This window comes from Pseudomonas sp. FG1 (assembly GCF_034313875.1).
Taxonomy (GTDB): domain Bacteria; phylum Pseudomonadota; class Gammaproteobacteria; order Pseudomonadales; family Pseudomonadaceae; genus Aquipseudomonas; species Aquipseudomonas veronii.
Map to the genome: position 1 here is coordinate 2,120,767 of NZ_JAVIWP010000001.1, position 56,107 is coordinate 2,176,873.

At 62.4% G+C, this 56,107-nt stretch carries 52 protein-coding genes, 5 tRNA genes and 1 pseudogene (2 of these 58 running past the window's edge); 38 read left to right on the top strand and 20 right to left on the bottom strand.

Annotation, left to right across the window (positions count from 1 at the left end; translation table 11 throughout):
- The 5 genes from ribF to ispH form a co-directional block, all read left to right on the top strand.
- Positions 1-147 carry the end of a bifunctional riboflavin kinase/FAD synthetase gene (ribF, locus tag RGV59_RS09755; RefSeq protein ID WP_017845491.1) on the top strand. The gene continues 792 nt to the left of window position 1, outside the view, so 147 of the gene's 939 nt are visible here — the last part of the coding sequence; its start codon lies beyond the left edge, outside the window; its stop codon occupies positions 145-147.
- 14 nt (positions 148-161) lie between these two features.
- Positions 162-2,993: an isoleucine--tRNA ligase gene (gene ileS, locus RGV59_RS09760; RefSeq protein WP_322246939.1), complete on the top strand. Its 2,832-nt coding sequence runs from the start codon at positions 162-164 to the stop codon at positions 2,991-2,993.
- The gene (gene lspA, locus RGV59_RS09765) at positions 2,986-3,495 is read left to right on the top strand and encodes a signal peptidase II (protein WP_017845489.1); all 510 of its coding nucleotides are present in this window, start codon (positions 2,986-2,988) and stop codon (positions 3,493-3,495) included. The genes ileS and lspA overlap by 8 nt, the downstream gene beginning before the upstream one ends.
- A 7-nt stretch (positions 3,496-3,502) precedes the next feature.
- The gene (fkpB, locus tag RGV59_RS09770; protein WP_169850802.1) at positions 3,503-3,940 is read left to right on the top strand and encodes an FKBP-type peptidyl-prolyl cis-trans isomerase; all 438 of its coding nucleotides are present in this window, start codon (positions 3,503-3,505) and stop codon (positions 3,938-3,940) included.
- 137 nt (positions 3,941-4,077) lie between these two features.
- Entirely contained in the window at positions 4,078-5,025 is a 948-nt protein-coding gene (ispH, locus tag RGV59_RS09775) for a 4-hydroxy-3-methylbut-2-enyl diphosphate reductase (RefSeq protein WP_017845487.1), read from the top strand.
- Here ispH and RGV59_RS09780 read toward each other — a convergent pair.
- Complete coding sequence (locus RGV59_RS09780) at positions 4,979-5,560, bottom strand: GspH/FimT family pseudopilin (RefSeq protein ID WP_126585816.1); 582 nt, start codon at positions 5,558-5,560, stop codon at positions 4,979-4,981. The two genes, ispH and RGV59_RS09780, sit on opposite strands and share 47 nt — an antisense overlap.
- A gap of 204 nt (positions 5,561-5,764) precedes the next feature.
- On the opposite strand from RGV59_RS09780, the gene pilV reads away from it, so the two are divergent.
- The 5 genes from pilV (at position 5,765) to thiO (ending at position 9,077) form a co-directional block, all read left to right on the top strand.
- Positions 5,765-6,250, top strand: a complete 486-nt coding sequence (pilV, locus tag RGV59_RS09785) for a type IV pilus modification protein PilV (protein WP_032804232.1) — start codon at positions 5,765-5,767, stop codon at positions 6,248-6,250.
- Entirely contained in the window at positions 6,247-6,954 is a 708-nt protein-coding gene (locus RGV59_RS09790; protein ID WP_104903962.1) for a PilW family protein, read from the top strand. Before pilV ends, RGV59_RS09790 begins: the two co-directional genes overlap by 4 nt.
- 46 nt (positions 6,955-7,000) lie before the next feature.
- Positions 7,001-7,492: a pilus assembly PilX family protein gene (locus RGV59_RS09795; RefSeq protein ID WP_233098929.1), complete on the top strand. Its 492-nt coding sequence runs from the start codon at positions 7,001-7,003 to the stop codon at positions 7,490-7,492.
- Between the two features lie 11 nt (positions 7,493-7,503).
- Positions 7,504-7,905 carry a type IV pilin protein gene (locus RGV59_RS09800; protein WP_017845482.1) on the top strand — a complete coding sequence of 134 codons (402 nt, stop codon included), beginning with the start codon at positions 7,504-7,506 and terminating at the stop codon, positions 7,903-7,905.
- 62 nt (positions 7,906-7,967) lie between these two features.
- Positions 7,968-9,077, top strand: coding sequence for a glycine oxidase ThiO (gene thiO / locus RGV59_RS09805; RefSeq protein WP_017845481.1), 1,110 nt, complete (start codon positions 7,968-7,970; stop codon positions 9,075-9,077).
- On the opposite strand, the gene RGV59_RS09810 is transcribed toward thiO, so the two are convergent.
- Together RGV59_RS09810 and RGV59_RS09815 are read right to left on the bottom strand one after the other, a co-directional pair.
- A complete protein-coding gene (locus RGV59_RS09810) occupies positions 9,064-9,297 on the bottom strand; it encodes a PP0621 family protein (protein WP_026139830.1) in 234 nt (77 codons plus the stop codon). The two genes, thiO and RGV59_RS09810, sit on opposite strands and share 14 nt — an antisense overlap.
- A gap of 125 nt (positions 9,298-9,422) precedes the next feature.
- Positions 9,423-10,448: an outer membrane protein assembly factor BamD gene (locus RGV59_RS09815; protein WP_017845480.1), complete on the bottom strand. Its 1,026-nt coding sequence runs from the start codon at positions 10,446-10,448 to the stop codon at positions 9,423-9,425.
- 149 nt (positions 10,449-10,597) lie between these two features.
- Here RGV59_RS09815 and rluD point away from each other — a divergent pair, with 149 nt between their 5' ends.
- The 7 genes from rluD to RGV59_RS09850 all read left to right on the top strand — a co-directional run bounded on the left by rluD (position 10,598) and on the right by RGV59_RS09850 (position 15,698).
- Positions 10,598-11,560, top strand: a complete 963-nt coding sequence (gene rluD, locus RGV59_RS09820; RefSeq protein WP_017845479.1) for a 23S rRNA pseudouridine(1911/1915/1917) synthase RluD — start codon at positions 10,598-10,600, stop codon at positions 11,558-11,560.
- Entirely contained in the window at positions 11,557-12,282 is a 726-nt protein-coding gene (gene pgeF, locus RGV59_RS09825) for a peptidoglycan editing factor PgeF (RefSeq protein ID WP_126585815.1), read from the top strand. Before rluD ends, pgeF begins: the two co-directional genes overlap by 4 nt.
- Positions 12,283-12,413: 131 nt before the next feature.
- A complete protein-coding gene (clpB, locus tag RGV59_RS09830; protein ID WP_017845477.1) occupies positions 12,414-14,978 on the top strand; it encodes an ATP-dependent chaperone ClpB in 2,565 nt (854 codons plus the stop codon).
- Positions 14,979-15,282: 304 nt separating this feature from the next.
- A tRNA-Asn gene (locus tag RGV59_RS09835) sits at positions 15,283-15,358 on the top strand.
- 10 nt (positions 15,359-15,368) lie between these two features.
- A tRNA-Pro gene (locus RGV59_RS09840) sits at positions 15,369-15,445 on the top strand.
- A 6-nt stretch (positions 15,446-15,451) separates the two neighbouring features.
- A tRNA-Lys gene (locus tag RGV59_RS09845) sits at positions 15,452-15,527 on the top strand.
- A 94-nt stretch (positions 15,528-15,621) separates the two neighbouring features.
- A tRNA-Pro gene (locus RGV59_RS09850) sits at positions 15,622-15,698 on the top strand.
- A gap of 115 nt (positions 15,699-15,813) precedes the next feature.
- Here RGV59_RS09850 and RGV59_RS09855 read toward each other — a convergent pair.
- The 3 genes from RGV59_RS09855 to RGV59_RS09865 all read right to left on the bottom strand — a co-directional run bounded on the left by RGV59_RS09855 (position 15,814) and on the right by RGV59_RS09865 (position 18,066).
- Entirely contained in the window at positions 15,814-17,112 is a 1,299-nt protein-coding gene (locus RGV59_RS09855; protein ID WP_017845476.1) for an NAD(P)/FAD-dependent oxidoreductase, read from the bottom strand.
- A 60-nt stretch (positions 17,113-17,172) separates the two neighbouring features.
- The gene (locus RGV59_RS09860) at positions 17,173-17,346 is read right to left on the bottom strand and encodes a DUF3094 family protein (protein WP_016976295.1); all 174 of its coding nucleotides are present in this window, start codon (positions 17,344-17,346) and stop codon (positions 17,173-17,175) included.
- A 90-nt stretch (positions 17,347-17,436) separates the two neighbouring features.
- Entirely contained in the window at positions 17,437-18,066 is a 630-nt protein-coding gene (locus RGV59_RS09865; RefSeq protein WP_017845475.1) for a DUF1780 domain-containing protein, read from the bottom strand.
- Positions 18,067-18,165: 99 nt separating this feature from the next.
- Here RGV59_RS09865 and RGV59_RS09870 point away from each other — a divergent pair, with 99 nt between their 5' ends.
- From RGV59_RS09870 to RGV59_RS09880, 3 genes are all read left to right on the top strand, one after another.
- On the top strand, positions 18,166-18,633 hold the full coding sequence (locus tag RGV59_RS09870) for an FAD/FMN-containing dehydrogenase (RefSeq protein WP_126585814.1): 468 nt from the start codon (positions 18,166-18,168) through the stop codon (positions 18,631-18,633).
- Positions 18,630-19,319: an energy-coupling factor ABC transporter permease gene (locus tag RGV59_RS09875; RefSeq protein ID WP_126585813.1), complete on the top strand. Its 690-nt coding sequence runs from the start codon at positions 18,630-18,632 to the stop codon at positions 19,317-19,319. The genes RGV59_RS09870 and RGV59_RS09875 overlap by 4 nt, the downstream gene beginning before the upstream one ends.
- Positions 19,320-19,395: 76 nt before the next feature.
- A complete protein-coding gene (locus tag RGV59_RS09880; protein WP_003171680.1) occupies positions 19,396-19,611 on the top strand; it encodes a hypothetical protein in 216 nt (71 codons plus the stop codon).
- Here the strand turns inward: RGV59_RS09880 and yacG are convergent.
- The 4 genes from yacG to RGV59_RS09900 are packed head-to-tail and all read right to left on the bottom strand — an operon-like array spanning position 19,608 to position 22,496.
- Positions 19,608-19,808 carry a DNA gyrase inhibitor YacG gene (gene yacG, locus RGV59_RS09885; RefSeq protein ID WP_017845472.1) on the bottom strand — a complete coding sequence of 67 codons (201 nt, stop codon included), beginning with the start codon at positions 19,806-19,808 and terminating at the stop codon, positions 19,608-19,610. The two genes, RGV59_RS09880 and yacG, sit on opposite strands and share 4 nt — an antisense overlap.
- Positions 19,805-20,428, bottom strand: a complete 624-nt coding sequence (gene coaE / locus RGV59_RS09890; RefSeq protein WP_017845471.1) for a dephospho-CoA kinase — start codon at positions 20,426-20,428, stop codon at positions 19,805-19,807. Before coaE ends, yacG begins: the two co-directional genes overlap by 4 nt.
- Entirely contained in the window at positions 20,425-21,291 is an 867-nt protein-coding gene (locus tag RGV59_RS09895) for a prepilin peptidase (RefSeq protein WP_017845470.1), read from the bottom strand. Before RGV59_RS09895 ends, coaE begins: the two co-directional genes overlap by 4 nt.
- The gene (locus RGV59_RS09900; protein ID WP_126585812.1) at positions 21,288-22,496 is read right to left on the bottom strand and encodes a type II secretion system F family protein; all 1,209 of its coding nucleotides are present in this window, start codon (positions 22,494-22,496) and stop codon (positions 21,288-21,290) included. Before RGV59_RS09900 ends, RGV59_RS09895 begins: the two co-directional genes overlap by 4 nt.
- Positions 22,497-22,697: 201 nt before the next feature.
- On the opposite strand from RGV59_RS09900, the gene RGV59_RS09905 reads away from it, so the two are divergent.
- The 4 genes from RGV59_RS09905 to RGV59_RS09920 all read left to right on the top strand — a co-directional run bounded on the left by RGV59_RS09905 (position 22,698) and on the right by RGV59_RS09920 (position 25,110).
- On the top strand, positions 22,698-23,111 hold the full coding sequence (locus RGV59_RS09905; protein ID WP_017845468.1) for a pilin: 414 nt from the start codon (positions 22,698-22,700) through the stop codon (positions 23,109-23,111).
- Positions 23,112-23,146: 35 nt separating this feature from the next.
- Positions 23,147-24,556 (top strand): O-antigen ligase family protein, encoded by a 1,410-nt coding sequence (locus tag RGV59_RS09910; protein WP_126585811.1) that lies wholly within the window; start codon positions 23,147-23,149, stop codon positions 24,554-24,556.
- 39 nt (positions 24,557-24,595) lie between these two features.
- A tRNA-Thr gene (locus tag RGV59_RS09915) sits at positions 24,596-24,671 on the top strand.
- Between the two features lie 133 nt (positions 24,672-24,804).
- The gene (locus RGV59_RS09920; RefSeq protein WP_017845466.1) at positions 24,805-25,110 is read left to right on the top strand and encodes a DUF6388 family protein; all 306 of its coding nucleotides are present in this window, start codon (positions 24,805-24,807) and stop codon (positions 25,108-25,110) included.
- 43 nt (positions 25,111-25,153) lie between these two features.
- On the opposite strand, the gene nadC is transcribed toward RGV59_RS09920, so the two are convergent.
- Complete coding sequence (gene nadC, locus RGV59_RS09925) at positions 25,154-26,002, bottom strand: carboxylating nicotinate-nucleotide diphosphorylase (RefSeq protein ID WP_017845465.1); 849 nt, start codon at positions 26,000-26,002, stop codon at positions 25,154-25,156.
- Between the two features lie 242 nt (positions 26,003-26,244).
- Between nadC and RGV59_RS09930 the strand changes: the two genes are divergently transcribed.
- The 6 genes and pseudogenes from RGV59_RS09930 to RGV59_RS09950 all read left to right on the top strand — a co-directional run bounded on the left by RGV59_RS09930 (position 26,245) and on the right by RGV59_RS09950 (position 32,602).
- On the top strand, positions 26,245-28,395 hold the full coding sequence (locus RGV59_RS09930; RefSeq protein ID WP_126585810.1) for a DUF1631 domain-containing protein: 2,151 nt from the start codon (positions 26,245-26,247) through the stop codon (positions 28,393-28,395).
- A 61-nt stretch (positions 28,396-28,456) separates the two neighbouring features.
- Positions 28,457-29,020 (top strand): 1,6-anhydro-N-acetylmuramyl-L-alanine amidase AmpD, encoded by a 564-nt coding sequence (gene ampD, locus RGV59_RS09935; RefSeq protein WP_017845463.1) that lies wholly within the window; start codon positions 28,457-28,459, stop codon positions 29,018-29,020.
- Positions 29,017-29,853 carry a regulatory signaling modulator protein AmpE gene (ampE, locus tag RGV59_RS09940; protein ID WP_104903957.1) on the top strand — a complete coding sequence of 279 codons (837 nt, stop codon included), beginning with the start codon at positions 29,017-29,019 and terminating at the stop codon, positions 29,851-29,853. The genes ampD and ampE overlap by 4 nt, the downstream gene beginning before the upstream one ends.
- 1,132 nt (positions 29,854-30,985) lie before the next feature.
- Positions 30,986-31,189: pseudogene (locus RGV59_RS31680) on the top strand (HAMP domain-containing protein); the annotation flags it as partial.
- Positions 31,190-31,342: 153 nt separating this feature from the next.
- On the top strand, positions 31,343-32,047 hold the full coding sequence (locus RGV59_RS31685; protein WP_370737529.1) for a methyl-accepting chemotaxis protein: 705 nt from the start codon (positions 31,343-31,345) through the stop codon (positions 32,045-32,047).
- Between the two features lie 126 nt (positions 32,048-32,173).
- Entirely contained in the window at positions 32,174-32,602 is a 429-nt protein-coding gene (locus RGV59_RS09950) for a hypothetical protein (protein ID WP_046488108.1), read from the top strand.
- On the opposite strand, the gene RGV59_RS09955 is transcribed toward RGV59_RS09950, so the two are convergent.
- Together RGV59_RS09955 and cra are read right to left on the bottom strand one after the other, a co-directional pair.
- Entirely contained in the window at positions 32,549-33,325 is a 777-nt protein-coding gene (locus RGV59_RS09955; RefSeq protein WP_126585809.1) for a TatD family hydrolase, read from the bottom strand. The two genes, RGV59_RS09950 and RGV59_RS09955, sit on opposite strands and share 54 nt — an antisense overlap.
- A gap of 2 nt (positions 33,326-33,327) precedes the next feature.
- Positions 33,328-34,323 carry a catabolite repressor/activator gene (cra, locus tag RGV59_RS09960; protein WP_017845458.1) on the bottom strand — a complete coding sequence of 332 codons (996 nt, stop codon included), beginning with the start codon at positions 34,321-34,323 and terminating at the stop codon, positions 33,328-33,330.
- Positions 34,324-34,618: 295 nt separating this feature from the next.
- On the opposite strand from cra, the gene ptsP reads away from it, so the two are divergent.
- The 4 genes from ptsP to RGV59_RS09980 all read left to right on the top strand — a co-directional run bounded on the left by ptsP (position 34,619) and on the right by RGV59_RS09980 (position 41,882).
- Positions 34,619-37,477, top strand: a complete 2,859-nt coding sequence (ptsP, locus tag RGV59_RS09965) for a phosphoenolpyruvate--protein phosphotransferase (protein ID WP_017845457.1) — start codon at positions 34,619-34,621, stop codon at positions 37,475-37,477.
- Positions 37,478-38,419 carry a 1-phosphofructokinase gene (pfkB, locus tag RGV59_RS09970; protein ID WP_046488116.1) on the top strand — a complete coding sequence of 314 codons (942 nt, stop codon included), beginning with the start codon at positions 37,478-37,480 and terminating at the stop codon, positions 38,417-38,419.
- Between the two features lie 11 nt (positions 38,420-38,430).
- Positions 38,431-40,149 (top strand): PTS fructose-like transporter subunit IIB, encoded by a 1,719-nt coding sequence (locus RGV59_RS09975; RefSeq protein WP_126585808.1) that lies wholly within the window; start codon positions 38,431-38,433, stop codon positions 40,147-40,149.
- Between the two features lie 191 nt (positions 40,150-40,340).
- Positions 40,341-41,882, top strand: a complete 1,542-nt coding sequence (locus RGV59_RS09980) for an alkaline phosphatase D family protein (protein WP_126585807.1) — start codon at positions 40,341-40,343, stop codon at positions 41,880-41,882.
- Between the two features lie 225 nt (positions 41,883-42,107).
- On the opposite strand, the gene RGV59_RS09985 is transcribed toward RGV59_RS09980, so the two are convergent.
- Both RGV59_RS09985 and RGV59_RS09990 read right to left on the bottom strand, forming a co-directional pair.
- On the bottom strand, positions 42,108-44,633 hold the full coding sequence (locus tag RGV59_RS09985; protein WP_126585806.1) for a PepSY domain-containing protein: 2,526 nt from the start codon (positions 44,631-44,633) through the stop codon (positions 42,108-42,110).
- Between the two features lie 134 nt (positions 44,634-44,767).
- Positions 44,768-47,053 carry a TonB-dependent receptor gene (locus RGV59_RS09990; protein WP_057005149.1) on the bottom strand — a complete coding sequence of 762 codons (2,286 nt, stop codon included), beginning with the start codon at positions 47,051-47,053 and terminating at the stop codon, positions 44,768-44,770.
- Between the two features lie 204 nt (positions 47,054-47,257).
- Between RGV59_RS09990 and RGV59_RS09995 the strand changes: the two genes are divergently transcribed.
- Positions 47,258-47,938, top strand: coding sequence for a Fe2+-dependent dioxygenase (locus RGV59_RS09995; RefSeq protein ID WP_017845451.1), 681 nt, complete (start codon positions 47,258-47,260; stop codon positions 47,936-47,938).
- 2 nt (positions 47,939-47,940) lie between these two features.
- Positions 47,941-48,690 carry a tetratricopeptide repeat protein gene (locus tag RGV59_RS10000; RefSeq protein WP_126585805.1) on the top strand — a complete coding sequence of 250 codons (750 nt, stop codon included), beginning with the start codon at positions 47,941-47,943 and terminating at the stop codon, positions 48,688-48,690.
- A gap of 49 nt (positions 48,691-48,739) precedes the next feature.
- Here the strand turns inward: RGV59_RS10000 and RGV59_RS10005 are convergent, their stop codons facing one another.
- The 5 genes from RGV59_RS10005 to RGV59_RS10025 all read right to left on the bottom strand — a co-directional run bounded on the left by RGV59_RS10005 (position 48,740) and on the right by RGV59_RS10025 (position 53,826).
- On the bottom strand, positions 48,740-49,903 hold the full coding sequence (locus tag RGV59_RS10005; RefSeq protein ID WP_017845449.1) for a type III PLP-dependent enzyme: 1,164 nt from the start codon (positions 49,901-49,903) through the stop codon (positions 48,740-48,742).
- Between the two features lie 473 nt (positions 49,904-50,376).
- A complete protein-coding gene (locus RGV59_RS10010; RefSeq protein ID WP_017845448.1) occupies positions 50,377-51,534 on the bottom strand; it encodes a betaine/proline/choline family ABC transporter ATP-binding protein in 1,158 nt (385 codons plus the stop codon).
- Positions 51,531-52,184 (bottom strand): ABC transporter permease, encoded by a 654-nt coding sequence (locus RGV59_RS10015; protein ID WP_017845447.1) that lies wholly within the window; start codon positions 52,182-52,184, stop codon positions 51,531-51,533. Before RGV59_RS10015 ends, RGV59_RS10010 begins: the two co-directional genes overlap by 4 nt.
- Before the next feature lie 11 nt (positions 52,185-52,195).
- The gene (locus tag RGV59_RS10020) at positions 52,196-53,089 is read right to left on the bottom strand and encodes a glycine betaine ABC transporter substrate-binding protein (protein WP_017845446.1); all 894 of its coding nucleotides are present in this window, start codon (positions 53,087-53,089) and stop codon (positions 52,196-52,198) included.
- Positions 53,090-53,109: 20 nt separating this feature from the next.
- The gene (locus tag RGV59_RS10025; RefSeq protein ID WP_046384714.1) at positions 53,110-53,826 is read right to left on the bottom strand and encodes an ABC transporter permease; all 717 of its coding nucleotides are present in this window, start codon (positions 53,824-53,826) and stop codon (positions 53,110-53,112) included.
- A gap of 331 nt (positions 53,827-54,157) precedes the next feature.
- Between RGV59_RS10025 and RGV59_RS10030 the strand changes: the two genes are divergently transcribed.
- Together RGV59_RS10030 and RGV59_RS10035 are read left to right on the top strand one after the other, a co-directional pair.
- Complete coding sequence (locus RGV59_RS10030; protein ID WP_017845444.1) at positions 54,158-55,741, top strand: peptide chain release factor 3; 1,584 nt, start codon at positions 54,158-54,160, stop codon at positions 55,739-55,741.
- Between the two features lie 257 nt (positions 55,742-55,998).
- A protein-coding gene (locus RGV59_RS10035) for a hypothetical protein (RefSeq protein WP_102617147.1) crosses the window boundary here: on the top strand, positions 55,999-56,107 show its 5' portion. It continues 149 nt past the right edge of the window; the window shows 109 of its 258 coding nt (coding positions 1-109); its start codon is at positions 55,999-56,001; its stop codon lies beyond the right edge, outside the window.

Here is a 56,107-nt window from a genome sequence, read left to right on the forward strand (position 1 = left end):
GATCTGTATGACCGGCGTTTGACGGTGGTTTTCCACCAAAAGCTGCGTGAAGAGCAGCGTTTCGCCTCCCTCGAGGCGTTGAAAACGGCGATCAATGCGGATGTCGCCGCCGCCCGTGCCCTAGCCGCACCTAGCGCCCATCGCTAACCGAAGAGCCTTAAATGACCGACTATAAAGCCACGCTAAACCTTCCGGACACCGCCTTCCCAATGAAGGCCGGCCTGCCACAGCGCGAACCGCAGATCCTGCAGCGCTGGGACAGTATTGGCCTGTACGGAAAGTTGCGCGAAATTGGCAAGGATCGTCCGAAATTCGTCCTGCACGACGGCCCTCCTTATGCCAACGGCACGATTCACATCGGTCATGCGCTGAACAAGATTCTCAAGGACATGATCGTCCGCTCGAAGACCCTTTCGGGCTTCGACGCGCCGTATGTCCCGGGTTGGGATTGCCACGGCCTGCCGATCGAACACAAAGTCGAAGTGACCCACGGCAAGAACCTGGGCGCCGATAAAACCCGCGAACTGTGCCGTGCCTACGCCACCGAGCAGATCGAAGGGCAGAAGTCCGAGTTCATCCGCCTGGGTGTCCTGGGCGACTGGGCCAATCCCTACAAGACCATGGACTTCAAGAACGAGGCCGGTGAAATCCGCGCCTTGGCCGAAATCGTCAAGGGCGGTTTCGTGTTCAAGGGCCTCAAGCCCGTGAACTGGTGCTTCGACTGCGGTTCGGCCCTGGCTGAAGCGGAAGTCGAGTACGAAGACAAGAAGTCCTCGACCATCGACGTGGCCTTCCCGATTGCCGACGACGCCAAGCTGGCAGCGGCCTTTGGCCTGGCAAGCCTGGCCAAGCCAGCCGCCATCGTGATCTGGACCACCACCCCGTGGACCATCCCCGCCAACCAGGCGCTGAACGTCCACCCGGAATTCACCTACGCCCTGGTGGATGTCGGTGATCGCCTGCTGGTGCTGGCCGAAGAGATGGTCGAAGCCTGCCTGGCGCGTTACGCGCTGGAAGGTTCGGTGATCGCCACCACCACCGGTTCTGCGCTGGAACTGATCAACTTCCGTCACCCGTTCTACGACCGCCTGTCGCCGGTGTACCTGGCTGACTACGTTGAACTGGGCGCCGGCACCGGCATCGTTCACTCCGCGCCTGCTTACGGCGTAGACGACTTCGTGACCTGCAAGGCCTACGGCATGGTCAACGACGACATCTTGAACCCGGTGCAGAGCAACGGTGTTTATGCGCCGTCCCTGGAATTCTTCGGTGGCCAGTTCATCTTCAAGGCCAACCAGCCGATCATCGACAAGCTGTCGGAAGTCGGCGCGCTGCTGCACACCGAGACCATCAAGCACAGCTACATGCACTGCTGGCGCCACAAGACCCCGCTGATCTACCGCGCCACCGCGCAGTGGTTCATCGGCATGGATAAAGAACCGGCCAGCGGCGACACCTTGCGCAACCGCGCGATCAAAGCCATCGAAGACACCAAGTTCGTCCCGGCCTGGGGTCAGGCGCGCCTGCACTCGATGATCGCCAACCGTCCGGACTGGTGCATCTCCCGCCAGCGCAACTGGGGCGTGCCGATCCCGTTCTTCCTCAACAAGGAAAGCGGCGAGCTGCACCCGCGTACCGTCGAGCTGATGGAAGTCGTGGCCCAGCGCGTTGAGCAGGAAGGCATCGAAGCCTGGTTCAAGCTGGACGCCGCCGAGCTGTTGGGCGACGAAGCGCCGCTGTACGACAAGATCAGAGACACCCTCGACGTGTGGTTCGACTCCGGCACCACCCATTGGCACGTGCTGCGCGGTTCGCACCCGATGGGGCATGCGGCCGGCCCGCGCGCCGACCTGTACCTGGAAGGTTCGGACCAGCACCGTGGCTGGTTCCACTCGTCGCTGCTGACCGGTTGCGCCATCGACGACCACGCACCGTACCGCGAACTGCTGACCCACGGTTTCACCGTCGACGAAAACGGTCGCAAGATGTCCAAGTCCCTGGGCAACGTGATCGCGCCGCAAAAGGTCAACGACACCCTGGGCGCCGATATCATGCGCCTGTGGGTTGCCTCGACCGATTATTCGGGCGAGATGGCCGTGTCGGAGCAGATCCTGCAGCGCAGCGCCGATGCCTACCGTCGTATCCGTAATACCGCACGCTTCATGCTGTCGAACCTGACCGGTTTCAACCCGGCCACCGACATCCTGCCGGCCGAGGACATGCTCGCCCTGGACCGTTGGGCCGTGGACCGTACCCTGTTGCTGCAACGCGAGTTGCAGGAGCACTACGGTGAATACCGCTTCTGGAACGTCTATTCGAAGATTCACAACTTCTGCGTGCAGGAGTTGGGCGGTTTCTACCTCGACATCATCAAGGACCGCCAGTACACCACCGGCGCCAACAGCAAGGCGCGCCGCTCGGCGCAGACCGCGCTGTACCACATCTCCGAAGCGCTGGTGCGCTGGATCGCACCGATCCTGGCCTTCACCGCCGACGAACTGTGGGAATACCTGCCGGGCGAGCGCAACGAATCGGTGATGCTCAACACTTGGTACGAAGGCCTGACCGAACTGCCGGCCGACTTCGAACTGGGCCGCGAGTACTGGGACGGCGTGATGGCGGTGAAAGTGGCCGTGAACAAGGAGCTGGAAGTGCAGCGCGCGGCCAAGGCCGTCGGTGGCAACCTGCAAGCCGAAGTCACTCTGTTTGCCGAGGAAGGCCTGAGCGCCGACCTGGCCAAGCTGAGCAACGAACTGCGCTTCGTGCTGATCACCTCCACTGCGAGCCTGGCGCCATTCGCCCAGGCCCCGGCGGACGCCGTGGCCACCGAAGTGCCTGGCCTGAAGCTCAAAGTCGTCAAGTCGGCCTTCCCCAAGTGCGCCCGTTGCTGGCACTGCCGTGAAGATGTCGGCGTGAACCCTGAGCATCCGGAAATCTGCGGTCGTTGCGTCGACAACATCAGCGGTGCCGGCGAGGTTCGTCACTATGCCTAACGCCAGTCGTTTCGGACGTCTTGGCTGGCTCGTATTGAGCGTGCTGGTCCTGGTCATCGACCAGGTCAGCAAGGCTCACTTCGAGGGCTCCCTGGAGATGTTCCAGCAGATCGTGGTGATCCCGGATTACTTCAGCTGGACGCTGGCCTATAACACCGGCGCGGCGTTCAGCTTCCTGGCCGATGGCGGCGGCTGGCAACGCTGGTTGTTCGCCCTGATCGCCGTGGTGGTCAGTGCGGTGCTGGTGGTCTGGCTCAAGCGCCTGGGGCGCGATGACACCTGGCTGGCCATCGCCCTGGCGCTGGTGCTGGGTGGCGCGCTGGGCAACCTGTACGACCGCATCGCCCTGGGCCATGTGATCGACTTCATTCTGGTGCATTGGCAGAACCGCTGGTACTTCCCCGCGTTCAATTTTGCCGACAGCGCCATCACCGTCGGTGCAATCATGCTGGCACTCGATATGTTCAAAAGTAAGAAAACCGGAGAGACCGTTCATGACTGATCAGGTATTGGCTGAACAACGCATCGGCCAGAACACGGAAGTCACCTTGCATTTCGCATTGCGCCTGGAGAATGGCGACACGGTCGACAGCACGTTCGACAAATCCCCCGCGACCTTCAAGGTGGGCGATGGCAACCTGCTGCCGGGTTTTGAAGCGGCCTTGTTCGGCTTCAAGGCCGGCGACAAGCGCACCCTGCAGATCCTGCCGGAAAACGCCTTTGGCCAGCCCAACCCGCAAAACGTACAGATCATCCCGCGTTCGCAGTTCCAGGACATGGAGCTGTCGGAAGGCCTGCTGGTGATCTTCAACGATGCAGCGAACACCGAGCTGCCGGGTGTGGTCAAAGCCTTCGATGACGCGCAAGTGACCATCGACTTCAACCATCCGTTGGCCGGTAAAACCTTGACGTTTGACGTAGAAATCTTCGACGTTAAAGCGCTCTAACTGACAGAACCGGCTCCTGCGGGCGCTGGCTTGTGTGGGAGCTGGCTTGCCTGCGATGCGGTCGACTCGGTGTATCAGGTACACCGAGTCGACCGCATCGCAGGCAAGCCAGCTCCCACAAAGACACGAGGCACAGCATGCAAATCAAACTCGCCAACCCCCGTGGCTTCTGCGCCGGCGTGGACCGCGCGATCGAAATCGTCAACCGTGCCCTGGAAGTCTTCGGGCCGCCGATTTATGTGCGCCATGAAGTCGTCCACAACAAATTCGTAGTCGAAGACTTGCGCGCTCGCGGCGCCATCTTTGTCGAAGAACTCGACCAGGTGCCGGACGACGTTATCGTTATCTTCAGCGCCCACGGCGTATCCCAGGCGGTGCGGACCGAAGCGGCAGGCCGCGGCCTGAAAGTGTTCGATGCTACCTGCCCATTGGTTACCAAGGTGCATATCGAAGTCGCGCGCTACAGCCGCGATGGCCGTGAATGCATCCTGATCGGCCACGCCGGCCACCCGGAAGTCGAAGGCACCATGGGCCAGTACGATGGCAGCAACGGTGGCGCGATCTACCTGGTGGAAGACGAAAAAGACGTCGCCAACCTGCAGGTACGCAACCCTGAGCGTTTGGCCTTCGTCACCCAGACCACGTTGTCGATGGACGACACCAGCCGAGTGATCGATGCCCTGCGCACACGTTTCCCGGCAATTGGCGGCCCACGCAAGGACGACATCTGCTACGCCACGCAAAACCGCCAGGACGCAGTCAAGCAACTGGCCGATGAATGTGATGTGGTGCTGGTTGTCGGCAGCCCTAACAGCTCCAACTCCAACCGCCTGCGTGAACTGGCTGAACGCATGGCCACGCCGGCGTACCTGATCGACGGCGCCGAGGACATGCAGCGCAGTTGGTTCGACGGCGTCGAGCGCATCGGCATCACTGCGGGTGCCTCGGCGCCGGAAGTGCTGGTACGCGGTGTGATCCAGCAGTTGCAGGCCTGGGGCGCCACCGGTGCCGATGAGTTGGCCGGTCGTGAGGAGAACATCACTTTCTCCATGCCCAAGGAGCTGCGGGTGCGTTCGCTGCTCTGAGTCCCAGGGTGTTGAGCGAGCCCCGGCATAATGCCTGCTCGGTTTTATCCCGGCGCAGGCTGATGCGTCCGCTGGGGGCCAGCACCACTTGAAACAGGCTTTGTGCCTGATCCGTGGCGCATACATGCACGGTGCCGGCACGAAAGCCCCCGCCGGAAAAGACCGGCTCGCCCAGCCCGCTGAAGCGTACCTGGCTCCTGACCGGGCCATTGCCCACGATCGGTACGCGCCCATTGTCCTGATGCTCCAGCAATACGGGATTATCGTCGTCCAGATGGCCGCGCCCGTTCAGGTCCACGATCACCCGCCAGCCCCGGCTCCAATCGTCGTCCAAGGCATGAATGACTACCGCCCGGTTGCGTGCGATGGCTTCGCTGCGCGCATAGCGCAAGCCGCCAACCAGAGACTGGGCCGCACTGTGTCGCTGCTGGGATTCCAGCAGCCCCTTGAAACTGGGGACCGCCAGCTGCGCGAGGATGCCGCTCAGGATCAGCCCGAGCAGTAGTTCGATCAGGGTGAAGCCTCGTTGTGTCATGTGCGGTCCCTCCGTGGACGCGATGCATATTCAGGTGGCATGCCTAGGTATAGCGCTCCGGTCGTGGCGTTGAATGCTGGCCTTTATGTCCAAAGTATTTCCCTTTGTTCCGGGAGCGGCACAGGCCGAAAACCGCCGCTAGTCTTGGGCCGCACAGCAGGTTTTTCCTGCTTTTTCCGGCCTTTGACAGGGATGACGACGGTAATGCTTGCTTGCTCGACTGCTTTGTTTCGACCGGTGACTTCCCGCCACCAAACCGGCATGACCCTGATCGAGGTGGTGGTGGCGGTGCTGATTCTGGTGATCGGCCTGCTGGGCGCTGCGGTGGTCCAGCTCAATGCGCTCAAGTACACCGACAGTACGCGGATGACCAGCCAGGCCAGCTTCATCGCCTACGACATGCTGGACCGCATTCGCGCCAATGCTGGCGCCGACTATTCGTGGGTGCGAACCGAGCGCGCGCCACTGTTCACGTCGACGGGCAGCGTGCGCGACCTCGACCTGCACGATTTCGAGGCCAATATCATCGGTTTCGCCGGCGACAGCGGCAGTGGCTCGGTGCTCGTTCGTGCCGATGAGGTGACCGTGAGCATCAGTTGGGATGATGCCAGGGGGGCAAAAAAAGCCGGGGCGAGGGAAACGCTCACACTCACCAGCCGCATCGCCGATGAATCGCAGGTGTCGCAATGAATCGGCGGGTGCGGGGTTTCAGTGTGTTGGAGCTGCTGCTGGCGTTGACGCTCGGGTTGGTGCTGAGCCTTGGGTTCAGCCAAATCGCCATCAGCGCTCGAACCACCGATGCCAGCCAGCAGGCCGCCATGCTGCTGCAGGATGATGCGCGGTTTGCGCTCGGCAAGCTGATTCAGGACATTCGCCTGGCGGGCATGTTCGGTTGCCTGGCTACGGCATCGATCGAAGGTGCGCCGTTGGCTTTTGATCGACCAATCAGCTGGAGTGCCACGGGTGACGCAAGGTCGCTGACGCTGGTCAGCGCTGAGGTCGGCGAGGACGGCGGCACGCCGGATTGGACCGTATTGTCCGACTGCTCCGGCTCTGCCCACGCTTATGCCGGCACGCCACCACCCGCCGTGCCGGGGCAGATACGCTTTGCGATACGCCAGCTCACCTACACCTTCGAGGCTGGCCAGCTGAAAGTCAGTACCCCGTCAGCCCCGGCCAGGGCGGTGCTGGTGGACAACGTGCAGGCGTTCGAGATCAGTTTCGGCGTGGCAGCCAAGCCTGACTCGACGCCGGTGGTGGGTTATGACCCCGGCCCGGCTGACAATTCGCTGATACGCAGTGTACGCATCCGTTTGACGCTGCAAGACCCGGACGGGTTGGTGAAGGCGCAAACCTGGAGCGTGGTTGCAGCGCTGCGCAACCGGCTGGGGTAGGGCGACCATGGCAGGGTTTCGTGTTGTTGAACGACGGCAGGCGGGCATGGTGCTGCTGATCAGCCTGGTGTTCCTGTTGCTGTTATCGCTGATCGCGTTGTCTTCGATGCAGGGTGCGGTGTCCCAGCAGAAGGTCGTTGGCAGTGTCTGGCATCGCAACCAGTCGCTGCAAAGTGCCGAAAGTGGCCTGAGGCTGGGGGAGGCGGCCGTGCGGCGGGCAGGCGCCGCGTGGCCTGTGTGCGCGTCGATCATCACCTGTGCGCCGCCGCGCGAGTCGTCCTCGGTGATAGCTCCCGGAACCGATCCCGTTTCGAGGGTGAACTGGGCCGCCATGGACGGCGGTCTTTACGCGGTTCAAGCACTCGGGCCTGTCGTGGGGCTGGCTCATTTGCCTGCGCAGATGCCGGCAATGCTCTATCGGGTTACGGCGGTGGGGCTCCGTGGCCAATCGCGCACGGTGCTGGAGGCCATGTATGCGCGGGTGGATGAGGGAGGGCGCTCGCGGTTTCAGCGAGTGATGTGGCGACAACTTTACTGAGGAGCGGCGCAATGGGCATGGATAGCCAGGGTTTTACGTTGATTGAATTACTGACTGCCGTGGCGATCGTCGCGGTGCTGGCCGGTGTCGTTTATCCGGCGTATGTCGGCCATGTGAACAAGGCCTATCGCGCGGAAATTGTCGTGCTGTTGACCGAGCAAGCTCAGTCTCTGGAGCGGTATTACACGAGCAATGGCAGTTTTATTGATGCAAGCGGCGTCAGCGTCGGCAATGATCGCTATAGAATCACGGCTGCGCTGAACCCTCAGGATTTCAGCCTGCTGGCCACACCAGGCGTCGACTCTGTCATGGCAGGCGACGCTTGCGGGGCATTCAGCCTGACCAGTAGCGGTGCGCGGACCAACCCCGGAGCGGCCCCAGGCATGTCGCGCAAGACATGCTGGGGGCAGTGATGGGTGTACTCCATGAGTGGGCGCCGAGTGCGCTTTTCCCTTTTTATCGGCTGGATCAAATGATGGCTAAGCAACAGCGAGTGGTGGTGGTCGGTGGCGGAGTAATCGGCTTGTTGACGGCGTTCAACCTGGCGACCCAGGGCCTGGCAGTCGTACTGCTGGAACGCTCGGGGCTCGGGCAGGAGTCCTCGTGGGCAGGCGGCGGCATTGTCTCGCCACTGTACCCGTGGCGCTACAGCCCGGCAGTCACGGCTTTGGCTCATTGGTCCCAGGACTTTTATCCACAACTGGCCGAGCGCTTGTTTGCCGATACCGGCGTTGATCCGGAGGTCCACACCACCGGGCTCTACTGGCTGGACCTGGAGGATGAAGCCGACGCATTGGCCTGGGCCGCGCGCGAAGGACGACCATTGAGCAAGGTGGATGTGTCGGTCGCCCATGATGCGGTTCCGGTGTTGGGCGGTGGTTACTCCCAGGCGATCTACATGGCGAATGTGGCGAATGTGCGCAACCCGCGCCTGATCAAATCGCTCAAGGCGGCGCTGCTGGCGCTGCCAGGCGTGACGATTCATGAACAGTGCGAAGTTGACGGGTTTGTGTTGGACGGCGACAACGTCGTCGGCGTGAATACGCCTGCCGGGCCGGTGCTCGGTGATCAGGTCGTGCTTGCGGCGGGGGCCTGGAGTGGGCAGTTGCTGGACAAGCTGGGCCTGTCGCTGCCGGTTGAGCCGGTCAAAGGCCAGATGATTTTGTACAAATGCGCCTCGGACTTTCTGTCGAGCATGGTCCTGGCCAACGGGCGTTATGCGATCCCGCGGCGTGACGGGCACATTCTGATTGGCAGTACCCTGGAACATGAAGGGTTCGACAAGACGCCGACCGGATCGGCGCTGGAGAGCCTGAAGGCTTCGGCCGTGGAGTTGATTCCCGCCCTGGCGGATGCCGAGGTGGTGGGCCATTGGGCGGGCCTGCGGCCAGGCTCGCCGGAAGGTATTCCCTACATCGGTCCGGTCCCCGGTTTCAACGGGCTGTGGCTCAATTGCGGGCATTACCGCAACGGCCTCGTGCTGGCGCCGGCGTCGTGCCAGTTATTCGCCGATTTGTTGCTGGGGCACACGCCGATCATCGACCCGGCGCCCTACGCGCCCGCAGGTCGGATCAACGTTGGATAGCTTTCGGCCCTTGCTCCAGATGCGCCTGGGTGCAATACCATTCTTGCCGTGAGCTCAGTGCTCGGTCCTGCGGCAGATGCACGCCGCAGTGAGCGCAGCGCACCATTGGCGTTGCGTCGGGTTCGCCGGAGCGTTGTTGTTTGACGGCCGGGTTTTTGAATTTGCGCCAGAACCATACCGCGGCAGCAATGACGGCAATCCAGAACAGTAGACGAACCATGATGGGCAGTTTCTCGACAAGGAATGCGCCAGTTTAGCCAAGGACGTGGCAGGCGCACAGCGCAATAATGCTTGCGCATAAAAAAGGGAGCCCCGAGGGCTCCCTTTTTATGTTGCGTCGGATGATCAGTCGAACACACCGAAGGTCATGTAGCTGAACCACGAGCGGTCCTGGTTGTTGCCCAGGGCTTGCGGCGCTTGTTCTTCGATCACATCGCCATTTTCATCATGGGGCTTGAGGTCCGCAGGGATGGCTTCCTTGGCGTCCTGGAACTGTTTCATCACGTCCTGGTTGGCGCGGGTTTCACCCGGCGGCAGCGGTGGACGCGACTCGATCAGACCCAGGGTGTACTTGCTCAGCCACGAACGGTTGTCCGCTTCGGCAACCTGAGGCACGAACTGGCCGTCTTTCAGGCTTGGGTGATCCGGGTAGTTGAGCTTCAGGGTTTCCAGGCTGGTGGCCGCCAGGGCGTCCAGGTGCAGGCGCTGGTAGGCCTCGGTCATCACCGCCAGGCCGTCACCCACGGAAGGGGTTTCCTGGAAGTTCTCCACGACATAGCGACCACGGTTGGCGGCTGCCACGTAAGCCTGACGGGTCAGGTAGTAGTGGGCCACGTGGATTTCGTAGGAGGCCAGCAGGTTGCGCAGGTAGATCATGCGCTGCTTGGCGTCCGGCGCGTAGCGGCTGTTGGGATAGCGGCTGGTCAGCTGGGCGAACTCGTTGTAGGAGTCGCGGGCAGCGCCCGGGTCACGCTTGGTCATGTCCAGCGGCAGGAAGCGCGCCAGCAGGCCAACGTCCTGGTCGAACGAGGTCAGGCCCTTGAGGTAGTAGGCGTAGTCGACGTTCGGGTGTTGCGGGTGCAGGCGGATAAAACGCTCGGCGGCGGACTTGGCGGCTTCCGGCTCGGCGTTCTTGTAGTTGGCGTAGATCAGCTCGAGCTGGGCCTGGTCGGCGTAGCGCCCGAACGGATAGCGCGACTCCAGGGCCTTCAGCTTGGCTGTGGCACTGGTGTAGCTATTATTGTCCAAGTCTTTTTGAGCTTGTTGATACAGCTCGACTTCGCTCAGGTTTTCGTCGACGACTTCCTTTGTTGACGAGCAAGCAGCAGTCATGGCGAGGATGGCGATCAGCAGCAGGTGTTTCACTTGCATGGCGGCTTGCGTCCCTATGACGGCCGCTGTCTTGGGCGGGGCCGTCCTGTTATGATGAGCGCCCCGTTGAAAGCATCGGGGCAAAAGACGCCGTATTTAACCACAAGCGCGCAGCCGAAACCAAAGGCTGTGCCACGCCTAGTCTGAGCATGTCCGATAAAATTGAACTTCGCGCAGAGGTGCCGTCCGAATTGGGCGGCCAACGCCTCGATCAAGTCGCCGCACAATTATTCGCTGAGCACTCGCGCTCGCGCCTTTCCGCCTGGATCAAAGACGGCCGCCTGACTGTGGATGGAGCGGTTATCCGCCCGCGAGACATAGTCCATGGCGGTGCGATTCTTGAGCTGACTGCCGAGCAGGAAGCCCAGGGAGAATGGATCGCCCAGGACATCGAGCTGGACATCGTCTATGAAGACGACGACATCCTGGTCATCAATAAACCCGCAGGCCTGGTGGTTCACCCGGCGGCCGGGCACGCTGATGGCACCTTGCTCAATGCTCTGTTGCACCATGTGCCGGACATCATCAATGTCCCGCGCTGCGGCATCGTACACCGCCTGGACAAGGACACGACCGGCTTGATGGTGGTGGCCAAGACCATTCAGGCCCAGACGCAGCTGGTTACACAGTTGCAGAGCCGCAGCGTCAGCCGGATCTACGAGTGCATCGTGATTGGCGTCGTGGTGGCGGGTGGCAAGATCAATGCGCCTATCGGTCGTCACGGCCAGCAGCGCCAGCGTATGGCGGTGATGGAAGGCGGCAAGCAGGCCGTCAGCCACTACCGTGTGCTGGAGCGTTTCCGGTCCCACACCCATGTGCGGGTCAAGCTGGAAACCGGCCGTACTCACCAGATTCGTGTACACATGGCGCACATCAACTTCCCGTTGGTCGGAGATCCGGCCTACGGCGGTCGCTTCCGTATTCCACCGGCGGCCAGTGTCACCATGGTTGAATCGCTGAAGTCCTTCCCGCGTCAGGCGCTGCATGCGCGGTTCCTGGAGCTGGATCATCCGACGAGCGGTAAGCGGATGAGCTGGGAATCGCCTCTGCCGGACGATCTGGTCTGGTTGCTGTCGCTGCTCAGGCAGGATCGCGAGGCATTTATCGGATGAGTGACTGGCTGATTCCTGACTGGCCCGCGCCGGCTCAGGTCAAGGCCTGCGTCACCACCCGTGCGGGCGGCGTCAGCCTGGCGCCGTTCGACAGCCTCAACCTGGGCGATCACGTCGAGGACAGCCCCGAGGCTGTGCTTGAAAATCGCCGTCGCCTCACCGAAGTCTTTCATGTCCGGCCGGCCTGGCTCCGCCAGGTCCACGGCGTGAACGTGGTCGAGGCCGACCCCGAGCGCATTGCCGAAGCCGACGGCAGTTGGACCAGCACGCCGGGCATCGCCTGCACCTCCATGACCGCCGATTGCCTGCCTGCGTTGTTCTGCAACCGCGCCGGCACACGCGTCGCCGCCGCTCACGCGGGTTGGCGTGGCTTGGCCGCGGGCATGCTGGAGGCCACCGCCGAAAGCCTGCAAGCCGAGCCTGCCGACATATTGGTCTGGCTGGGCCCGGCCATTGGCCCGCAAGCCTTCGAAGTCGGCCCGGAAGTGCGGGAAGCGTTCGTGCAGCAACTGCCGGGCACCGCCCAGGCCTTTGTGCCCAGCCGCAACCCCGGCAAGTTCATGGCCGATATCTACCAGTTGGCCCGTTTGCGCCTGGCTGCCCGCGGTATCACTGCCGTTTACGGTGGCGGGTTCTGCACCGTGAACGATCCGCGCTTCTTTTCTTTCCGCCGCAGTCCACGCACGGGTCGGTTCGCCTCCCTTATTTGGCTGGAGCGCTAGACTCTTCTGATCTACGTCAACTGTCCGACGCTTGAATCTCCCAGAATCGACCACATCTATAGGGCTATCTGGCAGGTTTCTTCATTCAGGATGTGTTTGTAGCTCCGGCCTGCTCAAAAGGAAGGTGACTAATGCGTATTGATCGTTTAACCAGTAAATTGCAATTGGCCTTATCCGACTCCCAATCCCTGGCGGTCGGCCTCGACCACCCGGCCATTGAGCCTGCGCACTTGATGCAGGCGCTCCTGGAGCAGCAAGGTGGTTCTATCAAGCCCTTGCTGATGCAGGTAGGCTTCGACGTCAACAGCCTGCGCAAGGAGTTGAGCAAAGAGCTCGACCAACTGCCGAAAATCCAGAATCCTACCGGCGACGTGAATATGTCCCAGGATTTGGCGCGCCTGCTCAATCAAGCGGACCGCCTGGCTCAGCAGAAGGGCGACCAGTTCATCTCCAGCGAGCTGGTGCTGCTCGCCGCCATGGACGAAAACAGCAAGCTCGGCAAATTGTTGCTGGGCCAGGGCGTCAGCAAAAAAGCCCTGGAAAACGCCATCAACAACCTGCGTGGCGGCGAAGCGGTGAACGACCCCAACCACGAGGAGTCACGCCAGGCCCTGGATAAATACACTGTCGACCTGACCAAGCGCGCCGAAGAAGGCAAGCTGGACCCGGTGATCGGCCGTGACGACGAGATTCGTCGCACCATCCAGGTCCTGCAGCGCCGTACCAAGAACAACCCGGTGCTGATCGGTGAGCCTGGCGTGGGTAAAACCGCGATTGCCGAGGGCCTGGCCCAGCGCATCATCAACGGTGAAGTGCCGGACGGCCTCAAGGGCAAGCGCCTGCTGTCCCTGGACATGGGGTCGCTGATCGCCGGCGCGAAATTCCGCGGCGAGTTCGAAGAGCGTCTCAAATCCCTGCTTAACGAGCTGTCGAAGCAGGAAGGGCAGATCATTCTGTTTATCGACGAGCTGCACACCATGGTCGGCGCCGGTAAAGGCGAAGGCTCGATGGACGCCGGCAACATGCTCAAGCCTGCCTTGGCGCGGGGCGAGTTGCACTGCGTGGGTGCCACCACGCTCAACGAATACCGCCAGTACATCGAGAAGGATGCGGCCCTTGAGCGGCGTTTCCAGAAAGTGCTGGTGGAAGAACCGAGCGAAGAAGACACCATCGCGATCCTGCGGGGCCTGAAAGAACGCTATGAGGTCCACCACAAAGTGGCGATCACTGACGGCGCGATCATTGCGGCGGCGAAGTTGAGCCATCGCTATATCACCGACCGGCAGTTGCCCGACAAGGCCATCGACCTGATCGACGAAGCGGCCAGCCGTATCCGTATGGAGATCGACTCCAAGCCGGAAGTGCTCGACCGTCTGGATCGGCGCCTGATTCAACTGAAAGTCGAATCCCAGGCACTGAAAAAAGAAGAGGACGAAGCGGCGAAAAAACGCCTGGAAAAACTCCAGGAAGAAATCCTCCGCCTGGAACGCGAGTACTCGGACCTCGAGGAAATCTGGAACGCGGAAAAAGCTGAAGTACAGGGTTCGGCACAGATCCAGCAAAAGATCGAGCAGTCGCGCCAGGAGCTGGAAACCGCACGCCGTAAGGGCGACCTGAACCGCATGGCCGAGTTGCAGTACGGGGTGATCCCGGACCTGGAACGCAGCCTGCAGATGGTCGACCAGCATGGTCACAGCGAGAACCAATTGCTGCGCAGCAAGGTGACCGAGGAAGAAATTGCCGAAGTTGTCTCGAAGTGGACCGGTATCCCCGTGTCGAAAATGCTCGAAGGCGAACGCGACAAGCTGATGAAGATGGAAAGCCTGTTGCACCAGCGCGTCATCGGCCAGGAAGAGGCGGTGGTGGCGGTGTCCAACGCGGTACGGCGTTCCCGTGCCGGGTTGTCCGACCCGAATCGTCCAAGTGGCTCGTTCATGTTCCTCGGCCCGACCGGTGTGGGTAAGACCGAGTTGTGCAAGGCCTTGGCCGAGTTCCTCTTCGACACCGAAGAAGCCATGGTGCGGATCGATATGTCCGAGTTCATGGAGAAACATTCCGTGGCTCGCCTGATCGGGGCGCCACCGGGCTACGTAGGCTACGAGGAAGGCGGTTACCTGACCGAAGCGGTACGGCGCAAGCCTTACTCGGTGATCCTGCTGGATGAGGTCGAGAAGGCCCACCCGGACGTGTTCAACATCTTGCTGCAGGTGCTGGAAGATGGCCGGCTGACGGACAGCCACGGGCGTACTGTGGATTTCCGCAACACGGTGATCGTGATGACCTCCAACCTGGGGTCGGTGCAGATCCAGGAACTGGTGGGCGATCGTGAAGCCCAGCGCGCAGCTGTGATGGATGCGCTGACCACGCACTTCCGCCCGGAATTCATCAACCGGGTCGATGAAGTGGTGATCTTCGAGCCTTTGGCACGGGATCAGATCGCGGGCATCACCGAGATCCAGTTGGGCCGCCTGCGCAGCCGTCTGGCTGAGCGCGAGCTGGCGCTGGAGCTGAGCCCCGAGGCGTTGGACAAGCTGATCGCGGTCGGTTACGACCCGGTGTATGGCGCACGGCCGTTGAAGCGTGCGATCCAGCGCTGGATCGAAAACCCGCTGGCCCAGTTGATTCTGTCGGGCAGCTTTATGCCGGGCACCAGCGTCAAGGCCACGGTGGAAAACGACGAAATCGTATTCCACTGAGTTCGGTCGGTCGGGCTATAAAGAGAAGGCCTCGCGTTGCGAGGCCTTTTTTTTCGATAGGGCGTTGAACTGTAAGGCAAAGGCTTGTAAAGTGCGCCCCGCAGCAACGTCAGCCCACGGGTTTCTTCTCCCCAAGAAGAAATCAGAAAGAAGCGCAAATCATTGTCTTAAAAGCAATTTAAAGGGTTGACAGGGGTTTTTAAGATTGTAGAATAGCGCGCCTCAGAGACGCGAACGTAGCGATACGGACGCATCGAAGAGAAGGTTACACAGCAGTAAAAGTTGTACATTTGAAATGTGTAGTTCCGTGATAGCTCAGTCGGTAGAGCAAATGACTGTTAATCATTGGGTCCCAGGTTCGAGTCCTGGTCACGGAGCCAATTTCAAAACCGGGGTATAGCGCAGTCCGGTAGCGCGCCTGCTTTGGGAGCAGGATGTCAGGAGTTCGAATCCCCTTACCCCGACCATTTTTTGGGTCGTTAGCTCAGTTGGTAGAGCAGTTGGCTTTTAACCAATTGGTCGTAGGTTCGAATCCCACACGACCCACCATTTTTGAGACCAGTTAACGCTGGAATCAGATCTTAAGATCAGAGGTCAAAAGCCCTGATCGAAGAAGGCGGCTGAGAGGTCGCCTTTGTTTTACCGGGGTATAGCGCAGTCCGGTAGCGCGCCTGCTTTGGGAGCAGGATGTCAGGAGTTCGAATCCCCTTACCCCGACCATATTAAAAATCCTCGTATCGAAAGATACGGGGATTTTTTTTGCCTGAAATTATCCCAAATCCACCACAACACCAATGTGGGAGGGAGCAAGCCCCCTCCCACATTGATCGCGTGTTTAGTGAAGTTTGAGACGTGGCTCAGTTCCGCGCCCAATCCGGCTGCCCAGCATCAGCATCGCCGTGCGGAAGACGCCATACAGCGCCATCTGGTGCATGCGGTACAGCGACACATAGAACATCCGCGCCAACCAGCCTTCCAACATCACACTGCCTGTGAGGTTGCCCATCAGGTTACCCACCGCCGAGAAGCGCGACAGCGAGATCAGCGAGCCGTAGTCGGTGTACTTGTACGATGGCAGGTCCTTGCCTTCGATCCGCAGCTTCAACGATTTGGCCAGCAATGAAGCCTGCTGGTGCGCGGCCTGGGCGCGTGGCGGTACGTTGCGGTCGGTGCCGGGTTGCGGGCAGGCGGCGCAGTCACCGAAGGCGAAGATGTTTTCATCGCGGGTGGTTTGCAGTGTCGGCAGCACCTGCAGTTGATTGATGCGGTTGGTTTCCAGGCCGTCGATGTCCTTGAGGAAGGCGGGCGCACGGATGCCGGCGGCCCACACTTTCAGGCTGGCCGGAATCACTTGGCCGCTGCTGGTGATCAGCGCGTCGGCCGTCACTTCGCTGACCGCCGAGTTGGTCAGCACCGTCACGCCGAGCTTCTCCAGGGTTTTATGCACCGGCCCGCCGATCCGCTCCGGCAGGGCAGGCAGGACCCGTGGGCCGGCTTCGATCAGGGTGATGTGCATGTTTTCCGGTTTGATCCGGTCCAGGCCGTAGGCTGCCAGTTCATGGGCGGCGTTATGCAGTTCGGCCGCCAGTTCAACCCCGGTGGCGCCAGCGCCGACGATGGCCACGCTGATCTTTTCCACCACGTCGGTTTGCCCGGCATGGGCGCGCAGGTAGTGGTTGAGCAACTGCTGATGGAAGCGCTCCGCCTGTTTGCGCGTGTCGAGGAACAGGCAGTGTTGCGCCGCGCCTTCGGTGCCGAAGTCGTTGGTGGTACTGCCGACCGCGATCACCAGGCTGTCGTAGCCCAGTACGCGCGCAGGCACCAGTTCGCGGCCTTCTTCGTCGAGGGTCGCGGCCAGTTGGATTTTCTTCTGTTCACGGTCGAGCCCGCTCATGCGCCCCAGCTGGAACTCGAAGTGGTTCCATTTGGCCTGGGCGACATAATTGAGTTCGTCTTCCGAAGAGTTCAGCGAGCCGGCGGCCACTTCGTGCAGCAGCGGTTTCCAGATATGGGTCAGGTTGGTGTCCACCAGCGTGATGCTGGCGGTGCCGCGCTTGCCTAGAGTCTTACCCAGGCGGGTAGCCAACTCCAGGCCGCCGGCGCCGCCGCCGACGATAATAATACGATGGGTCATGGGGATATCTCGCAAGGCTAAAAGAAATCGGAGCGGTTACCCCCGCGAGCGCCAGGCAGCTCATAGCGTCAGGTAACTCAAAAGGCGGCTCAGCAGGCCGAGCCCGATCACCACCACCAGCACCACACCAAGGAGCAGCCACGGCCGGAAAGGCTTGCGCTCGACTCGGTTCTGGGAGAGTTGCAGGTACTCTTCGACATGCTGTTGGTCGTCGGGGTTCAGGCGGCTGGTCATATAAGGCCTCGTCAGGTAGACGTTGCAAAAGGGTGCCACGTTACGGTCAGGGAGTTGGCGGTATCGCCATAAGCGTAGCCTGTGCTCGCGTCACAGGCTGATGCCCACGTCGAACACGATGCTGCGCCCCAGATTGTTGCGCAAGAAATCCGGCGCGTCCGGGTGGGCGAACAGTACCCGGGCAAACGTCGGCCCCACCAGCGACAGCGAGCGCCAGCCCTGGCGCAAGTATTCGGTGGGCGGCGGGAAATGACTGTTGAGGTCCAGCACCTCGCGCTTGAGGCTGGCGAAGGCGACGATATCCAGCTCGCCCAGGTCCATCCCGCGTTCTTTGTAGTTGTGCGCTTTTTTGCGCAGGGTCGGCGCCAGGCGCAGCAGGAATTCATGGGCCGGAATCCGCCGCGGCTTGGCTTCGCGCCTGACCAGCTGGCTGAGGGAAAACGCACTGCGTCGACGCAGCAATTCGTCGCGCCATTCATCGTTCAGACGGCGTCCTTCGTCCAGCACGAAAAACACTTCGAAACTGGCGTCACGAAACAGCACGTCCGGCGGTTCTTGCCCGGCGGCATGAAACTCTTCGGCGCGGTACGGCACGTTCAAGCCTTGCAGCAGGCGCTGGCAGACCCAACGCTCACGCTCCCATTTACGGGCATTGGACAGGAACGCATTGGCTTGTTCGGCTGCCACGGTGAGCAGGCGCAAATAATCTGAGTCATCCATGCGTGCAGCTTAGCGCCCAAATGATGACCTCAGGAAGTCCCGACGCGAAAGCCCGGTGTAAACTGTCGACTCGGTTTTCTCTCAAGCATGAGGTGTGCAGTGAAGTTTTTCGCCGTGCTGTTGTTGAGCCTGTTGCCCGTGTGGGCCCAGGCGGTTGAAGTGGGTGAGCGCGTGGCGCCCTGGACTCTGCTGGATCAGTTCGATCAGGCCTACACCCTGGATGACCAGGCACAGGTCCTGTTGGTGGCCCGCAGCATGGATGCCGCCAAGCTGGTGAACGCGGCCCTGCAAGGCCAGCCCAAAGGCTATCTCGAAGCACGGCATGGGGTGTTTGTCGCGGATATCCAGCGCATGCCTCGGCTGGTCGCCAAGCTGTTCGCGGTGCCGGCCATGCAGTCCTACAACTACCGGGTCATGCTGGACCGGGACGCACGCATCGCTCCGCGTTATCCCGCGCCTGTGGATAAGGTGCTGTGGCTGCAACTGAATAACGGCAAGCTGACAGCGCGCCACGAGTACGGCTCTGCGGCTGAACTGCGCGAGGCTCTGGAGCAGGTGAAACCGTGATCAGTGCCGCGGTGCTGGCGCCGGGAACCCTCGGCATCGGCTGGCTGTTGTATGCGCCGGTGCTGTTGTGGGCGATCGTGCGTTCGCCGTGGGTCGAGCTGTTTGCTGACCGGCGGCGCCAGCATTTGCTGTTCGGTACGGTGTTCGCGTTATTCATGTTGTGGTTGGTGAGACGGGACTTCGATACCGGGGTCTCCTACCACTTTATCGGCATGACGGCCGTGACCCTGTTGCTCGACTGGCCGCTGGCAATCGTCGGCGGTTTCGCCGCGCAGTTGGGCTTGCTGTTGCTGGGTCGCCAGGACCTGGCCGCCGTGGGCATCAACGGCCTGCTGCTGATCGTGCTGCCGGTGCTGGTCACTGAAACCTGCGCGGTGCTTGTCGAGCGGGCACAACCGCGTAACCCGTTCGTCTATATCTTCTGTTCCGGCTTTTTCGCCGCTGCATTGTCGGCCTTGCTCTGCCTGTTGGCCGGGCTGGGGTTGCTGTGGTTCGACGGGCGTTTCGCGATGCCGGAATGGCTGGAGGATTTTATCGGTTACCTGTGGCTGATCATCTTCCCCGAGGCCTTCATCAACGGCATGGTCATCAGCGCCCTGGTGGTGTTTTGCCCGGAATGGCTGGAGACATTCAACCGCACGCGTTACCTCTCGGCGCCCTGGAAAGACGACAATTCGCAGACTTGACTCAGATCAAATCGCGCCCAGCGTGGCGGGCCCATGCTTTGCGAAACTTTTCCTGAGCAAGATGGGAGCACGGATCATGAGTGTGTATGAATGGGCACGTCAGGAGTTGCGCAGAAGCCAGGACGCGGCACAAGAAATCGGCTTTGATCCAGGCTTGACCTTGCGCGCGATGCTCAGCGCGGTGGTGCAGCAGAGCAAGGGCGTGCGCAGTTTCGAAGACCTGGCCGACGAGTTGCAATACCTGGCAGAGAACCTCGACGACCAGCAGGAATATGCCTTTATGCGGCCTTAATGGCGCGGTGGCAGGTCTTCGGAAAACAGCTCGTCTTCGGCGTCCGGCGCCACGGGGATCTTATGTTCCTCAGCGGCCCAGGCACCCAGGTCGATGAGCTTGCAACGGTCCGAGCAGAACGGCCGGTTGAGGTTGGTCGCTTTCCATTCCACGGGTGCGCCGCAGGTTGGGCATTCGACGGTCAAGGGTTGGCTCATGATCGGCCTCCACGCAAAGTAAGGTAAAAGTGGTGCAGTCGTTCGACCTCGCTGTGCAACCAGGCGAGGTCGCGGTCATTGACCAGCACGTCATCGGCATGGCTCAGGCGGTCTTCGCGGCTGGACTGGGCCTTGAGTATCGCCTGCACCTGTTGTTCGCTGATGCCGTCGCGCTGCAGGGTACGCTGAATCTGCAGGGATTGCGGCACGTCGATCACCAGGATGCGTTGGGTCATGCTGTGCTGGCCGGATTCGATCAGCAGCGGCGACACCAGGATCGCGTAAGGCGAGCGCGCACGCGCCAGGTGGTTGCGAATCTCTTCGCCAATCAACGGGTGCAGCAAGGCTTCCAGCCAGCGGCGTTCTTGCGGCACTTCAAAGATTAACTTGCGCAATGCGGCGCGGTCCAACTGGCCGTCGGGCTGCAGCACGCCGGCACCGAAGTGTTCGACAATGCTGGCGAGCGCCGGCCGGCCGGGTTCGACCACCCAGCGCGCGGCGTGATCGGCGTCTACCAGGTCTACGCCGAGGTCGCTGAAGTGCTGGGCCGCGGCGCTCTTGCCGCTGCCGATGCCGCCCGTAAGGCCAAGAATCCAGGGTGTTGCAACAGGAGTGGTCATTTGAAACCGACAGACTGCAAATAGAAGTCGGTTATTTGACCACCCCAGAGCACGGCAATCCAGCCGGCAATTGCCAGATAGGGACCAAACGGCATCGGCGTGGCCGCCTGGATCTTGCTCCGACGCAGCAGGATCAGCCCGCCGCACACGCCCACCAGCGATGACATCAGCAGCGTCATCGGCAGGATTTGCCAGCCACCCCAGGCGCCGAGCAGCGCCAACAACTTGAAGTCGCCGTAGCCCATGCCGTCCTTGCCGGTGGCCAGCTTGAACAGCCAGAACACCGTCCACAGGCTCATGTAGCCGATCACCGCACCCCACAGTGCATCGGGCAGGGGCACCAGCAGCTCGACGCTGTTAAGCATCAGCCCCAGCCACAACAGCGGCAGGACCAGCACATCGGGCAGCAGTTGGTGGTCGACGTCGATCAGGCTCATCGCCAACAAGCCCCAGCTCAACAGCATCACTGCGCCCGCTTGCCAGCCAAAGCCGAAATGCCAGGCCACCACGGCCGAGATCAACCCGCACGCCAGTTCGGTCAAGGGATAACGCGTACTGATCGCTTCGCGGCAATGGGCACAGCGGCCCCGGAGCATCAGGTAGCTGAGCAGCGGGATGTTTTCCCACGGCCGAATCGGCTGATTGCAGTGTGGGCAGCAGGAATTGGGCTGCATCAGGTTGTATCTCGGCCCGACGGGGTCGCCGGGCAAACCGAGCACTTCATGGGCCTGTGCGCGCCATTCCCGTTCAAGCATTTTCGGCAGGCGCCACACCAGCACGTTGAGGAAACTGCCCACGATCAAGCCCAGCACCATTGCCATGGCGACAAAGGCCCACGGCTGCTGGCTCAACAGCAGGCTCAAAATGCCGTACCGAGTTGGAAGACCGGCAGGTACAGGGCGATTACCAAAGCGCCGACAATCCCGCCGAGCACCACCATGATCAGCGGTTCCATCAGGCTGGTGAGTTGGTCGACCAGCGTGTCGACGTCCGACTCATAGTGGCTCGCGACTTTTTCCAGCATGTGCTCCAGGGTGCCGGATTCTTCACCAATCGCCGTCATCTGGATCGCCATGCCAGGGAACAGACCGCTGGTAGCCATGGCCCGATTCAACGGCATGCCTGTGGATACATCGTGACGCATATGTTCGATAGCCTGTTTGAATAGCTGGTTGCTGGCAGCGGCCGCCACTGAATCCAGGGCCTGCACCAACGGCACTCCGGCCGCGAACGTAGTTGAAAGCGTGCGTGCGTAGCGGGCGACCGCCGACTTTTTCAGCAGTGTGCCTGCCAGGGGCGCTTTCAACAAACCGGCATCCAGCCAATGACGAAAACCGGGCGATACGCGATAGGCCCGGCGCAACCCCAGACCTCCCGCGCCCAGGCTGAGCGCCAGCATCCACCAGGCTTGTTGCAGGAACTCGGACAAGGCAATCACGTACAGAGTAAAACCGGGCAACTCGCTGTCCACGCTGGCGAACAGGTTCTGGAATTGCGGCACCACATGGATCAGCAAGAGACTGCTGACAAGGCTGGCGACCACGATGACCGCGATGGGGTAGGTCATGGCCTTCTTGATCCGGGCCTTGAGCCGTTCGCTCTTTTCCAGGTGATCCGCCACCCGTTCCAGAAGGGTTTCCAGGGCGCCGGCCTGCTCACCCGCTGCCACCAGGTTGCAGTACAGGTCATCGAAGTAGCGCGGCTGTTTGCGCAGTGCCGACGCCAGGGTATTCCCGGCGCCGATCTCCTGTTTCAGGCCTTTTACCAGCCTGTACATGTGGCGGTTGTCGAAGCCTTCGCTGATCACGTCGAAGGCTTGCAGCAAGGCAATGCCGGCCTTCAGCAGTGTCGCCAGTTGGCGGGTGAACAGGGCAATTTCCGCCGGTTTGATCGGCGCAGCGAGGCTTGGCAGGCCGGCGGATTGTTTGCGCACGCGGCCAGGGCAAATCCCTTGCTGGCGCAGTTGTGCCTTGACCCGCGCGAGGTCGTGGCTGACGGTTTGCCCGGACACCCTGCGTCCCTGGCGGTTGATGCCCTCCCAGGCGTATGTCGTGGCAGCGTTGGTCATGTCTCTGTTCCGCACACAGGTCGTCGAATCTTTATAGCGTAGCCAGGTGACGGATTCGGATTGCTCGGCGTTCAACGATAAAATGTCAGATTGTGCGTCTTGGACGCGATTGGCCGCTCGCGGGTGAGTACACTGGCGCGGCTGCACGATACGGGGCGCAGGACGCGCCTTGTCATGGGTTCTGTTCTGGAGAGGAATGTGATGCGTCAGAAAGGTTTTACTTTGATCGAGTTGTTGATCGTCGTGGCAATCATCGGCATTTTAGCCACCATTGGCTTGCCCATGTACACCACGCATCAGGCCAAGGCCAAGTTCACGGCCGGGCTGGCTGAAATCACCGCGTTGAAAGCCGGCTACGAGGATGTATTCAACCAAGGCACAGTGCCAACCGTGGCATTGATCGGTGGCACCAGCCCGACCGCCAATTGCAAGATCGATGTGGCAGGGGATGTCGCCACCGGCGCCGGTTCCATCAGTTGCGAAATCCTCGATGCCCCGGCACCGGTACTGGGCAAGACCATTACCCTGACGCGCAGCGCCACCGCCGGCTGGAAATGCGCCACGACGGCAGAGGCCAAGTACGCCGCCAAAGGGTGTGGCGCCGACGGGGCATGACTGCCAAACCCTGCGCACGGACGTAAAGGTGGCCGATGTCGTTATCCCCGCAGCAGCGCGACAAGACGTTCCTGGTGATTGCAGCGTGCTTGCTCGCGCTGGGTATCTGCGCACCGTTCAGCGGGCATGACTGGCAGCGCGCAATGCAGGTGGCCATGGGCCTGGGCGCGGTGGTGTATGGGCTGACGGTCGTTCCCGTCGAGCGTCTGGTGGACCGGCCGACGGCCCTGGGCCTGGTGCTGATCGTTGGGCTGGGCCTGGTGTCATCGGCACTGGCCCATCAGCCGCTCTGGGCCTTCACCGAGGTCGCGCTGTTCATCAGCTGTGGGGCGATCGCCGTCGCGGTTGCCCTGCTGCGCCGACATGCAGGTGAGCCGTTGGACCGCGTGCTGATCCTGATGGTGGTGCTGCTGTGCCTGATCAAGTCGATCCAATACCTGTATGCCGGCGCGCTCGCCTTCGCCAGTGGCGCGCGGGTTCTTGATCCGGACGCGTTGCTGTCCGGGTTTTCCAACAAGCGCTTCTACGGTCAATTCCAGACCTTCACCCTGCCATTGCTGGCGCTGCCCTTGCTGATGCCCAAGGTCTCCCGCTCCGTGCGGGGCGCGGTGTTTGCGTTGCTGTGTGTGTGGTGGTTGATCGCTATCAGCGGCGGCACCCGCGGCACCTGGCTCGGCATGGCGGTGGCCGGGGTGGCATTGGCGCTGCTCGGGCCGTGGGGGCGACGCTGGTTGGCCTGGCAATTGGCTGCGGTGTGCGGCGGTTTGTTGCTGTATACGGCGTTGTTCACGCTGTTGACGGGTGCGCTGGGTGTCGAGGTCGGCAGTGGCGTCAGCGATCGCCTCACCACTTCGCTGTCGGGGCGTGGCCCGATCTGGTGGCAGGCCTGGCACATGATCGCCGAGCGTCCGTGGCTGGGGTTCGGGCCGATGCATTTCGCGGATATCGCCAACCCGATCGCCGCGCACCCGCACCAGGCAATCCTGCAATGGGCCAGCGAGTGGGGCGTTCCCTCGGCCTTGTGCGTGGCTGCCTTGGCGTGGCGCGGTGGCTGGGCCACCCTCCGCGTGTTGCGGGCGCGGGCTTGTTCTACAGCGCGCGTGGACTTGCTGCGCGGGTGCCTGTTTGCGGCATTGCTGGGCGCGCTCACGCAAGCGATGGTCGACGGCGTCATCGTGATGCCCAACTCGCAGGTCTGGTTGGCGCTGGTGGTGGGCTGGTTGATGGCGCTGCACGTGTGGCGCGCCGCTCCTGACGCGTCGCTGCCGTGGGCCTGGGCAGGGTGGCGGGTGGCGGCGGTGCTGTCCGTTGGCCTGCTGGTGTGGGTCGTGATGCGTGATGCCCCGCACATCGAGCAAGCCCAGCAAGGCTATCTTGAAGGTGGCAACCAACACCTGCAGCCGCGCTTCTGGGCCCAAGGGGTGATTGCCCTGCGACGTCAGTGAGTTGCCGGACGCCCGATGCGGTGCTAGCTTTAGCCCACCGCCCGTGTAGCTCAGCCGGTAGAGCAGCGCACTCGTAACGCGAAGGTCGCAGGTTCGATTCCTGTCTCGGGCACCAAAGCAACACCGTTTTCAGATGATCCCAGAATGGTTCTGAAGGCCAGGCGAGTCGGCATTCGTGCCCGCTCTTTTGTATCTGCGCAACCTTGATGACCCAGATGCATCCCCATTCCTCGATCTAAGAGAACAACATGACCACGACTGAAATGACCCAGGAAGTTCGGCACCAAGCAGCCCTCGACAAATACCTCGGGGAATCGCCGCAGCTTAAAGAAGAGATCAAGGACCTGAGCGCTGACGATCAGCGCGACCAGATCCAGTGGGCATTTGAGGACGAGGCCGAGAGCCAGGGCCTCCAGCCATGGGAGCTGAGCCTCAAGTACACCTCGTCAGCGGACGAGTTCGAAGCCGCACGGCTGGCCTTGCACCAAGAGGCGGCTGAAGTGCTCGGTGTCGAATGGGAAGAGTATTGCGAGATGAATAACCTGGTGGTCTGAACCGCTGTTGCAGGAGCCGGCAACCCGGCTCCTGCAACGGGCTTCAGATACTGAGGCGCATCGACAGGTCCACCGCTTTCACATCCTTGGTCATCGCGCCGATGGAGATGTAGTCCACCCCGGTTTCAGCGATGGGCAGCAGGGTTTTTTCGTTGATCCCGCCGCTGGCTTCCAGCTTGGCTTTGCCGCCGTTCAGGCGCACGGCTTCACGCATGTCGTCCAGGCTCAGTTCGTCGAGCATGATGATATCGGCGCCCGCCGCCAATGCTTCGCGCAATTCGTCCAGGCTTTCCACTTCGACTTCCACCGGTTTGCCCGGGGCAATCTTGTGCGCGGCCGAAATCGCCTGGGAGATACCGCCACAGGCGGCGATATGGTTTTCCTTGATCAGGAACGCGTCATACAAACCGATGCGATGGTTGTGGCAACCGCCACAGGTCACGGCGTATTTCTGCGCCAGACGCAGGCCCGGCAGCGTCTTGCGCGTGTCGAGCAACTTGACCTGGGTGCTCGCGACGCTATCCGCCAGGTACTGGGCGCGTGTGGCCACGCCGGAGAGCATCTGCAGGAAATTCAGCGCGCTGCGTTCGCCGCTGAGCAGCGAACGTGCCGGGCCTTCGAGGTGGAACAGTGCCTGGTTGGGGCTGACGCGTTCACCGTCGGCCACCAGCCAATGCACCGCGACCCGCGGGTCCAGTTGGCGGAACACCGCGTCCACCCAGGCCGTGCCAGCGATAACGGCCGCATCGCGGGTGATGATCGTGGCCTTGGCCAGCCGTTCGGCCGGGATCAATTGCGCGGTGATGTCGCCGCTGCCGATGTCTTCGCGCAGTGCGCGGCGCACGTTGGCTTCGATTTCGGCGGTGAGGTCGGCAAGACGGAGATTCGGCATAACAGGCTCCACAAACAAAGTGCGCCGATTATAGGGGCTGTGCGCGTTTGAACCCAGTGGCGTGCTCATTTACAGCGTTATGACAGAGTTCGCTGGCGCAACGACCCCCATTTGCAAGATAATCTCGCGCCTTGCAATTGGCGTCATAGCTTTGACGTCCTGGTGGTAACCGGATATTCGCAGTGCCCCACTGGGCCTGCCCCGACTTTGCCCTACCCACACCGCCGTTTCAGGAGGCCTGGATGCACAACGACGGAAAGGTGGTGCCGATCAATAAGGCACAGACCACGCCATCGCCGCTCGCGCGCCTACCGGTGGTGTTGCTGCAGGTTCGCGACAAGGCTGCGCAGCAACTGCAGCAAGGTTTGCAGGAGCTGTTCGATAACGCCGACGACACCCTGTTCGAAATGGCCGACAAGGCCCTTAACAACGTCGACCACCATATTTTCTTTGAAGCCATGCGCGACCTGCGTCTCAAGCGCAAGAATTTCGAGCGCGTGTTCATGGGGCAACTGTTCGAGGCCTTCGCCAACCTGGGCGGGGCAGGGCGCGGTGAACGGCAGTTGGTGCCGGTGGTGTCCTACGACAAGGTGCCCGGCATCCTCAGGGAGGACCTGGAAAAAGCCCTGGCGCTGGAGGCAATGCTCGGGCGGGTGCAGCATCGCGACGGCCTCGCCCTGGGGCAACTGACCACTCGCCTGGGCGCCTTGCTCGGCAGGTCCATGGATGACTGCGAGAACCCCCTGGGGCCGGCGCTGCTGTGCGAGTTTTTCCTACGCGCGGGGCGCAGCCTGGGCGTGGAAATTCGCGTCAAGCTGGTCATGCTCAAGCTCTTTGAAAAGTACGTGCTCAGCGACGCCGACCACCTGTACGGTGAGGCCAATCAGTTGCTGGTCGCCACCGGCGTGCTGCCTGAACTCAAGGCGGCGCCGGCCCGTCGCTCCGGCGGGCGCGTACCGTGCAAGCACACGCGTGAAGCCCGGTTGCCAAGCGCCGACCAGCCAGTCGACGAAAATGGCGAGCACGCCTTTTCTACCTTGCGAGCGCTGCTGGGCGCCGTGCGCGGCAGTGTCGCGCCGACCCTGGAAGCCAGCGCCGAGCCCCAGCCCATTGCCACCCGCGACCTGCTGCGGCTGTTGTCCCATTTGCAGCAATACGTGCCGGAGCCGGATGTCGAGGACGACTTCGACCTGCGCAACCAGTTGAAGCAACTGCTGACCCGAGTCAGCGTCAAGAGCGGCAAATCGCGGGTCGTGGAAGAGGCCGACGAAGACGTGATCAACCTGGTCGCGCTGTTGTTCGAATTCATCCTCAATGACCACGCCGTCCCGGACGCCTTCAAAGCCTTGATCGCCCGGTTGCAGATCCCGATGCTCAAACTGGCGGTGCTGGACAAGAGCCTTTTCAGCCGCGCCGGCCATCCGGCGCGGCGGCTGCTCAACGAAATCGCCGGTGCCGCCATTGGTTGGAGCCCGGCTGAGGGCAACCCGCGTGACAGCCTGTACCTGCGCATCGAGCAGGTGGTGCAGCGGTTGCTGAATGATTTTGCCGAAGACCCGGCGATTTTTTCCGAACTGCTGTCGGAGTTCTGCGCGTTTACCGCTGACGAGCGCCGGCACAGTGCATTGCTCGAACAGCACACCCGCGATACCGAGGAAGCGCGCCTGCGTAACGAGGCGGCCCGACAGCGCGTGGCCGACGTGCTGAACCGGCGTTTGCTGGGCAAGGTCCTGCCGCGCTCGGTGGTGCAGTTTGTGCAACAGGCCTGGAGCCAGGTGCTGTTGCTGGCCAGCCTCAAGCACGGTGAGCAATCGGTGCAGTGGCAGGCGGGGCTGCGCACCCTGGACGAGTTGATCTGGAGCGTTGGCCTGCACGACGACACCGAGGCCGGGCGGCATCTGCTGGAGCAGTTGCCGGCGTTGCTCAAGGCCTTGCGCGACGGGGTGAGCGGCGCGGGGTTCGACCCTTTCAGCACCCGTGAGTTCTTTGTTCGGCTGCAGGCCCTGCATGTTCAGGCGTTCGAGGGCGACGAGAGGTTGATCGAGGTGCAGGAGCCCTTCGTGTTCGACCCTGGCTTGCCCGATGCCGCGCAGGACCTAGCCGCGGATGATCCCGACCTGCTCAAGGTGCGCCAATTGCGCGTTGGCGTTTGGCTCGAGTTCCTGGAACCCGAGAAAACCGCTCTGCGCGGCAAACTGAACGCGATCATGGCACCGGCCGATCGCTATGTTTTCGTCAACCGCGCCGGGCTCAAGGTGCTCGAGCGCAGCGCCGGCCAACTGGCCCTGGCGTTCAAGCGTGGTGCGTTGCGTATCCTGGACGAAGCCCTGCTGTTCGAGCGTGCGCTGGCGACGGTGGCGGGTAACTTGCGTCAACTCAATCGCGGCAAGTGATCGCAACCATAGGGCTGAACGCGGCATACTGGTCAGACTTAGTCACGTTCAAGGAACCTGTATGCAGTTGGACCCCGCCAGCGGTTGGTGCCAGGGTGTTCGTCATTGCCCTTCGCCCAACTTCAACGAGCGCCCCGCAGGTGAAGTCTCGCTGTTGGTGGTGCATAACATCAGCCTGCCGCCGGCGCAGTTCGCCACCGGCAAGGTGCAGGAATTTTTCCAGAATCGCTTGGATGTCACGGAACATCCTTACTTTGCAGGGATTGCCGACCTACGCGTGTCAGCGCATTTTCTGATTGAACGCGACGGAGGGGTGACGCAGTTTGTGTCCTGCCTCGACCGCGCCTGGCATGCCGGGGTTTCCAGCTTCGAGGGGCGCGAAACGTGCAATGACTTTTCCCTGGGGATCGAGCTGGAAGGTACGGATGACCTGCCGTTTACCGATGCCCAATATGCGTCACTGATCGACCTGACACGTCAGTTGCTGGCGACTTACCCGGGCATCACCCGTCAGCGCATTTGTGGTCACAGCGATATCGCCCCGGGGCGCAAGACCGATCCCGGGCCCGCTTTTGATTGGATGCGCTTTCGCAGCGCCCTGCAGGATGGAGGACACGCACAATGAGTTTCCTGATGTTGGTGCTGGCGGTCTGGATCGAGAAATTCTCGGCCTTGCGCCAAAAGTTGCAGCGCGACGGCAGATGGCTGCGCGAACTGGCCAGATTGGAATCGAGCCCGCGCCTGGGCGAACAGCCCTGGTTGATTCTGGCGCTGCTGGTGTTGCTGCCGGTGGCCGTGCTGGCGTTGTTGCTGCTGGTGCTGGAACCGGTGGCCTACGGCCTGTTGGCGCTGCCGGTGCATTTGCTGGTGCTGATCTATAGCCTGGGGCGCGGTGACCTGCTGGCCGGGCTTGGCCCGTTCCGCGATGCCTGGCGGCGCGGCGACCTGCAGGCCGCCGAGCATGTGGCCGAGCGTGACCTGAAGGTCGCTGCCGACAGTGGCGAGCAGTTGCTGGAGGGTGTCCAGGGGTATCTCTTGTGGCAGGCCTATCAGAGCTTCTTTGCGGTGATCTTCTGGTATTTCCTGTTGGGCCCGGTCGCAGCCCTGGCCTATCGCCTGCTGGCGCTGGCCAGCGAACACAGTCAGAACCCTCTGGTGGCCGAGCGTGCCGCGCAACTGCGGCATGCCTTTGACTGGTTGCCGGTGCGCTTGCTGGCGGCGAGCTTCGCCTTGGTGGGCAACTTTGTCGCGGTCAGCCGAGTGATGCTCCACGAGCTGTTGAGCTGGGACATCAGTGCCGCGCAACTGATGGACAAAGTCGGCCTGGTGGCCGCCGAAATCCCGCCGCCGGTGGTGGGGGCCGACGGCATCAACAGCCTGGATCGCCTGTGGGAACTGCTGCTGCGCGCGGCGGTGCTGTGGTATGCCGGTTTCGCCATCTGGACCGTGTTGCCCTAGCGGTCACGCTCAATCCCTGTGGGAGCAAGCCTGCTCCCACAGCGCGTTAACTTTACGTTACAAAACTCCCTTACGATTTGAGCTATACAAGTAGAGCGCCAAATAGTGGCTATCTGCCGCCGCCCTGCGCCTCAAATAAAAATAATAGGAAGGGAGTTCACCTGTGAAGAGCTTGCTCTATCCCGCCGTCGCGCTGATGAACCGCCTGAGCTTCGGCATGAAGTTCAGTTTGATCAGCGTGTTGTTCCTGTTGCCGATGCTGGCGACCAACTATTTCCTGGTGCGCGATTCCTGGCGTGAATTCCAGGGCACCCGCATCGAACTGCAAAGCCTGGATTTGCTCGGCAGCAGCCTGGCCTTGCGCCGTGACCTGGAAACCCTCAACAACCAGGTGCAGATCAACGCGACCCTCGGCCAATCCGGCAAGGCGGGCGATCTGGAGGGCGCGATCAACACCCTGGAGCAGAGTGTGCTGGCGCGCCTGCAAGGCCTGAGCGCGATGGCCACCGACCCCGAGCAAGTCGCCGTATTCGACGCCAAGCGCGACGAGCTGGTTGGCGCCTTCAAGGCCCAGCAACAGGAGTCATCGCTACAGAGCAAAAGTGCGCTGATCGGCAAACTGCTGAACAAGGCGCAGATGCTCAGCCAGATCATCGCCAGCCAATCCGGCTTGAGCCGCGACCCCCAGAGTGATCTGCGCCAGCTCAGCGAACTGATCACCGGCGTCACGCCGCAAGTCACCCAGACGTTGGGCGAAGGGCGGGCAATGGGCGCGTACTCCCTCGGCCAGGGTTTTCTCAACTCCTCCTCCAGCACGCGCTTCGACGAGCTGTTGCAGCAGTTGGAAAAACTCCAGGCCGAATACGGCTTGAAGCTGCAGGACGCCCTGGGCTCCAGCAAAGCCGCCCACACAGCGCTCGACAGCCTGGCCAAGGCCAGCAACGCGAGCCTCAAGCAAGGCAGTGAACTGTTTGAAGAGCAGGTGGTGATGGCCGAAACCCTCGACGCACCGTGGCAGGGCTTCTACGACGACGTGAGTCAACTGATGGCCCAGACCTACCAACTCAATGAGGCCACCCTGGGTTTTCTCGGACAACAGTTGGAGCAACGGCTGACGCAAAACCGCACGCACATGGTCGTACTGGTGTCGGCCCTGGCGGCGGTGTTTTTGCTGATCTTTTATCTGTACGCCGGTTTCTATGCCTCGACGCGCACCACGTTGCGGCGCTTGGGGGCGATGATGGACAAGGTGGCGGCGGGCGATATGACCGTCACGTTTGTCGCCCGCAGCCGCGACGAGTTGGGCGACCTGGGCCAAGTGTTCAATGGCACCGTGGCCAAGATCCACGACCTGATCGAGCGCGTCGGGCACACCGTCAGCCAGGTTGAGTTGCAGGCCGGCCAGGTCGAGGCGGTCTCGGCCCGCAGTAACCAGGCGGTCTCCGGGCAGCGCAGCCAGATCGAACAGGTGGCGACGGCCATGAACCAGATGTCCTCCACCGCCCAGGAAGTGGCACGCAGCGCGGCGGCGGCGGTGAGCAGCGCCCATAGCGTCAACGATGAAACCGTCAGCGGCCGTGGCCTGGTGCAGTCCCAGCAAGGCAGCATTGCGCGGTTGGCATCGGAGATCGATGAGTCGGTACGCGTGATCAATCAACTGGCCACCGACAGCCAATCCATCAGCAGTGTGCTGGAAGTGATCAAGAGCATCGCCGAGCAAACCAACCTGCTGGCGCTCAACGCCGCGATCGAAGCAGCCCGCGCCGGGGAGCAGGGCCGCGGCTTTGCGGTGGTGGCCGATGAAGTGCGGACCCTGGCCCGGCGCACCCAGCACTCCACTGAAGAGATCGAGCAGATGATCAGCCGATTGCACAGCGGTGTCGGCGCGGCAGTCAAGGCCATGGGCACCAGCCATGCCATGGCTGAAGGCACCGTGGGCCAGTCGGAAAAGGTCCAGCAGGCCCTGGAAAATATTCTCGGCGCCGTCGGCATGATCGTGGATCAGAACCAGCAGATTGCCGCCGCCGTCGAGCAGCAAACCGCGGTCGCCCACGACATCGACCGCAACATCGTCGAAATCAACCGCGCCGGAGAGCATGCGGCCGACGGTGCGTACCAGACCGAAGCGGCCAGCCGGCAGTTGTCGCAGCAGGTGATCGAGCTGAAGCAACTGATCGGCGCATTTCGGGTGTAGGGCCTGTTAGTAGGATTTGTCCTTTGTGGTTGTGGTGATTGTCTTAATTTTGCGACGTATCTTTTCTGGCGGCGTGAATAGGTGAAAATTTGTTTCACCTGGTCACAGTCCCAAGGAGGCACGGCGATGATTGCTGCATTCGGTATCAGAGGGCGCTGTGCTCGATGCGACATGACGTTTGAACTCAAGCCTTGGCAGTTGAACGCGATTGCCATCGACGAGCCGTTCGAGTGCGTGTATTGCCAGTCGGGCCTGCAGTTGCGGGGTCGCAAACAGCAGCGTCAATTTCGTGCGCTGGACCAGTGGGCGCTGGTTCGCCCGAGCATGATCATCCTGACCTGCGTGACCTTGCTGGTCGCACTGGTGGCGGAGTGGGTGGGGTTGCTCAGTGTGATCGAGCAGCTCAACCTTTCACTGGTGACGGTGCTGATCCACTGCCTGGTGCTGCGTTTTGCCCGCCATCGGCAACGCATGACCCTGGACCTGCAGGCCGTCAGCCCGCTACCAATTGAACAGCTCGCACGCGTTGCGTGTGCTCGCCTGCGCCAGCGATAACGGGCTCAGGCCCATGCGCTCGGCTAACGCGGCGCAGATCTCGGGCAGGTGTTCCGGGCTGTTGCGCTGGCCGGGATGCATGGCGGGGGCCATGTCCGGTGCATCGGTTTCCAGTACCACGGCGTCCAGGGGCAGTTGCGCGAGTACTTTGTGCATGCGCAGCGCCTGTGGCCAGGTGGCCGCGCCGCCCAGGCCCAGTTTGAACCCCAGCTTGATGTACTCGCGCGCCTCTTCGCGGCTGCCGGCGAAGGCGTGGATGATGCCGCCCCGTGGCAGGCGGATGCGCTTGAGGGTGGCGATCACGGCGGCATGGCTGCGGCGCACATGCAGCAGGGCCGGCAATTGGAAATCCACGGCCATCTTGAGTTGGGCTTCGAACAGGTGTTGCTGGCGTTCGCGGTCGAGGTGTTCGAGGAAGTAATCCAGGCCGATCTCGCCCACCGCGCACAATTGCCGATGGCCCCGCAGGCGGGTCAGCCAGTCGCCCAGGGCCGTCAGGTCGGCGGGGCGATGCTCGTCGAGGTACGCCGGGTGCAGGCCGAAGGCTGCGAACAAACCTTCATCGTCTTGCACCAGATCCCACAGTCGTTGCCAATTTTGCTGATACACCCCCAACACCACCATGCGCTGTACGCCGAGTTGGCGGCTGTGCGCGAGGACTTGCCGGCGATCACTGTCGAAGTCCGGGAAGTCCAGGTGGGTGTGGGTGTCGATCAGCTCCACGCTCAAACCTCGTGAATGCGCTGCTTGAAGGTGCGGCCGATGGCGTTTACGCCGGGTTGATACTGTTGTTCTTCAATCGCAGCCAGGGCCAGGCGCAGCGCGGTGTCGGCGATCAGTTGATGTTGCTGGGCCATGGCATTCACCGGCAGCGGCAGGAAATCCAGCAGTTGGGTATCACCGAAGGTGCCCAGGCGCAGCGGCCGCGTCTTGAGCGGGAAGTCATGCAGTGCGTCGAACACGCCTTGCAGCAGCACGTAGGACGTGGTCACCAGCGCGTCAGGCAAATGCCCCAGGCGCTGCAGTAATTGCTCCATCAGTTGCCGGCCGCAGTCGCGGCTGAACGCCTCGCCGTGTTCGACGATCACTTCACCGCCGAATCCCTGCAGCGCTTCACGGAAACCGGCGGCGCGCGCCTGGCTGATACTCAGCTCGGGTCGCGCGCCGATCAGCGCGATCTGCTTGGGTAGCGGTTGCAGCAGGCTGCTGGTCAGTTGCTGGCAGGCCTGGCGGTCGTCGCTGACCACCGAGCAGAACTGCGCGGGGTCCATCTCCCGGTCGATGGCGATGACCGGCAAACCCTTGGCTTGCAGCTCGCGATAACTGTCGTCGCTGGCCGGCAGGCAGCTGGCAACGAACAGCGCGTCGCAGCGTCGGGCGCGGAACAGTTGCAGCAACTGGCGCTCGCTGTCGGCGTCATCGTCGGAGCTGGCGATCAGCAATTGATAGCCTCGCGCGCGCGCGCCCTGTTCCAACAACTTGGCAATTCGTGCGTAACTGGGGTTTTCCAGGTCTGGCAGGATGAAACCCAAGGTGCGCGTATGCCGGCTGCGCAGTCCCGCAGCCTGGGGGTTGGGCGTGAAACCATGGGCTTGGACCACCGCGCGCACGCGCTCGACGGTTGCGCTGCTGATGCGTTGCTGTTCGGCTTTGCCATTGATGACATAGCTGGCGGTGGTCACGGACACACCGGCGAGACGGGCGATATCACTGAGTTTCAAACCGGGATTTCCTTGTTTTCTGGAGCTTGCCCCGACATTTTGTCCAATCGTAACCGATTACTGCAGACGACCAATGTCTCAGCTCAAGTGCCGAGTGGGTCTTCAAGGATGCGCAATTAACGCGTAATCTGCCACGAATTCTAGATTAAACGTTTCAGCAGGCGTATTTTTGCGATGTTCGCTACTGAGTGGCTACTGCCAACCGACTGCTCAGTCAGTTTGTTCATGAACGACTTTAGACTGATTTATTCAAAACAATACCTAGTGCGCCCGACGCACTAACTAGGAGAACGGCATGCTTGAGCTCACCATAGAGCAGATTTCCATGGGCCAGACGGCTGTGGATAAATCTGCTGCCTTGCACCTGCTCGCTGACAAACTGGTGGCCGACGGCCTGGTCGCCGAGGGTTATCTCAGCGGCTTGCAAGCCCGTGAAGCCCAAGGTTCGACCTTTCTCGGTCAAGGCATCGCGATCCCTCACGGCACCCCCGAAACCCGCGATCAGGTATTTTCCACCGGCGTGCGCCTGCTGCAGTTCCCCGAAGGGGTGGACTGGGGCGATGGCCAGATCGTCTACCTGGCCATCGGCATTGCCGCCAAATCCGATGAACACCTGCGCCTGCTGCAATTGCTGACCCGCGCCCTTGGGGAAACCGACCTGGGCCAGGCACTGCGCCGCGCCGCTTCCGCCGAGGCCCTGCTGAAACTGTTGCAGGGCGCGCCGCAGGAACTGGCATTGGACGCGCAAATGATCGGGCTCGGTGTGTCCGCCGATGATTTTGAAGAGCTGGTGTGGCGCGGCGCCCGCCTGCTGCGCCAGGCCGATTGTGTGAGCAATGGCTTTGCCGCCGTGTTGCAGCAGGTCGATGCGCTGCCCCTGGGCGATGGCCTGTGGTGGCTGCACAGCGAGCAGACCGTCAAGCGCCCGGGGCTGGCGTTTGTCACCCCGGACAAACCCATGCGTTACCTCGGCCAGCCCCTCAATGGTCTGTTCTGCCTGGCCAGCCTCGGCGAGGCGCACCAGACCTTGCTCGAACGCCTGTGTGCGCTGTTGATTGAAGGGCGTGGCCAGGAACTGGGCCGCGCCACCAGCAGCCGTGCGGTGCTTGAAGTATTGGGTGGTGAGCTGCCACCCGACTGGCCCAGCGCACGCATCGCCCTGGCCAATGCCCATGGCCTGCACGCGCGGCCGGCGAAGATCCTCGCGCAACTGGCGAAAAGTTTTGACGGCGATATTCGTGTACGCATCGTCGATGGTGCGGTGGGCGCCGTGTCGGTGAAAAGCCTGAGCAAGCTGCTCAGCCTCGGCGCCCGGCGTGGCCAGGTGCTGGAGTTTGTCGCAGAGCCGACGATTGCCGACGATGCGCTGCCCGCCTTGCTGGCCGCGGTACAAGAGGGGCTTGGCGAAGAGGTCGAGCCGCTGCCTGTCGCGAGTGTGCAAGCCGCCGCCGTGGTGCTCGAACCGACGCTCAGCGCGCCCCTGGCCGGCAGCCAGATCCAGGCCATCGCCGCCGCACCGGGCATCGCCATCGGCCCGGCGCATATCCAGGTGCTGCAACCGTTCGACTATCCGCTGCGTGGCGAGTCCTCGGCCATCGAGCGCCAGCGCCTGCACGCCTCACTGGCCGATGTGCGCGGCGATATCCAGGGCCTGATCGAACGCAGCCAGGCCAAGGCGATCCGCGAGATTTTCATTACCCACCAGGAAATGCTCGACGACCCGGAACTGACCGACGACGTCGACACCCGCCTCAAACAGGGTGAAAGCGCCGAAGCCGCCTGGATGAGCGTGATCGAAGCCGCCGCCAAGCAGCAGGAATCGTTGCAGGACGCCTTGCTCGCCGAGCGCGCCGCCGACCTGCGCGACATCGGTCGCCGTGTGCTGGCGCAGTTGTGCGGTGTCGAAACCGTCCAGGAACCGAACGAACCCTACATCCTGGTGATGGACGAAGTCGGCCCGTCGGATGTGGCGCGCCTCGACCCGGCGCGCGTCGCCGGCATTCTCACCGCCCGTGGCGGCGCCACCGCCCACAGCGCCATCGTCGCCCGCGCCCTGGGCATCCCCGCCTTGGTGGGCGCCGGCCCGGCCGTGTTGCTGCTGGCCGCCGGTACGCCGTTGCTGCTCGACGGTCAGCGCGGCCGCCTGCATGTCGACGCCGACGCCGCGACCCTGCAACGCGCCAGCGTCGAACGCGACACCCGTGAACAACGCCTGCAAGCCGCCTCGGCGCAGCGCCATCAGCCGGCCCTGACCCGGGATGGGCACGCCGTGGAAGTGTTCGCCAACATCGGCGAAAGCGCCGGCGTGGCGAGCGCGGTGGAGCAGGGCGCCGAAGGCATTGGCCTGCTGCGCACCGAGCTGATTTTCATGGCCCACCCCCAAGCGCCGGACGAAGCCACCCAGGAAGCCGAATACCGCCGCGTGCTCGACGGCCTCGGCGGTCGCCCGTTGGTGGTCCGCACCCTGGATGTGGGCGGCGACAAACCGCTGCCGTATTGGCCGATCGCCGAGGAAGAAAACCCCTTCCTCGGCGTGCGCGGCATTCGCCTTACGCTGCAACGCCCGCAGATCATGGAAGCGCAATTGCGCGCACTGCTGCGCTCGGCGGATAACCGGCCGCTGCGCATCATGTTCCCCATGGTCGGCAGCGTCGATGAGTGGCGCGCAGCGCGGGACATGACCGAGCGCCTGCGCCTGGAAATCCCGGTGGCCGACCTGCAACTGGGGATCATGATCGAAGTGCCGTCCGCCGCGTTGCTCGCGCCGGTGCTGGCCAAGGAAGTCGACTTCTTCAGCGTCGGCACCAACGACCTGACCCAGTACACCCTGGCCATCGACCGTGGCCACCCGACGCTGTCGGCCCAGGCCGATGGCCTGCACCCCGCCGTGTTGCAACTGATCGACATCACCGTGCGCGCCGCCCATGCCCATGGCAAATGGGTCGGTGTGTGCGGTGAACTGGCCGCCGACCCGCTGGCGGTGCCGGTGCTGATCGGTCTCGGCGTGGATGAGTTGAGCGTGTCGGCCCGCAGCATTCCCGAGGTGAAGGCGCGGGTGCGAGAATTCAGTCTGAGCGAGGCCCAGGGCCTGGCGCAACAAGCACTCGCGGTGGGTTCGCCCGCTGAAGTGCGAGCCCTTGTGGAGGCCGTGTAGATGGCAAGGATTTTGACCCTGACGCTGAACCCGGCGTTGGACCTCACGGTACGCCTGGCGCGCCTGGAACCCGGTGAAGTCAATCGCAGCGAGACGATGCTGACCCACGCGGCCGGCAAGGGCGTGAACGTCGCCCAGGTGCTGGCCGACCTCGGTCATCAGGTCACCGTCGGCGGTTTTCTCGGCGCGGACAACCCCCAGGCCTTTGACGCGCTGATCGCGCGCCGTGGGTTTGCCGATGCGTTCATCCGCGTGCCCGGCGAGACCCGCAGCAATATCAAGATCGCCGAACAGGATGGCCGCGTCACCGACATCAATGCGCCGGGGCCGCTGGTCAGCGAGCAGGCGCAGCAGGCGTTGCTCAACCAACTCACGCTGATCGCCCCGGGGCACGATGCGGTGGTGGTCGCCGGCAGCTTGCCGTGCGGTGTCAGCCCGCAGTGGTTCCAGGGCTTATTGGCGCTGCTGAAAGACCTCGGCTTGAAAGTCGCCCTGGACACCAGTGGCGCAGCCCTGCGCGCCGGGTTGCAGGCCGGCCCGTGGTTGATCAAGCCCAATACCGAAGAACTTGCCGAAGCGCTGGACTGCCCGACCGACTCCGTCGACCAACAGGCCCAGGCCGCCGCGCGTTTGCATGCCAGCGGCATCGAGCATGTGGTGATTTCCCACGGTGCCGACGGCGTCAACTGGTTCAGCCCCGGCACGGCGCTGCATGCCACGCCGCCGAAAGTCAGCGTTGCCAGTACGGTCGGCGCCGGCGATTCGCTGCTGGCCGGGATGCTCCACGGTTTGCTCGGGTTCGATCTGCCCGAGACCACCTTGCGCCGCGCCACGGCGATTGCCGCGATGGCCGTCACGCAGATCGGGTTTGGCATCAGCGATGATGCGCAATTGGCGCGTCTCGAAAGCGGCGTCCATGTGCGCCCGCTGACAGAACAATAAGAGGGTTTGTGATGAATTTAGCCATTGTTACCGCCTGCCCGAACGGTATGGTCACCAGTGTGCTGTGCGCCCGTTTGCTCGACGCCGCCGCGCAGCGCCAGGGCTGGAGCACCAGCGTCGAAGTGGTAGACGTGCAGCGCCCGGAACGCCAGTTGTCCCAGGCCACGCTCGATGCCGCCGAGTGGGTGTTGCTGGTCAGCAGCACGCCGCTGGATATGCAGCGGTTTGTCGGCAAGCGCGTGTATCAGAGCACCCCGGCGCAGGCCTTGCAGGACGTCGAGGCGGTATTGCGGCGCGGCGCCGAAGAGGCTCAGGTGTATGTCGCCAGCGAAGCCCCGGTGGCGGCCAAGCAAGCCCCGCGTATTGTCGCGATCACCGCCTGCCCGACCGGCGTGGCCCACACCTTCATGGCCGCCGAAGCATTGCAGCAGACCGCCAAGCGCCTGGGCTATGACTTGCAGGTAGAAACCCAGGGTTCGGTCGGCGCGCGCACGCCGTTGAGCCCGCAAGCGATTGCCGAGGCGGATGTGGTGCTGCTGGCGGCGGATATCGAAGTCGCCACCGAGCGCTTCGCCGGCAAGAAGATCTACCGCTGCGGCACCGGCATCGCCCTCAAGCAAGCCGAAGCGACCCTCAACAAGGCCCTGGCCGAAGGCACCGTGGAAAGCGCGGCGAGCGGGGCGGTGGTCAAGTCGGAAAAAACCGGGGTCTACAAACACCTGCTGACCGGCGTGTCGTTCATGTTGCCGATGGTGGTGGCGGGCGGTCTGTTGATCGCCTTGTCGTTCGTGTTCGGCATCCATGCCTTTGAAGAAAAAGGCACCCTGGCGGCGGCGCTGAAAACCGTCGGCGACCAGGCCTTCATGCTCATGGTGCCGCTGCTCGCGGGCTATATCGCCTATTCGATTGCCGACCGCCCCGGCCTGGCCCCCGGCATGATCGGCGGCTTGCTGGCCGGGACGTTGGGCGCGGGCTTTATCGGCGGGATTATTGCCGGTTTCCTCGCCGGTTACTGCGTCAAGCTGATCACCGGCGCGGTGCGCCTGCCGCAAAGCCTGGAGCCGCTCAAGCCGATCCTGATCATCCCGTTGCTGGCGAGCCTGTTCACAGGCCTGGCGATGATCTATCTGGTAGGCCCGCCGGTGGCGCGGCTGCTCACCGGGCTGACCGACTTCCTCAGCACGATGGGCACCACCAATGCCGTGCTGCTCGGTATCCTGCTCGGCGGCATGATGTGCGTTGACCTGGGCGGGCCAATCAACAAGGCCGCGTATGCGTTCTCTGTCGGCTTGCTGGCGGCGTCCAGCGGTGCGCCGATGGCGGCGACCATGGCGGCCGGCATGGTGCCGCCGATCGGCATGGGCATCGCGACCTTCCTGGCCCGGCGCAAGTTTGCCCAGACCGAACGCGAGGCCGGCAAGGCCGCGATGATTCTGGGCCTGTGCTTTATCTCCGAAGGCGCGATCCCGTTTGCTGCCAAGGACCCGCTGCGGGTGATCCCGGCCAGCATCGCCGGTGGCGCATTGACCGGCGCGCTGTCGATGTACTTCGGCTGCAAACTGGCGGCGCCCCATGGCGGCCTGTTTGTGCTGGTGATCCCGAATGCGATGAACCATGCGCTGCTGTACTTGCTGGCGATTGCCGCCGGTAGCGTGTTGACGGGGTTGGTGTACGCGCTGATCAAACGCCCGGAAGCGGTGGAACTGGCGGTCACACCCGCCCAAGCCTAACACCGTTGAACATGTGGGAGGGGGCTTGCCCCCGATGGCGATGTGTCAGTCACCCATGAATGGACTGACCCACCGCCATCGGGGGCAAGCCCCCTCCCACATTAGGATTTGCGAGGCTTTGAAGGCGGTGTCATATCGGCTTCATCCCTGCGTGTTCTAGTTGCCCTTTTGATACTCAAGAGGGCATCTGCATGAGCCATTTCGATCTCGGCCGTCGCCGCGTGATGCAAGCCGTCGGCGCGGGCCTGTTGCTGCCGGGGCTGGCGCCGGCGGTGATTGCGTCGGTGAAGGACCGGCCGCAACTCACCGATGGCGTGCAGTCCGGCGACCTGCTCGGCGACCGCGCGATGATCTGGAGCCGCAGCGACCGCCCGGCGCGGATGGTGGTGGAATGGGACACCCGCAGTGTGTTCAGCAACCCACGCCGATTCGTCTCGCCGCTGGCCGACAACCGCAGCGACTTTACCGCCCGCGTCGAACTCACCGGCCTGCCCGCCGACCAGGCGATTTTCTACCGCGTGCAGTTCGAAGACGCCCAGACCGGCGTCGCCAGCGAGCCCTGGTTCGGCCACCTGCGCAGCGTGCCGCAACAGCGTCGCGATATTCGCTTTGTGTGGAGCGGCGACACCGTCGGCCAAGGCTTCGGCATCAACCCGGACATCGGCGGCATGCGGATCTACGAAGCCATGCGCCTGCGCCTGCCGGACTTTTTTATCCACAGCGGCGACACCATCTACGCCGACGGCCCGGTGCCGGCGCAACTGACCACCGAAGGCGGGCGCATCTGGCGCAACATCACCACCGAGGCCAAGAGCAAAGTCGCTGAAACCCTCGATGAGTATCGCGGTAATTACCGCTACAACCTGCTGGATGAAAACGTGCGGCGCTTTAACGCCGAAGTGCCGCAGATCTGGCAGTGGGACGACCACGAAGTGGTGAACAACTGGTCGCCGAGCAAGCAGCTCGATGAGCGTTACCAGATCAAGGACATCAACACCCTGGTCGGCCATGCGCGTCAGGCCTGGCTGGAATATTCACCCATGCGTCGGCAAAGCGCCGACGGCGGCGGGCGGATTTATCGCAAGCTCAGTTACGGCCCGCTGCTGGATGTGTTCGTGCTCGACATGCGCAGCTATCGCGGGCCCAACGATGACAACCTGGGCGGCGCCAAACCCTTCCTCGGCCGAGAGCAACTGGACTGGCTCAAGCGCGAACTCAAGGCGTCCCAGGCCCAATGGAAGGTGATCGCCGCCGACATGCCGATCGGCCTCGGCGTGCCCGACGGCGAAGTCAGCCCGGGCGTACCGCGCTGGGAAGCGATCGCCAACAACGACCCCGGCCCGGCGCAAGGGCGCGAGTTGGAAATCGCCGAGCTGCTCGGGTTTCTGCGCGCGCAGCAGGTGCGCAACCATGTGTGGTTGACGGCGGATGTGCATTACTGCGCGGCGCATCACTACCACCCGGATCGGGCGGCGTTCCAGGACTTCGAGCCGTTCTGGGAGTTTGTCGCGGGGCCGTTGAATGCGGGGAGCTTCGGGCCCAATCCGCTGGATAAAACCTTTGGTCCGCAGGTGGTGTTCGAGAAAGCACCGCCGGCGCAGAACACCTCGCCGTTTGCCGGTTTCCAGTTTTTCGGCGAAGTGCAGATCGATGGGCAGACGGCGGAGTTGACGGTGATGCTGCGTGATCTGGATGGGGTTTCAGTGTTCGAGCAAAAGCTGCAACCGGTCTGATTGAGGGGGCAGTCAAAAACTGATTGGAGTGCAGTCAAAAACTGACTTGGAATACAATCAAAAACTGACTTGGAGTGCAGTCAAAAACTGACTTGGAATACAGTCAAAAACTGTGGGAGGGGGCTTGCCCCCGATAGCGGTGTGTCAGTAACCCATGAGTTGACTGATCCACCGCCATCGGGGGCAAGCCCCCTCCCACATAGGTTCTTCAGTGGTTAGAGGATCTCAGTAGACATCGCGGCGATAGCGGCCCTGTTCGATCAAGCGCTCCACCGCCTCACTGCCCAGCACCTCATGCAGCACCCGATCCACCCCCGCGGCCATCCCCTGCAAACTGCCGCACACGTAAATCGCCGCGCCGTCCGCCAGCCATCGACGCAACACGTCCGCCGATTCGCGCAGGCGATCCTGCACGTAGATCTTTTCCTCCTGGTCGCGGGAAAACGCCAGGTCCAGCAGCGCCAGGTCACCGCTGGCCAGCCAGCCTTGCAGTTCGTCCTGGCACAGGTAGTCGTGGGCGATAGTGCGTTCGCCGAACAACAGCCAGTTGCGCTGCTGGCCGTCGGCAATGCGTGCCTTGAGCAAGCTGCGCAAACCGGCCAGGCCAGTGCCGTTGCCCAGCAGGATCAACGGCGCAGGCGCGTCCGGCAGGTGGAAACCACTGTTGCGGCGCGGGCGCAGGCTGATGCTCGAGCCGAGGGCCGCGTGTTCGGTCAGCCAGCCCGAGCCAAGGCCGAGGGTGCCGTCCGGATGACGTTCCTGGCGCACGATCAACTCCAGCACGCCGTCGCTGGGAATCGAGGCGATGGAGTATTCGCGCATGCCCAGGGGCGCCAGCGCGTTCACCAGCGCCTGGGCATGCAGGCCTACCAGATGGGCGCGGTTGTCCGGCAGTTGGCGGGTGGCCAGGGCCTGGTCGAGGGTGTGCGCCAGGCCGTCGATCAGCACGCTCTCGCTGCCGGCCAGGCCCAGGCCCCCGAGGAACTGCGCGATGGCCCGGCTGCCGTTGCGCGGCAGGATTTCCACCAGGTCGCCGGCCGTCCAGCGTTGCCCTGACGGCACGCTCAGCTCCAGCAGGTACACAGCCGAACCGACACTGCCAGGGTTGAGCAAGGTGCGTTGGTTCAAGCTGCAGTTTTCATACTGTGCGCTCGGCCACGCCGCTGTCGGTGCGTGCCCGGTGAGTTGCCCCAGCTGTTGTTGCCAGTGCTGCAGGGCATGGGTGTCGCCGCTGTCGACTTCCACAGGGGCGAACAACGGGGTGCCGCCCTGGTTGGTCAGCCAGAAGTGCAGGCGCCGCGCAAAGCCGCAGAAGTGCTGGTACTGGCGATCGCCGAGGGCCAGTACCGAGTAGTTCAAGCCTTTGAGGGACAGGTCCTGCCCGAGCACGCTGCGCTCGAAGCCACGGGCGCTGTCGGGGGCTTCGCCGTCGCCGAAGGTGCTGACCACGAACAGCGCATTTTCTGATTGGCGCAGTTGGTCCTGGCTGACGCTGCCCAGCGGCTGCACGTTCACTGGCAAGCCCGCGGCCTGCAGTTGCCCGGCGGTCTGCCAGGCCAGTTGTTCGGCAAAACCGCTCTGGCTGGCGAAGCCGATCAGCCAGGCCGGCGCATGGCTGTGATTGGCGCTGAGGCGCTCGCGGGCATCGCGTACCTGGCGCTTTTTACGGCGACGGTCGAGGTACAGCAGCCAGCCGGTGATGAAGAACAACGGCATGCACAGCGCGCTGATGGTGAGGATGATCCGCCCCACCAGGCCGAAGTAACTGCCGGTGTGCAGCGCGTAGAGGCTGGTCAGCAATTGAGCCTTGAGGCTCTTGCTGGCGTAGCGCTCGTGGGATTTCACCGCGCCGGTGGCCGGGTCCAGGTTGATCTGGTTCAGCGCGCGGTCGTGGGGCGAGTTTTTCAGCAGGTAAAACACCGTGGCCGGCTGCCCGGCGACTGCCGGCATGCGGATGTTGTAGGCACTTAAGTCGGGGCCGGCGCTGCTGTAGATGCTGCTCCAGATCGCCGCGTAGTTGGCTTCCGGCGTCGGGCCCGCGGGCGGTGGGCCGCGTTTGCGCATCCGTTCGTTCTGCGGGGCGTCGGACAGCAGCTTGTTCAGGCCCTGGTTGTACCATTCGTAGGACCACGACAGGCCGGTCAGCGCCGCCAACAGATAGAACAACAGGCACCAGGTGCCGAACACCGAGTGCAAGTCCCAATTGAAGCTGCGACCTTTTTTGCGCCAGTCCAGGGTCAGCCACACGCGCCAGTTCGCCACCTGGCGCGGCCAGCGCAGGTACAGGCCGGACAGGCAGAAGAACAGCAGGATCAGCGTGCAGGCCCCGGTGATTTGCCGGCCGGTGTCGCCCATGGCCAGGAAGCGGTGCAGTTGCAGGAGAAACCCGAACACGTCCTGGCCGACGGCGTCACCCATGTAGTCGCCGGTGTAGGGGTCGAAGTAACGCATCTGGCCGCGCCGTTCACCCGGCGGCGGGGTGAAGAACACGCGTGCGGCGGTGCCGCTGTCGGTTTCCACCCACAGCATCGACACGCGCTTGCCTTCGCTGGCTTCGAGCTTGCGCACCAGTTCGGCGGGCGGCAGTACCCCGGCGTCGCGTTTTGCCACGCTCAGCACGCTGGGGTTGAGCGCGCGCAGTATTTCATCCTGGAACGACACCGCCGCCCCGGTGATCCCCATCAAGGCCAGCACCAGCCCGGCAGTGATGCCGAAGAACCAGTGCAACTGGAACAGGGTTTTCTTCAACACGTCGGACCGCCTCGCTCATCTGGATATCTGTAGCACGGCGCGCATTATGCCGTGGGTTGTCGAGAAACTTTGTTGTTTAACACGCAAAAGCCCCACGCATCGATGCGTGGGGCTGTTGGCTGCGGGTTGACCGTTTAGAAGTGGAAGCTGGTGGTCAACAGCGCGGTGCGCCCGGCCGCCTGGTTGGCGAAGTGGGTCGAGAAGGCCTTGTCGTAGTAGGTTTTGTCGGTCAGGTTCTGCACGTTCAGTTGCAGATCGACGTTCTTGGTCAGCTTGTAGCTGGCCATGGCGTCGTAGCGTGTGTAGGACGGTACATACACGGTGTTGCCGGCATCGCCGTAGACCTCGTCGACATAGAACGCACCGCCGCCGATGGTCAGCTTCGACGTGATGTCGTAGGTGGTCCACAGGCTGAAGGTGTTCTTCGGCGTATTGGGCATTTGGTTGCCCTCGCTGGAGCCGGCGCTGAGCACCCCGTTGCGCCCGTTGCGTCCGGATTTGACCAGCTCGCTGTCGAGGTAGCTGTAGCCGGCGAACACTTGCCATTGATCCGTGAGTTTGCCGCTGGCCGAGAGTTCGAGGCCATCGACGCGGGATTCACCGGCGTTCTCGTAGGTCAGGGCATCCACCAGAATGCGCGTGTTCTTCTTCTCGGTGCGGAACACGGCAGCCGTCAGCGAAAGGCGGTCGTGGAACAGATCCCACTTGGTGCCCAGCTCGTAGTTGACGGTTTCTTCCGGTTGCAGGTCGCTGGTGGCGGCGCCGGCGGACAGTGGGTTGCCGTCGGAGCCTTCACCGACCAGACCACCGGCCGGCGTGGCCGAGGTGGCGTAGGACGCATAGATGCTGGCGTTCTCCACCGGCTTCCAGACCAGGCCGGCCTGCCAGTTGAAGAACTGGCTGTCGTCTTTGATCTTGGTGCGCCCGGTGGTGGCGTTGGTGTTGGCCTCGGTGTCGAAGGTGTCGTAGCGCAGGCCGACGTTCAGCAGCCATTTCGGGTCCAGTTCGATGGTGTCGAACACGTAGGCGCCGCGGCTGGTGGCTTTGGTGTTGGTGCCGTTGTAGTTGCGCGCGATGCTACCGGTCCAGGCGTCGTCCGGGTTCGGGTTGCTCAGCGAGGTGCATTGGCCGCCCAGGCTGCCTTTGGCCACGGTGCAGACCGGGTTGGCGTTGGGGCTGATGGTGTAGCTGCTGACACGGGTTTCTTCGCCGGTGAACTCGAGGCCGGTGGAGTAGGTGTGCTTGAAACCCAGCGCGTGGAAGTTGCCGAACAGATCGGTCTGGTTGGTGGTGGTCTCGGTGGTCGACACGCGGCTGTTGGCGCGGCGCCACACAGTACCGAACTTGTTGACGTTGAGTTTGCTGTCGTCCGGTTGCGTGAGGATATAGTCCTGGCCGGTGTTGCCATGGCGCAGGGTGTTTTTCAGCGTCATGTTGTCGTTCAGGTCGTGTTCGACGGAGACCGTGCTGATATCGGCGCGGGTCTTGCGGAAGTCGCGACTCTTCAGGCCGTAGAAGTTATTGCTGTCGCCGCCGTCGTTGGGTTTGTCGTGTACGTGGGCGGTGGCGGTCGCGGAGCCGTAACCGTAGGGGATCCCCGAATCCGGCAGGTCGTCGCTTTCCATGTGGTAGTAGCTGACGTTGACGCGGGTCGGCGTGCCCAGGCCAAAGGTCAGCGACGGCGCCACGCCCCAACGGTCGTAATTCACCGCGTCGCGGCCGGCGACGTTTTGTTCGTGGCTCATCAGGTTCAGGCGGAACGCGGCGCTGTCGTCGAGGAATTGGCGGTTGACGTCGAGCACGTAGCGGCGGGTCTGGTCGGAGCCGTAGGTGAAGCCGCCGTTGGTGAAGTCGCGCGCCTGGGGCGTCTTGCTCACCAGGTTGAGGCTGCCGCCGGCCGAGCCACGCCCGCCGAACGAAGAGTTCGGGCCTTTGCTGACTTCGATCGATTCGATGTCGAAGATCTCACGGCTCTGGCCGCCGGTATCGCGCACGCCGTCCAGGTAGGTGTCGCCCTGGGCGTCAAAACCGCGGATGAACGGGCGGTCGCCCTGGGGGTTGCCGCCTTCACCGGCGCCGAAGGTAATGCCGGGCACGGTGCGCAAGGCATCCTGCAACGAGGTGGCGGCGGTGTCCTTGAGCACTTGCTGTGGCACCACGGTGACCGAGCGCGGCGTGTCCACCAGCGGCGCAGTGTACTTTTGCGAAGAGGCTTTTTCGACCTGATAGGAGGTGGCGTCCTGTGCTTCCCCGGTGATGCTGGTGGCGCCCAGGGAGATGCTGTTGCGCTGGCCTTTCTGTTCGGTGTCGTCGGCCGCTTGCGCCAGATGGGCGACAGAGCTGGCGCCGAGTGCAACGCCGATGGCCGAAGCCAGCAGGCGTGGTGAACTGGCAGGTGTTTTTATGCAAGTGCGCGACATGACGTGTCCTTTCCCCAAGGATGTGAGGCCGCGGAATATAGGCTGAACAAGACTTTGTATCAATTGCGACTTATTGCTATTCGTAGCTAATTTACATTCTTTACACTTTTTCCTTACGGTTTTTACGATCTCGTTCGTCTTCGGGTTTTACAGAGAGGATAAGAATCAATACCATTAACGTCTTTCCGCTCTCAGGTAGTGCTCATGTTGCTGCATATTCCCGGCCTGTTCTCTCGTGAGGAAGTGCAGCGCATTCGCCAAGCCCTGGAAACCGCCGACTGGGCCGACGGTAGAATCACCGCCGGGCACCAGTCCGCCAAGGCCAAGCACAACCTGCAATTGCCCGAAGGCCACCCGCTGGCCAAGGAAATCGGTACGGCGATGCTGGAGCGGTTGTGGCAAAACCCGCTGTTTATGTCGGCGGCGTTACCGCACAAAGTCTTCCCGCCGCTGCTCAACTGCTACACGGCCGGGGGCAGTTTCGACTTTCATATCGACAATGCCGTGCGCCAGCCCAAGGGCAGCCAGGAGCGGGTGCGTACCGATCTGTCGTCCACGCTGTTCTTTAGCGACCCGGAGGACTATGACGGCGGCGAACTGGAGATCCAGGACACCTTCGGCGTGCAACGGGTCAAGCTGCCCGCCGGCGATATGGTGCTGTACCCCGGCTCCAGCCTGCATAAAGTCAACGCCGTAACCCGCGGTGCGCGCTACGCCTCGTTTTTCTGGACCCAAAGCCTGGTGCGCGAAGACAGCCAGCGCACCCTGCTGTTCGAGATGGACGGTGCGATCCAGCAACTGACCGCGGCGGTCCCGGACCACCCGGCGTTGATCCAGCTCACTGGCACTTACCACAACCTGTTGCGTCGCTGGGTCGAGGTCTGAGCATGGGCTTTTTATTGCGCCGTGAAGAAGTGCTCAACGTCGAGCAGTTGCAGCGCATGCTCGACGACTCGCCAGTGCGCGCGGCCCAGGCGATCCTGATCGCGGCCAGGGAGGGCGTGGTGGATGCCCAGGCCTTGCTCGGGCAGATCCTGCTGGAAGGGCGCGGCATCGAGCGCGATGAAGCGCTGGCACTGCGCTGGTTCCAGATCGCGGCGCAGGGCGGGCACCTGATGGCGCGCAATATGCTGGGGCGTTGCCGCGAGCATGGCTGGGGCTGCGTCGCCGACGAAGCGGCGGCGGCGCGGGACTATCGGCTGGCGGCCGAAGCCGGGTTGGACTGGGGGCAATACAACTACGCCAACCTGCTGGCCACCGGTCGCGGTGTCGCCGAGGACCAGGCGCACGCGCTGAGGTGTTATCGCCAGGCGGCGGAGCAGGGCCACGCCAAGTCGATGAACCTGTTGGGGCGCTATCTGGAAGAGGGCCGGTTTTGCCCGAGGGATCCGGACGCTGCCGTGGCGTGGTATCGACGCTCAGCCGAAGCCGGGGATTTCCGTGGGCAGTTCAGTTACGCGGCGGTGCTGGCCGACAGCGGCCAGATCGAGGCGGCGCTGGTGTGGTTGCGCAAGGCGCTGGCGGGCGGCAATCTGAAGTTTTTGCGGGTGGCGCACAAGGCGCTGGCGCAGACGAATGATCCGCGGATTCGGGCGATGGCCGATGCCTATGAGCAACATGCCATGACCTGTTTCTGAGCGATAAAAAAACCCATGACAGGTCATGGGTTTTTTGTTCGCCGCCGTCTTACACGTAATACGACTTCAACGGCGGAAAGCCATTGAACTCAACCGCGCTGTAGCTGGTGGTGTACGCACCGGTCGACAACCAGTACAACCGATCACCGATCGCCAGGTTCAGCGGCAGGCCGTACTTGTAGTTTTCGTACATGATGTCGGCGCTGTCGCAGGTAGGACCGGCGATCACCACTTCTTCCATCTCGCCTTTCTTCTCGGTCCAGATCGGGAACTTGATGGCTTCGTCCATGGTTTCGATCAGGCCGGAGAACTTGCCCACGTCCGTGTACACCCAGCGCTCGACGGCGGTGCGCGATTTACGTGCCACCAGCACCACTTCGCTGACCAGGATGCCGGCGTTGGCGATCAACGAACGGCCCGGTTCCAGGATGATTTCCGGCAGGTCGTCGCCGAAGTCTTCCTTGAGGAAGCGGATGATTTCTTCGGCATAGGTTTCCAGGCTGTTGGTGCGGGTGATGTAGTTGGCCGGGAAGCCGCCGCCCATGTTGATCAGCTTGAGGTGGATGCCGTCTTCTTCCTTCAGGCGCTCGAAGATCACTTTGACCTTGGCGATCGCCGCGTCCCACACGCTGATGTCGCGCTGTTGCGAGCCGACGTGGAACGAGAGGCCATACGGCACCAGGCCCAGGTCGCGGGCGAGGATCAGCAGGTCCATGGCCATGTCGGTCTGGCAGCCGAATTTGCGCGACAGAGGCCAGTCAGCCGTGGTCGAGCCTTCGGTGAGGATACGCACATAGATTTTCGAGCCCGGTGCGGCCTTGGCGATGTTGCGCAGGTCGGCTTCGGAGTCGGTGGAGAACAGGCGCACGCCCTTCTCGTAGAAGTAGCGGATGTCCTTGGATTTCTTGATGGTGTTGCCGTAGCTGATACGGTCGGGGCTGACGCCGCGGGCCATGACCTTGTCCAGCTCGTAGATCGAGGCGATGTCGAAGCTCGACCCCTTGTCTTTCAGCAGGTCGATGATCTCGACGGCTGGGTTGGCCTTGACTGCGTAATAGATTTTGGCGAATTCGAAACCGGCGCGCAGGTCATCGTAGGCCTGGCTGATCATCGCGGTGTCGATCACCACGAACGGGGTTTCTTGCTTGTCGGCGAACGCCTTCATTTTGTCAAAAGTGGCGCGCGCGAAATAATCTTCGACGTTGATCGACATGCTGGGAACTCCTAAGGGCAAACTAAATTGATCAATGGGTGCAAATGAACGTCCTCCGTATCCCCACTTTGGTTCGCCTACTTCCCAAGGCATGTCGCCGAAAGCAAAAAGGCCATGGGATAAGCTTCCCTTGGCCTTGCTGTCTCGTCGTCAGTACTTGAGCCGGATGGATCGTTTCCAGCATGGACGTTCGGCGCGAACTTTAGGGCGTGAGGGGCTTGAGATCAACTAAAAATGTCGCGTTTTTGCACGCGTTCGTCGCGGGACCGGGTGCAGCTACTTATGTAACCGACCGGTGTGACGGATTGATGTTCCCTGCAGGCGGATAATCAGGGGGATTTCCCTGACACACCACGGACCAAATGTGGGAGGGGCTTGCCCCCGATGGCAGTGTGTCAGTCATGAATATATTGACTGATACACCGCCATCGGGGGCAAGCCCCCTCCCACAGTTTTAAGCGTGTTGTGTCAGGTCAGGCCAGGGCGGTTTCGGCAGGCGAAACGATACTGGTCTTGCCCCCGCGCGACTTGCCGGAGCTCAGGTACTCGGCAATCGATTCCTGGGTCACTTCGCCCAAAAACACCCGCTCGGCGTCCATCACCGGCAACCATGAACGGTTGAACTCGTACATGCGCGACAACAGGATGCGCAAGTGCTCGTCATACGCGGCCGTGGCGTTGAATTCGCGCAGGTATTGACCGCAAGTGCCGGTCTGACGGTGCAGGTCGCGACGGCGCACATAGCCCAGCGCCTTGTTGTCGGCGCAGGTGACCACCACATAGCGGCGGTCGAGTTCGTCCATCAGCTCCAGGGCATCGGCCACCGGGGTTTCCGGGCTGACCGACGGGGCGTTGTCTGCCGCGTCTTCGGCTTTTACCAGCAGCAGACGCTTGAGGGTGCTGTCCTGGCCGACGAAGTTGCTGACGAACTCATCCGCCGGGTGCGCCAGCAGGGTGTCCGGGTGGTCGATCTGCAGCAGTTTGCCGGCGCGGAAGATGGCGATCTTGTCACCCAGCTTGATGGCTTCGTCGATGTCGTGGCTGACCATGATCACGGTCTTGTTCAGCGCGCGCTGCATCTCGAAGAACTCGTTCTGGATCATCTCGCGGTTGATCGGGTCGACCGCGCCGAACGGCTCATCCATCAGCAGCAACGGTGCATCCGCGGCCAGCGCCCGGATCACGCCGATGCGCTGTTGCTGGCCACCGGACAGCTCACGCGGGTAGCGGTGCAGGTACTGCTTGGGCTCGAGCTTGATCATGCTCATCAACTCGCGGGCGCGGTCGTGGCATTTCTGCTTGTCCCAGCCCAGCAACTTGGGCACGACCACGATGTTTTCCTCGATGGTCATGTTCGGGAACAGGCCGATCTGCTGGATCACGTAGCCGATGTTGCGACGCAGGGTCACTTCGTCGAGGTCGGTGGTGTCTTCGCCGTTGATCAGGATCTTGCCCGAGGTGGGCTTGATCAGGCGGTTGATCATTTTCAGCGTGGTGCTCTTGCCGCAGCCCGAGGGGCCGAGGAATACGCAAATCTCGCCTTCGTTGACGGTCAGGCTTACGTCGTTCACGGCGGAGACAGTCTTGCCGTTGCTTTGGAAAGTCTTGGTCAGGTGTTGAAGTTCGATCATTTGAGCAGTCCTTTTGGAGTCAGCGAGCGTTGCAGCCATTGCAGAAGCAGGTCGGCGAAGATGGCCAGGAGACTGACCAGCACGGCGCCGACGATCAGCATCGACATGTCGCTGCGGCTGATGGAAGCCAGAATAAGTACACCCAGGCCGCCGGCGCCGATGGTGGCGGCGATGGTCATCACGCCGATGTTCATCACCACGGCGGTGCGTACACCGGCGAGGATCACCGGTACGGCGATGGGCAGTTCGACCATGCGCAGGCGCTGGCCGAAGGTCATGCCGATGCCTTTGGCGGCTTCGCGGATGCCCGGTTCCACGCCGGTCAGGGCCAGGTAGGTGTTACGCATGATCGGCAGCAGGGAGTAGAGGAACACGGCGGTGATCGCCGGCATTGGCCCCAGGCCCTGGCCGAATTTGGAGTAGAACGGCAGCAGCAGGCCAAACAGGGCGATGGACGGCACGGTCAGCAGCACGGTGGCGCTGGCTTGCAGCGGGCCGGCCAGGCTCGGGAAGCGGGTCATCAGCACGCCGAGGGGCACGCCGACGACAATCGCGAGGATCACGGCAATGCCGACCAGGGTGATGTGCTGCCAGGTCAGGTGCAGGACCTGGGCCCAATCAAGATGGGAAAAGGCGTTTAAAAATTCCATGTCTTCTCCTCTTAGTTGAGTGGATGCTGGCGCAGGAAATCGGCGGCGACGGCGGATGGGCTTTCATGGTCGACGTCGACCCGCGCGTTCAGCTCGCGCATGGTTGTATCGTCAAACAGTGCGGCCAGTGGCTTCAGATCGGCGGCCAGTTGCGGATGAGCGTCCAGGTACACCTGACGCACCACCGGCGCGGCGGTGTAGTCCGGGAAGTAGTGCTTGTCGTCTTCGAGCAGCTTCAATTTGAAGGCATTCAGGCGCCCGTCAGTGGTGTACACCAAGCCGGCAAACACCTGGCCGTTACGCAACGCGGTGTAGACCAGCCCGGCGTCCATCTGCCGGGTGTTTTTGCGGGTCAGGTTCATGTCGTAGAGCTTGACCATGCCGCCCATGCCGTCGGAACGGTTGGCGAACTCGGTGTCCAGGGCCACCAGGCGCGTGGCCTTGGTTTTTTCCGCGAGGGCTTGGGTCAGATCGCTGATCGTGTTGATCTGCGGGAATTCCTGGGCCACGTTCTCAGGCAATGCCAGCGCGTAGGTGTTGCTGAATTTCGATGGCGAAAGCCAGACCAGGCCTTTTTTCGCGTCGAGTTCTTTCACCCGAGCGTAGGACTGTTCGCTGTCGAGCTTCTCGTCCACATGGTTGTAGGCCACCAGCGACACGCCGGTGTATTCCCAGATCAGGTCCAGTTGCCCGCTTTCCTGGGCACTGCGCGCCAGGTTGCTGCCCAGGCCGCCGGTCACGCGGGTGTCGTAACCCTTGGTGCGCAGGTACTGGGAAGTGATTTCGGCGAGCAGGGTTTGTTCAGTGAACACCCGTGCGCCGATGCGGATGACCGGTTTTTCAGCGGCTTGCGCAACCCCTGCAAACAGCAGGACGCAGCTCAATATCAATGTCAGTTTTTTCATGTGAATTCCTTTGCCGAGCCTTAAGACGCACGCACTCCGCGTTCCAGCCAGAGGCGGCTGCCCATGGTCACCAGACCGTCGAGCAGCAGGGCCAACAGCGCGGTACACGCGGCGCCGAGCAGCAATTGCGGCTGATTGTTCAGGGCGATGCCGGGGAAGATCAGGCTGCCCAGGCTGTTGGCGCCGATCAGGAATGCCAGCGGCGCGGTGCCGACGTTGATCGCCAGGGCCACGCGCACGCCGCCGATGATGATCGGCACGGCGTTCGGTAACTCGACGCGAAACAGCACCTGGCGCGGGGTCATGCCGATGCCGGTGGCGGCTTCTTTCAGCGAGCCCTGGACGTTTTTCAGGCCTTCGTAGGTGTTGCGTACGATGGGCAGCAATGAAGCGAGGAACAGCGCGAAGATCGCCGGGCCGCTGCCGATGCCGAGGACGCCGAGGGCGATGGCCAGTACGGCCAGGGGAGGGACGGTGTTGCCGATGTTGAAGATCTGCATGAAGCGTTCGGCGCGCCCGACCATGTTCGGGCGGCTGAGCAGGATACCGGCGGGGAGGCCCACAATCAGGGCGGCCAGCATGGAGACTAGGACGAGAATCAGGTGAGCTTGCAGGTAAAACAACAAATCGTCGCGGTACAGTTCGATGGTGTTGATGCCGATCCAGTGGATCAGCAGGGCCAGGAGAGCGACGACAACCGCTCCTCCTATCAGCCCTTTGCCATAGCGAATAGCCACAGGCGGACTCCTTTTTTCTTCTGTCGGCGAACACATTCCTGCGTGGCATGCCACTGCTGGCTGCCGTTGAATGTGGTCGCGAAAAGCAGCTCGCCCATGCCGGCAAAAGCGGCATGAGGTCAAGCCATGAGCGCAGCCTCGTCAGGCTAACTTGCTGATTTTTCAGCCCCTGTTTCGAGTGCGGTTGCAGGGGAGTGGACGTCTCTACCTTTTAAAAGGTTCCATACTTGGCAGTATTTAGCCACCCCCAACCGGGTGAACGGTGGTCCGGCTGCCTGGGTTTGCGCTATACTCGCCGCCCTTTTTTGACTCACCTGCCAGGCGATTTCCCATGACCCACCAGGCCGCCGAAGTCGCGAAACGCCGCACTTTCGCCATTATTTCCCACCCCGATGCCGGTAAAACCACCATCACCGAGAAGCTCTTGCTGATGGGCAAGGCGATCGCAGTGGCCGGCACGGTGAAATCCCGCAAATCCGACCGCCATGCCACCTCCGACTGGATGGAAATGGAAAAGCAACGGGGTATTTCCATTACCACGTCGGTCATGCAGTTCCCGTATCGCGATCACATGATCAACCTGCTCGACACCCCGGGCCACGAAGACTTCTCCGAAGACACCTACCGCACCCTGACCGCGGTGGACTCGGCCTTGATGGTCCTCGACGGCGGTAAGGGCGTCGAGCCGCGCACGATTGCGTTGATGGACGTCTGCCGCCTGCGCGACACGCCGATCGTCAGCTTTATCAACAAACTCGACCGCGACATCCGCGATCCGATCGAGCTGCTCGACGAAATCGAAGCGGTGCTGAAGATCAAGGCGGCGCCGATCACCTGGCCGATCGGTTGCTACCGCGACTTCAAGGGCGTGTACCACCTGGCCGACGACTACATCATTGTCTACACCGCCGGCCACGGTCACGAACGCACCGATGTGAAAATCATCGAGAAGCTCGACTCCGACGAAGCCCGCGCCCACTTGGGCGATGAGTACGACCGCTTCGTCGACCAGCTGGAACTGGTGCAGGGCGCCTGCCACGAGTTCAACCAGCAGGAATTCCTCGACGGCCAACTGACCCCGGTGTTCTTCGGTACCGCATTGGGCAACTTCGGTGTCGACCACGTGCTCGACGCCGTGGTGGACTGGGCCCCGCGCCCGCTGGCCCGGGTCGCCAACGAGCGCACCGTGGAGCCGGTGGAGGAGAAATTCTCGGGCTTCGTGTTCAAGATCCAGGCGAACATGGACCCCAAACACCGCGACCGTATCGCCTTTATGCGAATCTGCTCCGGCAGATACGAAAAAGGCATGAAGATGCGCCACGTTCGCACCGGCAAGGACGTGCGAATCGGCGATGCCCTGACGTTCTTCTCCTCCGAGCGTGAACAGCTCGAAGAAGCCTACGCCGGCGACATCATCGGCCTGCACAACCACGGCACCATCCAGATCGGCGACACCTTCACCGAAGGCGAAACGCTGGGCTTCACCGGCATCCCGCACTTCGCCCCGGAACTGTTCCGCCGCGTGCGTCTGCGCGACCCGCTGAAATCCAAGCAACTGCGCCAAGGCTTGCAGCAACTGGCGGAAGAGGGCGCGACCCAGGTGTTCTTCCCCGAGCGCAGCAACGACATCATCCTCGGCGCCGTCGGTGTGCTGCAGTTCGATGTGGTCGCCAGTCGCCTGAAAGAGGAATACAAGGTCGAATGCTCCTACGAGCCGATCACCGTGTACTCCGCGCGCTGGATCGAGTGCAGCGATAAGAAGAAGTTGGAAGAGTTCTCCAACAAAGCCGTGGAAAACCTCGCGGTCGACGGCGGCGGTCACCTGACCTACCTGGCGCCGACCCGGGTCAACCTGGCGCTGATGGAAGAGCGTTGGCCGGATGTGAAATTCCGCGCTACTCGCGAGCACCATTAAGGTTTGAGCGGTTGATGGAAGGGCGAAGCTGTCATGGCTTTGCCCTTTTTTATGTCTGCCGAAAATCCAAAATGTGGGAGCAGGCTTGCCTGCGATGCAGGCACCTCAGTCCATCAGGCACACCCAGTGGATGCCATCGCAGGCAAGCCAGCTCCCACAGTCAGGTTTTCATTAGTCAGGGGAATTGGCGCTAACCCCGCTTCCGGTCTAGCGTTTCGACTACGACACCCACTCACCGACGGAAATAGGAGACAAGGGTGCGTATAACTAAACGTGCCATTCCCCTGGTGCTACTGGTGTCCTTGGGGATCTCAAGCGCCGGGGCACATGGGCTGCAACTGGCCGACGCCGGAACGCCCCAGTGGA

Excerpts from the sequence above, each read along its gene's own strand:
- ileS (WP_322246939.1), top strand. The coding sequence starts at position 162 with ATGACCGACTATAAAGCCACGCTAAACCTTCCGGACACCGCCTTCCCA.
- lspA (WP_017845489.1), top strand. The coding sequence starts at position 2,986 with ATGCCTAACGCCAGTCGTTTCGGACGTCTTGGCTGGCTCGTATTGAGC.
- ispH (WP_017845487.1), top strand. The coding sequence starts at position 4,078 with ATGCAAATCAAACTCGCCAACCCCCGTGGCTTCTGCGCCGGCGTGGAC.
- RGV59_RS09780 (WP_126585816.1), bottom strand. The coding sequence starts at position 5,560 with ATGACACAACGAGGCTTCACCCTGATCGAACTACTGCTCGGGCTGATC.
- pilV (WP_032804232.1), top strand. The coding sequence starts at position 5,765 with ATGCTTGCTTGCTCGACTGCTTTGTTTCGACCGGTGACTTCCCGCCAC.
- RGV59_RS09790 (WP_104903962.1), top strand. The coding sequence starts at position 6,247 with ATGAATCGGCGGGTGCGGGGTTTCAGTGTGTTGGAGCTGCTGCTGGCG.
- RGV59_RS09795 (WP_233098929.1), top strand. The coding sequence starts at position 7,001 with ATGGTGCTGCTGATCAGCCTGGTGTTCCTGTTGCTGTTATCGCTGATC.
- RGV59_RS09800 (WP_017845482.1), top strand. The coding sequence starts at position 7,504 with ATGGGCATGGATAGCCAGGGTTTTACGTTGATTGAATTACTGACTGCC.
- thiO (WP_017845481.1), top strand. The coding sequence starts at position 7,968 with ATGGCTAAGCAACAGCGAGTGGTGGTGGTCGGTGGCGGAGTAATCGGC.
- RGV59_RS09810 (WP_026139830.1), bottom strand. The coding sequence starts at position 9,297 with ATGGTTCGTCTACTGTTCTGGATTGCCGTCATTGCTGCCGCGGTATGG.
- RGV59_RS09815 (WP_017845480.1), bottom strand. The coding sequence starts at position 10,448 with ATGCAAGTGAAACACCTGCTGCTGATCGCCATCCTCGCCATGACTGCT.
- rluD (WP_017845479.1), top strand. The coding sequence starts at position 10,598 with ATGTCCGATAAAATTGAACTTCGCGCAGAGGTGCCGTCCGAATTGGGC.
- pgeF (WP_126585815.1), top strand. The coding sequence starts at position 11,557 with ATGAGTGACTGGCTGATTCCTGACTGGCCCGCGCCGGCTCAGGTCAAG.
- clpB (WP_017845477.1), top strand. The coding sequence starts at position 12,414 with ATGCGTATTGATCGTTTAACCAGTAAATTGCAATTGGCCTTATCCGAC.
- RGV59_RS09855 (WP_017845476.1), bottom strand. The coding sequence starts at position 17,112 with ATGACCCATCGTATTATTATCGTCGGCGGCGGCGCCGGCGGCCTGGAG.
- RGV59_RS09860 (WP_016976295.1), bottom strand. The coding sequence starts at position 17,346 with ATGACCAGCCGCCTGAACCCCGACGACCAACAGCATGTCGAAGAGTAC.
- RGV59_RS09865 (WP_017845475.1), bottom strand. The coding sequence starts at position 18,066 with ATGGATGACTCAGATTATTTGCGCCTGCTCACCGTGGCAGCCGAACAA.
- RGV59_RS09880 (WP_003171680.1), top strand. The coding sequence starts at position 19,396 with ATGAGTGTGTATGAATGGGCACGTCAGGAGTTGCGCAGAAGCCAGGAC.
- yacG (WP_017845472.1), bottom strand. The coding sequence starts at position 19,808 with ATGAGCCAACCCTTGACCGTCGAATGCCCAACCTGCGGCGCACCCGTG.
- coaE (WP_017845471.1), bottom strand. The coding sequence starts at position 20,428 with ATGACCACTCCTGTTGCAACACCCTGGATTCTTGGCCTTACGGGCGGC.
- RGV59_RS09900 (WP_126585812.1), bottom strand. The coding sequence starts at position 22,496 with ATGACCAACGCTGCCACGACATACGCCTGGGAGGGCATCAACCGCCAG.
- RGV59_RS09905 (WP_017845468.1), top strand. The coding sequence starts at position 22,698 with ATGCGTCAGAAAGGTTTTACTTTGATCGAGTTGTTGATCGTCGTGGCA.
- RGV59_RS09910 (WP_126585811.1), top strand. The coding sequence starts at position 23,147 with ATGTCGTTATCCCCGCAGCAGCGCGACAAGACGTTCCTGGTGATTGCA.
- RGV59_RS09920 (WP_017845466.1), top strand. The coding sequence starts at position 24,805 with ATGACCACGACTGAAATGACCCAGGAAGTTCGGCACCAAGCAGCCCTC.
- nadC (WP_017845465.1), bottom strand. The coding sequence starts at position 26,002 with ATGCCGAATCTCCGTCTTGCCGACCTCACCGCCGAAATCGAAGCCAAC.
- RGV59_RS09930 (WP_126585810.1), top strand. The coding sequence starts at position 26,245 with ATGCACAACGACGGAAAGGTGGTGCCGATCAATAAGGCACAGACCACG.
- ampD (WP_017845463.1), top strand. The coding sequence starts at position 28,457 with ATGCAGTTGGACCCCGCCAGCGGTTGGTGCCAGGGTGTTCGTCATTGC.
- ampE (WP_104903957.1), top strand. The coding sequence starts at position 29,017 with ATGAGTTTCCTGATGTTGGTGCTGGCGGTCTGGATCGAGAAATTCTCG.
- RGV59_RS31685 (WP_370737529.1), top strand. The coding sequence starts at position 31,343 with ATGTCCTCCACCGCCCAGGAAGTGGCACGCAGCGCGGCGGCGGCGGTG.
- RGV59_RS09950 (WP_046488108.1), top strand. The coding sequence starts at position 32,174 with ATGATTGCTGCATTCGGTATCAGAGGGCGCTGTGCTCGATGCGACATG.
- ptsP (WP_017845457.1), top strand. The coding sequence starts at position 34,619 with ATGCTTGAGCTCACCATAGAGCAGATTTCCATGGGCCAGACGGCTGTG.
- pfkB (WP_046488116.1), top strand. The coding sequence starts at position 37,478 with ATGGCAAGGATTTTGACCCTGACGCTGAACCCGGCGTTGGACCTCACG.
- RGV59_RS09975 (WP_126585808.1), top strand. The coding sequence starts at position 38,431 with ATGAATTTAGCCATTGTTACCGCCTGCCCGAACGGTATGGTCACCAGT.
- RGV59_RS09980 (WP_126585807.1), top strand. The coding sequence starts at position 40,341 with ATGAGCCATTTCGATCTCGGCCGTCGCCGCGTGATGCAAGCCGTCGGC.
- RGV59_RS09990 (WP_057005149.1), bottom strand. The coding sequence starts at position 47,053 with ATGTCGCGCACTTGCATAAAAACACCTGCCAGTTCACCACGCCTGCTG.
- RGV59_RS09995 (WP_017845451.1), top strand. The coding sequence starts at position 47,258 with ATGTTGCTGCATATTCCCGGCCTGTTCTCTCGTGAGGAAGTGCAGCGC.
- RGV59_RS10000 (WP_126585805.1), top strand. The coding sequence starts at position 47,941 with ATGGGCTTTTTATTGCGCCGTGAAGAAGTGCTCAACGTCGAGCAGTTG.
- RGV59_RS10005 (WP_017845449.1), bottom strand. The coding sequence starts at position 49,903 with ATGTCGATCAACGTCGAAGATTATTTCGCGCGCGCCACTTTTGACAAA.
- RGV59_RS10010 (WP_017845448.1), bottom strand. The coding sequence starts at position 51,534 with ATGATCGAACTTCAACACCTGACCAAGACTTTCCAAAGCAACGGCAAG.
- RGV59_RS10015 (WP_017845447.1), bottom strand. The coding sequence starts at position 52,184 with ATGGAATTTTTAAACGCCTTTTCCCATCTTGATTGGGCCCAGGTCCTG.
- RGV59_RS10020 (WP_017845446.1), bottom strand. The coding sequence starts at position 53,089 with ATGAAAAAACTGACATTGATATTGAGCTGCGTCCTGCTGTTTGCAGGG.
- RGV59_RS10030 (WP_017845444.1), top strand. The coding sequence starts at position 54,158 with ATGACCCACCAGGCCGCCGAAGTCGCGAAACGCCGCACTTTCGCCATT.